This window comes from Streptomyces sp. CNT372, from assembly GCF_000377145.1.
On record NZ_KB897781.1, the window covers coordinates 452,932 to 510,602 of the forward strand.

General features: G+C 70.6%; 50 protein-coding genes and 2 pseudogenes (2 of these 52 only partly in view). 13 read left to right on the forward strand and 39 right to left on the reverse strand.

The window, feature by feature from the left end; all coding sequences use genetic code 11:
* The 10 genes from C593_RS0114845 to C593_RS0114890 form a co-directional block, all read right to left on the reverse strand.
* Positions 1-53 carry the 5' end (the start) of a bifunctional 4-hydroxy-2-oxoglutarate aldolase/2-dehydro-3-deoxy-phosphogluconate aldolase gene (locus C593_RS0114845; protein WP_018848087.1) on the reverse strand. The gene continues 625 nt to the left of window position 1, outside the view, so only the first 53 of its 678 coding nucleotides appear in the window; it begins with the start codon at positions 51-53; the stop codon falls past the left edge of the window.
* Positions 54-317: 264 nt separating this feature from the next.
* Positions 318-1,097, reverse strand: coding sequence for a polysaccharide lyase family 7 protein (locus C593_RS0114850; protein WP_018848088.1), 780 nt, complete (start codon positions 1,095-1,097; stop codon positions 318-320).
* A gap of 61 nt (positions 1,098-1,158) precedes the next feature.
* Positions 1,159-2,235 carry a DUF1565 domain-containing protein gene (locus C593_RS0114855; RefSeq protein ID WP_026277703.1) on the reverse strand — a complete coding sequence of 359 codons (1,077 nt, stop codon included), beginning with the start codon at positions 2,233-2,235 and terminating at the stop codon, positions 1,159-1,161.
* Positions 2,232-2,819, reverse strand: a complete 588-nt coding sequence (locus C593_RS0114860) for a hypothetical protein (protein ID WP_018848090.1) — start codon at positions 2,817-2,819, stop codon at positions 2,232-2,234. Before C593_RS0114860 ends, C593_RS0114855 begins: the two co-directional genes overlap by 4 nt.
* Before the next feature lie 10 nt (positions 2,820-2,829).
* Positions 2,830-4,872, reverse strand: coding sequence for a heparinase II/III domain-containing protein (locus tag C593_RS0114865; RefSeq protein ID WP_018848091.1), 2,043 nt, complete (start codon positions 4,870-4,872; stop codon positions 2,830-2,832).
* Positions 4,873-4,878: 6 nt separating this feature from the next.
* Entirely contained in the window at positions 4,879-6,633 is a 1,755-nt protein-coding gene (locus tag C593_RS0114870) for a heparinase II/III domain-containing protein (protein WP_018848092.1), read from the reverse strand.
* Complete coding sequence (locus C593_RS0114875) at positions 6,621-7,388, reverse strand: SDR family oxidoreductase (protein WP_018848093.1); 768 nt, start codon at positions 7,386-7,388, stop codon at positions 6,621-6,623. The genes C593_RS0114870 and C593_RS0114875 overlap by 13 nt, the downstream gene beginning before the upstream one ends.
* Positions 7,389-7,442: 54 nt before the next feature.
* A complete protein-coding gene (locus C593_RS0114880) occupies positions 7,443-8,369 on the reverse strand; it encodes a carbohydrate ABC transporter permease (protein WP_018848094.1) in 927 nt (308 codons plus the stop codon).
* On the reverse strand, positions 8,359-9,150 hold the full coding sequence (locus C593_RS29740; protein WP_018848095.1) for a carbohydrate ABC transporter permease: 792 nt from the start codon (positions 9,148-9,150) through the stop codon (positions 8,359-8,361). The genes C593_RS0114880 and C593_RS29740 overlap by 11 nt, the downstream gene beginning before the upstream one ends.
* Positions 9,151-9,353: 203 nt before the next feature.
* On the reverse strand, positions 9,354-10,643 hold the full coding sequence (locus tag C593_RS0114890) for an ABC transporter substrate-binding protein (protein WP_018848096.1): 1,290 nt from the start codon (positions 10,641-10,643) through the stop codon (positions 9,354-9,356).
* Between the two features lie 185 nt (positions 10,644-10,828).
* On the opposite strand from C593_RS0114890, the gene C593_RS0114895 reads away from it, so the two are divergent.
* From C593_RS0114895 to C593_RS31725, 3 genes and pseudogenes are all read left to right on the forward strand, one after another.
* On the forward strand, positions 10,829-11,866 hold the full coding sequence (locus C593_RS0114895; RefSeq protein WP_020610317.1) for a substrate-binding domain-containing protein: 1,038 nt from the start codon (positions 10,829-10,831) through the stop codon (positions 11,864-11,866).
* A 207-nt stretch (positions 11,867-12,073) separates the two neighbouring features.
* Positions 12,074-13,429: an MFS transporter gene (locus C593_RS0114900; protein ID WP_026277706.1), complete on the forward strand. Its 1,356-nt coding sequence runs from the start codon at positions 12,074-12,076 to the stop codon at positions 13,427-13,429.
* 318 nt (positions 13,430-13,747) lie between these two features.
* A pseudogene (locus C593_RS31725) lies at positions 13,748-14,984 on the forward strand (IS3 family transposase).
* A gap of 398 nt (positions 14,985-15,382) precedes the next feature.
* Here the strand turns inward: C593_RS31725 and C593_RS31730 are convergent.
* The gene (locus C593_RS31730; protein WP_078521518.1) at positions 15,383-15,991 is read right to left on the reverse strand and encodes a CGNR zinc finger domain-containing protein; all 609 of its coding nucleotides are present in this window, start codon (positions 15,989-15,991) and stop codon (positions 15,383-15,385) included.
* Between the two features lie 56 nt (positions 15,992-16,047).
* Between C593_RS31730 and C593_RS0114920 the strand changes: the two genes are divergently transcribed.
* The gene (locus tag C593_RS0114920) at positions 16,048-17,340 is read left to right on the forward strand and encodes an MFS transporter (RefSeq protein WP_018848101.1); all 1,293 of its coding nucleotides are present in this window, start codon (positions 16,048-16,050) and stop codon (positions 17,338-17,340) included.
* Here the strand turns inward: C593_RS0114920 and C593_RS31735 are convergent.
* The gene (locus C593_RS31735; protein WP_158686849.1) at positions 17,278-18,063 is read right to left on the reverse strand and encodes an alpha/beta fold hydrolase; all 786 of its coding nucleotides are present in this window, start codon (positions 18,061-18,063) and stop codon (positions 17,278-17,280) included. The genes C593_RS0114920 and C593_RS31735 overlap by 63 nt on opposite strands.
* Before the next feature lie 60 nt (positions 18,064-18,123).
* A complete protein-coding gene (locus C593_RS29745; protein ID WP_051093688.1) occupies positions 18,124-19,269 on the reverse strand; it encodes a GNAT family N-acetyltransferase in 1,146 nt (381 codons plus the stop codon).
* Between the two features lie 260 nt (positions 19,270-19,529).
* Between C593_RS29745 and C593_RS0114935 the strand changes: the two genes are divergently transcribed.
* Positions 19,530-19,886, forward strand: a complete 357-nt coding sequence (locus C593_RS0114935) for a hypothetical protein (RefSeq protein WP_018848104.1) — start codon at positions 19,530-19,532, stop codon at positions 19,884-19,886.
* 531 nt (positions 19,887-20,417) lie between these two features.
* Here the strand turns inward: C593_RS0114935 and C593_RS0114940 are convergent.
* A pseudogene (locus C593_RS0114940) lies at positions 20,418-21,503 on the reverse strand (IS701 family transposase); the annotation flags it as partial.
* A gap of 765 nt (positions 21,504-22,268) precedes the next feature.
* On the opposite strand from C593_RS0114940, the gene C593_RS0114945 reads away from it, so the two are divergent.
* Together C593_RS0114945 and C593_RS0114950 are read left to right on the forward strand one after the other, a co-directional pair.
* The gene (locus C593_RS0114945; RefSeq protein ID WP_018848106.1) at positions 22,269-22,553 is read left to right on the forward strand and encodes a hypothetical protein; all 285 of its coding nucleotides are present in this window, start codon (positions 22,269-22,271) and stop codon (positions 22,551-22,553) included.
* Positions 22,550-22,948, forward strand: a complete 399-nt coding sequence (locus tag C593_RS0114950) for a PIN domain-containing protein (protein WP_018848107.1) — start codon at positions 22,550-22,552, stop codon at positions 22,946-22,948. Before C593_RS0114945 ends, C593_RS0114950 begins: the two co-directional genes overlap by 4 nt.
* 542 nt (positions 22,949-23,490) lie before the next feature.
* Here the strand turns inward: C593_RS0114950 and menC are convergent.
* The 11 genes from menC to C593_RS0115010 form a co-directional block, all read right to left on the reverse strand.
* Positions 23,491-24,603: an o-succinylbenzoate synthase gene (menC, locus tag C593_RS0114960; RefSeq protein ID WP_018848109.1), complete on the reverse strand. Its 1,113-nt coding sequence runs from the start codon at positions 24,601-24,603 to the stop codon at positions 23,491-23,493.
* 25 nt (positions 24,604-24,628) lie between these two features.
* Positions 24,629-25,399 (reverse strand): GNAT family N-acetyltransferase, encoded by a 771-nt coding sequence (locus C593_RS0114965; RefSeq protein ID WP_018848110.1) that lies wholly within the window; start codon positions 25,397-25,399, stop codon positions 24,629-24,631.
* The gene (locus C593_RS0114970) at positions 25,396-26,478 is read right to left on the reverse strand and encodes a M20 family metallopeptidase (RefSeq protein WP_018848111.1); all 1,083 of its coding nucleotides are present in this window, start codon (positions 26,476-26,478) and stop codon (positions 25,396-25,398) included. Before C593_RS0114970 ends, C593_RS0114965 begins: the two co-directional genes overlap by 4 nt.
* Positions 26,479-26,728: 250 nt before the next feature.
* Positions 26,729-27,751, reverse strand: coding sequence for a membrane dipeptidase (locus tag C593_RS0114975; protein WP_018848112.1), 1,023 nt, complete (start codon positions 27,749-27,751; stop codon positions 26,729-26,731).
* Between the two features lie 87 nt (positions 27,752-27,838).
* Positions 27,839-28,531 (reverse strand): ATP-binding cassette domain-containing protein, encoded by a 693-nt coding sequence (locus C593_RS0114980; protein ID WP_018848113.1) that lies wholly within the window; start codon positions 28,529-28,531, stop codon positions 27,839-27,841.
* The gene (locus C593_RS0114985; protein WP_018848114.1) at positions 28,528-30,345 is read right to left on the reverse strand and encodes a dipeptide/oligopeptide/nickel ABC transporter permease/ATP-binding protein; all 1,818 of its coding nucleotides are present in this window, start codon (positions 30,343-30,345) and stop codon (positions 28,528-28,530) included. The genes C593_RS0114980 and C593_RS0114985 overlap by 4 nt, the downstream gene beginning before the upstream one ends.
* The gene (locus C593_RS0114990) at positions 30,345-31,388 is read right to left on the reverse strand and encodes an ABC transporter permease (RefSeq protein ID WP_018848115.1); all 1,044 of its coding nucleotides are present in this window, start codon (positions 31,386-31,388) and stop codon (positions 30,345-30,347) included. The genes C593_RS0114985 and C593_RS0114990 overlap by 1 nt, the downstream gene beginning before the upstream one ends.
* The gene (locus C593_RS0114995) at positions 31,385-32,986 is read right to left on the reverse strand and encodes an ABC transporter substrate-binding protein (RefSeq protein ID WP_018848116.1); all 1,602 of its coding nucleotides are present in this window, start codon (positions 32,984-32,986) and stop codon (positions 31,385-31,387) included. The genes C593_RS0114990 and C593_RS0114995 overlap by 4 nt, the downstream gene beginning before the upstream one ends.
* Before the next feature lie 210 nt (positions 32,987-33,196).
* Positions 33,197-34,114, reverse strand: a complete 918-nt coding sequence (locus C593_RS0115000) for a serine hydrolase (RefSeq protein WP_018848117.1) — start codon at positions 34,112-34,114, stop codon at positions 33,197-33,199.
* Positions 34,111-35,058, reverse strand: coding sequence for a serine hydrolase (locus tag C593_RS0115005; protein ID WP_018848118.1), 948 nt, complete (start codon positions 35,056-35,058; stop codon positions 34,111-34,113). The genes C593_RS0115000 and C593_RS0115005 overlap by 4 nt, the downstream gene beginning before the upstream one ends.
* Before the next feature lie 21 nt (positions 35,059-35,079).
* Positions 35,080-36,408: a serine hydrolase domain-containing protein gene (locus C593_RS0115010; protein WP_018848119.1), complete on the reverse strand. Its 1,329-nt coding sequence runs from the start codon at positions 36,406-36,408 to the stop codon at positions 35,080-35,082.
* 186 nt (positions 36,409-36,594) lie between these two features.
* On the opposite strand from C593_RS0115010, the gene C593_RS0115015 reads away from it, so the two are divergent.
* On the forward strand, positions 36,595-37,182 hold the full coding sequence (locus C593_RS0115015) for an isochorismatase family protein (RefSeq protein ID WP_018848120.1): 588 nt from the start codon (positions 36,595-36,597) through the stop codon (positions 37,180-37,182).
* Between the two features lie 42 nt (positions 37,183-37,224).
* On the opposite strand, the gene C593_RS0115020 is transcribed toward C593_RS0115015, so the two are convergent.
* The gene (locus C593_RS0115020; protein ID WP_018848121.1) at positions 37,225-38,877 is read right to left on the reverse strand and encodes a helix-turn-helix domain-containing protein; all 1,653 of its coding nucleotides are present in this window, start codon (positions 38,875-38,877) and stop codon (positions 37,225-37,227) included.
* Between the two features lie 69 nt (positions 38,878-38,946).
* Positions 38,947-39,690, reverse strand: a complete 744-nt coding sequence (gene cuyB / locus C593_RS0115025) for a cysteate racemase (RefSeq protein WP_018848122.1) — start codon at positions 39,688-39,690, stop codon at positions 38,947-38,949.
* A 421-nt stretch (positions 39,691-40,111) separates the two neighbouring features.
* Between cuyB and C593_RS29750 the strand changes: the two genes are divergently transcribed.
* Together C593_RS29750 and C593_RS33775 are read left to right on the forward strand one after the other, a co-directional pair.
* Positions 40,112-41,311: a pyridoxal phosphate-dependent decarboxylase family protein gene (locus C593_RS29750; RefSeq protein ID WP_486591135.1), complete on the forward strand. Its 1,200-nt coding sequence runs from the start codon at positions 40,112-40,114 to the stop codon at positions 41,309-41,311.
* A 458-nt stretch (positions 41,312-41,769) separates the two neighbouring features.
* A complete protein-coding gene (locus tag C593_RS33775; RefSeq protein WP_486591132.1) occupies positions 41,770-43,227 on the forward strand; it encodes a hypothetical protein in 1,458 nt (485 codons plus the stop codon).
* Here the strand turns inward: C593_RS33775 and C593_RS0115040 are convergent.
* Positions 43,131-44,459 (reverse strand): class I SAM-dependent RNA methyltransferase, encoded by a 1,329-nt coding sequence (locus tag C593_RS0115040; RefSeq protein WP_018848126.1) that lies wholly within the window; start codon positions 44,457-44,459, stop codon positions 43,131-43,133. The genes C593_RS33775 and C593_RS0115040 overlap by 97 nt on opposite strands.
* A 247-nt stretch (positions 44,460-44,706) precedes the next feature.
* Positions 44,707-46,755 (reverse strand): APC family permease, encoded by a 2,049-nt coding sequence (locus C593_RS0115045; protein ID WP_018848127.1) that lies wholly within the window; start codon positions 46,753-46,755, stop codon positions 44,707-44,709.
* 202 nt (positions 46,756-46,957) lie between these two features.
* Between C593_RS0115045 and C593_RS0115050 the strand changes: the two genes are divergently transcribed.
* The gene (locus C593_RS0115050; RefSeq protein WP_018848128.1) at positions 46,958-47,626 is read left to right on the forward strand and encodes a potassium channel family protein; all 669 of its coding nucleotides are present in this window, start codon (positions 46,958-46,960) and stop codon (positions 47,624-47,626) included.
* On the forward strand, positions 47,626-48,303 hold the full coding sequence (locus tag C593_RS0115055; protein ID WP_018848129.1) for a potassium channel family protein: 678 nt from the start codon (positions 47,626-47,628) through the stop codon (positions 48,301-48,303). Before C593_RS0115050 ends, C593_RS0115055 begins: the two co-directional genes overlap by 1 nt.
* 99 nt (positions 48,304-48,402) lie before the next feature.
* Here the strand turns inward: C593_RS0115055 and C593_RS0115060 are convergent, their stop codons facing one another.
* The 8 genes from C593_RS0115060 to C593_RS0115095 form a co-directional block, all read right to left on the reverse strand.
* Positions 48,403-49,176 (reverse strand): DUF3159 domain-containing protein, encoded by a 774-nt coding sequence (locus tag C593_RS0115060; protein WP_018848130.1) that lies wholly within the window; start codon positions 49,174-49,176, stop codon positions 48,403-48,405.
* A 3-nt stretch (positions 49,177-49,179) separates the two neighbouring features.
* Positions 49,180-49,605 carry an OB-fold nucleic acid binding domain-containing protein gene (locus C593_RS0115065; RefSeq protein WP_078521522.1) on the reverse strand — a complete coding sequence of 142 codons (426 nt, stop codon included), beginning with the start codon at positions 49,603-49,605 and terminating at the stop codon, positions 49,180-49,182.
* A gap of 46 nt (positions 49,606-49,651) precedes the next feature.
* Positions 49,652-50,335, reverse strand: coding sequence for a response regulator (locus C593_RS0115070; RefSeq protein ID WP_018848132.1), 684 nt, complete (start codon positions 50,333-50,335; stop codon positions 49,652-49,654).
* 133 nt (positions 50,336-50,468) lie between these two features.
* Positions 50,469-53,018, reverse strand: a complete 2,550-nt coding sequence (locus C593_RS0115075) for a DUF4118 domain-containing protein (RefSeq protein ID WP_018848133.1) — start codon at positions 53,016-53,018, stop codon at positions 50,469-50,471.
* Between the two features lie 217 nt (positions 53,019-53,235).
* Positions 53,236-53,961: an ABC transporter ATP-binding protein gene (locus tag C593_RS0115080; protein ID WP_018848134.1), complete on the reverse strand. Its 726-nt coding sequence runs from the start codon at positions 53,959-53,961 to the stop codon at positions 53,236-53,238.
* A 186-nt stretch (positions 53,962-54,147) separates the two neighbouring features.
* A complete protein-coding gene (locus C593_RS0115085; RefSeq protein ID WP_018848135.1) occupies positions 54,148-54,909 on the reverse strand; it encodes a DUF3710 domain-containing protein in 762 nt (253 codons plus the stop codon).
* A gap of 1 nt (position 54,910) precedes the next feature.
* Positions 54,911-55,423, reverse strand: coding sequence for a dUTP diphosphatase (gene dut, locus C593_RS0115090; RefSeq protein WP_018848136.1), 513 nt, complete (start codon positions 55,421-55,423; stop codon positions 54,911-54,913).
* Positions 55,423-56,043 carry a PaaI family thioesterase gene (locus tag C593_RS0115095; RefSeq protein ID WP_018848137.1) on the reverse strand — a complete coding sequence of 207 codons (621 nt, stop codon included), beginning with the start codon at positions 56,041-56,043 and terminating at the stop codon, positions 55,423-55,425. Before C593_RS0115095 ends, dut begins: the two co-directional genes overlap by 1 nt.
* 57 nt (positions 56,044-56,100) lie before the next feature.
* Here C593_RS0115095 and C593_RS0115100 point away from each other — a divergent pair, with 57 nt between their 5' ends.
* Positions 56,101-56,574, forward strand: a complete 474-nt coding sequence (locus C593_RS0115100) for a DUF3093 domain-containing protein (RefSeq protein ID WP_018848138.1) — start codon at positions 56,101-56,103, stop codon at positions 56,572-56,574.
* Between the two features lie 35 nt (positions 56,575-56,609).
* Here C593_RS0115100 and C593_RS0115105 read toward each other — a convergent pair whose 3' ends face one another.
* Both C593_RS0115105 and C593_RS0115110 read right to left on the reverse strand, forming a co-directional pair.
* Positions 56,610-57,611, reverse strand: coding sequence for a hypothetical protein (locus C593_RS0115105; RefSeq protein ID WP_018848139.1), 1,002 nt, complete (start codon positions 57,609-57,611; stop codon positions 56,610-56,612).
* Between the two features lie 13 nt (positions 57,612-57,624).
* On the reverse strand, positions 57,625-57,671 hold the 3' end of the coding sequence (locus tag C593_RS0115110) for a DUF4193 domain-containing protein (protein ID WP_018848140.1). 250 nt of this gene lie beyond the right edge of the window; 47 of the gene's 297 nt are visible here — the last part of the coding sequence; its start codon lies beyond the right edge, outside the window — the gene reads right to left on this strand; the stop codon is at positions 57,625-57,627.

Sequence of the window (57,671 nt, forward strand, 5' to 3'; positions counted from 1 at the left end):
GTGGTGATCTGGCATTCCGGCTGCGCGGGCGCCGGGGCGTCGGCACTGGTCATTCCGCTTGATGTCCTGTTCTGGGGTGGATGCCTGGTTTCCGGGACCGGCCCGTGTGCGGGCGATCGCGGGCTGTGTGCACTGGGGAGAGGTGCGAATCGGCAGGGGGCCGCGCTCCGCCGGGGACGGGAGCGCGCGTCCGGAAGCACCTGCTCCTCGGAGGGCGGTCGGCGGCCGACTGGCGGAGCAGGATGCGGGTTCCGCTCGTTGTACTGTGCCGGGAGGTGCCGGGCCTCCTAGTCCGAGGCCCGGCACCGTCTCGCCGCTCAGGCGTGGGTGACCTGGAGCTTGTAGATGGTTACCTGCCCGTAGTTGGAGCTGCTGCACGGGGACGAGTTGCCGCAGTTGGCCTGGGTGTAGCCGCCGGCCTTGAAGTAGTTGCCGGACGCGGTGTGCGGGATCGTGGTCTGGAGGACGCCGTTGTAGTAGACCTTGATCTGGCCGCCGCTGACGACGAACTTGCCCTCGAAGACCGTGTTCAGCTGGTAGTTGCTGGTCACCAGCTTGTGGTGGGTGTTGTCGCCCTTGGTGATGTAGAGGCTGGTGCCTTCCAGACGGAAGACGGTGACGTCGTCGTCGCCGTCGTGGATCTGCGCGCCGACGACGTGCGGCTTGTCGTTGGGCAGCTTGTTGAACGCCTCCCGGAAGGTCATGGTGTGGGTGCCGGACGTCGCCGACCAGGAGGCGTTCCTGGTTCCGTTGTCGGCCATCTCGCGCAGCTCGGCGCGTCCGTAGCTGGAGTTGGGTGTCGTGACGGCGTTGACCGCCGACCGGAACTGGACGCCGGTGCACTTGGAGTTCACGGTGAACCAGGGGCTGGACGAGAAGGTCGCGAGAGCGGGCTGCTTGACCTCGGTGGGCGAGCCGCTGGAGCCGGTCGGCAGGGTGACCTTCCAGTTGGTCAGGTTGAGCTGCTGGGCGGGGTAGTCGCACGGGGCGGCCGCGGTGGCGGTGCCCGCGGTGGTGAGCGGGAGGGTCAGGGCGGCCAGGGCGGAGAGTGCGGCCACTCCGGTGGTGGCGAGAGTGCGCTTGCGGGTGCGGCTCATGTCTGCTGCTTCCTCACTGTTGTTGTGACTCTCGGTTGTGTCGGGTGCCTTCTTCTGCAGGTCAGCAGGGACGCGACGGCTCGTACTCCATCCCGTACGTGCCCGTCGCGTCGCCGCCGGTGTTGCCGGCCAGGGTGTTTCCGCACACCCGGCCCTGCGGGGTGGCCTCGAACTTGATGCCCCCCGCAGCGTTGGAGAGGAGGACGTTGCCCTCGATGGTGTTGCCGGTACCGTCCGATGGTGTGTCGCCGCCGACCCGGACCCCGGCACCGACGTTGCCGTACGAGCGGTTGGCCCGGAACGTGTTGCCGCTGCCGCGCGCGTCCAGGCCTGCGGAGTTGGGGTCGAGCTGGCCTGTGCAGTCGTTGTGCTCGACGAGGTTCGCGGTGGAGTTCTCCTTGATGTCCACGCACTCGTTGCCCTGGGTGTCGATCCTGTTGTGGTGGATCCAGTTGTCCCGGCTGACGTCCGGCCGGTCGTCCGGGGCGCCGTTGAGCCCCTGCTGCTCGGGGGCCGTGCCCAGGTAGACGCCCTCACCGACCTTGCCGCCGTCGGCGAACCGGAAGTCCCACACCCCGCATCCGGTGATGCGGTTGTGAGCGACCTCGGCGCCGCTGACGAGGTAGCGCAGCCGTACGCACTCCTCACCGGCGTTGCGGAAGGTCATCCGGGTGATGCGCAGGCCGTCGACACCGTCTCCCGGTGTCAGGCTCATGACATACAGGAGCTTCTTGCGGTAGCCGGACTTCTCGTCGGCGTCACCGACCAGGCCGTCGATGGTGAACCCCGTCAGCCGGACGCGGTCGTGCTGGATCTCCCCGATGGCACGGCCCTGACCGGATCCCTGGACCACGGCGGACGGGGGCCCGGTGAGGGTGACCCCGGGGCTCCGGCTGACGAAGTCCTGCAGGTAGCGTCCCGGTGCCAGGTGCACGGTCGATCCGGGTCCGGCCACGTCCAGCGCCCGCTGGATGCCGGCGAAGGGAGCCCGGCGGGTGCCGGGGTTGGTGTCGCTGCCGCCCGGTGACACGTAGATGTCGTGTCCGCCCCGGGGTGCGGCGGCGGACGCCGCGGGCACGGAAGTCCCGGTCACGGCTAACAGGGCGGCCGCAGAAGCGAAGTACCGGATGAGTCTCATGCTGGTTTCCTCGGGTTCAGAGGTGCGTACAGGGACAGAGCCAGGAGGAGGGGAACGGTGGGCCCGAGCAGCAGGGGGCCGAGAGGAACGGGCAGCATCGCCGGCGGCACGAGCAGCAGGGCGAGCAGCAGAACCAGGCCGCGTCGCGGCGAGGCGAAGGCGAGGACGGCCGCGCGGCGGCGGAGCCCGTCCTCGGTACCGACCGCGAGCGAAGCGGCGAGTGAGAGCGTGTAGACCGCCAGGGCGGCCAGCAGGGCGAACTGGACGGGAAGCAGGACCCATGCCGTCGCACTTGCGCGGCCCAGCAGGAAGAGGCAGTTCGTCGCCAGGACGGCGATCAGGGCGCTGGCTGCGAGGGCGTCCTTCCACAGGGCGCGCCAGCAGTGCGGAAAGGCACGCAGGGTCCCGGTGAACGGCCTGCCACCGCCGTCCCTGCGCCAGTCCTGCAACGCGACTGCCGCGGCGGCCAGGGCCGGAAGCCAAGTGACGACGCCGAGTGCCAGCAGGCAGAACGCCGCTCCCGCTAGTGCCGGCTGTGCGACGAACTCCATGGCGCGCAGTGCACCTCGCTCCCAGCCCTTCATGGTCTGCTCCCTACGCGCCGGTGGTCTCGGTGGGCACTACGCCGGTGAACGGTTCGCCGGACCGGATCCCCTCGGCGCCGTCGATGGCGACACGGCGAGCCCGTACGACGGCGACCCGCGTGCCGGAGAGGATGACCGCGGCAGCGTCGGCGCTGACGCGTTCCGTCTCGATGACCCCCGCCCGGGGAGCGAGGAGGACCAGTTCCGTCTCGTCCCCCTGGCCGACGGACACCGCGTGCCCCTGGTCCGAGGCCAGGAGCACGGCCGGCTCCGGCCGCGGGTCCAGCGACCCCGTGCTGTCGAGGACGGTCAGGAAGGAGGCCGTGCGGGTCCTGGGTGTGGTGAGGCGCAGGGTGTGCATGGTCTTGCTGACCTTGAGGCTGGGGGTGCTGGAGGTCGGGTTCGCCTCTACTTCGGTGCGGTGACGCGTGGCCGTCGCGTCCGTGGGCAGCAGCCGGGTGAGCCGTGCGCTCGCGGGCCCGGACTCCAGTCGCCAGCCATCGGGGTCCAGTTGTGTCGTGGGCCAGTCGGAGTGCAGCAGATACGTCCACTCGCGTGGTGCCTCGGCCTCAAGCTCGTCCAGGATGACCACGCGCCCCAGAGGCGTCACCACCAGCGTGCGGTCGACGCGCCGCACACCGAGCCGTTCGGGGAACATCGCCGCGGACTCCGCCGTGGCGTGGGCGAATCCGTCCTGGGCGAGCACGTCGCGTACACGCGCCCGGCGCTCCTCGGGTATCCCCTCGTACACGTGGTAGCGGCCCTCGTCCGCCCAGCCCTGTCCGTCGACCAGGACCAGGTTGTGGTGGGCTGCGCGCTTGTGGTTGCTGTAGCCCTCGTCCACGGCGAGGAAGGCTCCGTGCGAGTGGAGGACGAAGGCGCCCGCGTCGGGGTGGTGGTGGCCCGCGCTCATGGCGTCCCATCCGCCGACGGCCTTCAGCCGGTGCCCCTCGTCCCAGGCGCGGTGGCCGCCGCCGGGCGCGGCCTTGAAGCTGACGCAGGTGGCCGCGCTGTCCCAGCCGGTGCGAGCGGTGATCTGTCCCAGGTCCGGGAAGTACGCCGTGCCTGGCTCACGGTCCGGTGCCACGGGTGTCACCCGCGGGTCGTACCAGAGCAGTTCGAGAAAGGCTTCGGGCATGACACCGGGACGTACACCCGACTCGTACGCCTCGCGCCAGAAGTGGCGCTCCGCGACGAGGTTCCCCAGCCACTGCGCCGTACCGTCCTGGTAGGCGGAGGCCAGACGGTAGTAGAGGGCGACGCTGTGGCCGCTGCGCCGGTCGTGGCAGTCGCCGTGGTCGATGTTCTCCTCGAAACCCGGCGCGCTCTGGTGCAGGCGCCAGCGCGTGGTGTTACGCAGAAAGCCGCCGGCCGACCACAGATGTGCCCGCTCCTGGTGCTGGACGAGGTCGGTGTGGATGGCGAGCCACGGCACTCCGTACCGCCAGTAGACGACGCCCTCGGCGTCCGAACCGTCCTCGGGGAGCATCCTGAGGACGGTCTCCAGGTTGGCCCGGGCGGCCTTGCTCCACTCGGAGCGGCCCAGGGCGTACCCCGCGGTGGCGATGCCGGTCCAGCAGATCCAGTTGTGGTTCTGCCAGTACGCACTCGACCACCAGCGGCCGGTGGTCTCCTCCGCGAAGGAGTGCAGCCGCTCGCCCTGAAGTTCCAGCTTGGCGCGCAGGATCTCACGCCGCTCCGGCTCCAGGTCCTCTCCCAGCCAGGAGTACGCGAGGGAGAGGCCGTGCAGCAGCCAGCCCGCGTCCAGGTCGTGGTCGGGCATGTGGGCGCGCCCCCAGTGGGGGAAGGCCACACAGGTGGAGATCCAGCGCCACGCCTCTTCCAGATACCCGCGCTGGCCCGTGAGCCGGTAGGCGAGCGCCAGGTTCGCGGCGGCGGGGCCGAAGTAGGTGATGCTCGCCTCGGGGTGCTCCGTGGGCGGGTTCTGGCGGCGGTACCAGTCGCACTGCTCGTGCAGCCTTCGCCACTGCGCGGCGTGCGTGCCGTTCAGCTCGCCGCGCAGTGAGGCGAGTCGTCCCTCGAGAAGCAGCATGCGTTCTCACGCTCCGATGGGATGGGTGGCGACGGTTCCGTCGGCCAGATCGATGTGGACGGTCTGTTCGGACAGGCTCACCCGGCGGACGGGTGGCGCCGTCTCGGCGGACTGGTAGACGGACACGAACACGGCGCGTCGGCCAGTGAGGGACCAGTCGACGCCCTGCCTGGTCCGCGCCGGATCGTCGGCGGGCCCGGGGTGGGCGACGACGGTGAACTCCGCCTGTGGACGCGAGGCGTGGCAGCCCGTCAGGACGGCGGACTCGCCGTCGTCCCAGACCGTGCGAGCCCGGTCGGGGCCCTGGGCCACGACGTCGAGATCGGTGCCCGGACGCAGCTGGGCGGTGAGCCGGCGCTCGGTGGCGGCCTCGAGGACGAGGATGTCGAGCAGGTAGCGCCGGTCGGTGACGACGCGCCGTGTCGCCGTGACGCCGTCGTACGCCTGCTCGCACCGTCCGGTGTCGCCGTCGAGGACGGCGTCGCAGGGGCGCTGTTCCGTCTCGTCGACCCGGAAGGTGGGGTGGGCCGCCGTGCTCGCGTAGTACGCGCGCAGGTTCCGGTGGGCGTACGGGACCTGTCCGGGATCCGGTTGCCAGGCGGTGCCGTCGTCCCCGTACAGGTAGAGCGCAAGTTTGTCCTGATGTCCGTGCCCTCCGCCGTGCGGTCCGGCGTCCAGCAAGGCGTGGACGCCCGCGGAGCGGAAGACCGCGAACCCGGCGTCGGGGAAGGCGTGCCGCGGCGGCGGCGCGGGGAGCGGGACGCCTGCGAACCACCCGTCGAGGTCCGCGGGGAGTGCAGCGGTCGAGTCGCGTTCGGCTGCCTGGGCGACGGCCTTCAGCGGGGCGTCCGCGAACAGCTGGGCGGCGAGCGCCGCCACCTCCCTGATCTCGGCCGCCTGTGCCTCGCGCCGGTAGGGGCCGTCGTGCAGGGCCGGCAGGGTGCCGTCCGGAGCGGCGATGCCCCCGAGCGCCGAGACCATCGCGCCCAGTACGTCCGCGATGTCGTCGGGCAGCTGCTCCGGGCGGGCGCCACGCAGCGCGAGCAGATAGGCGTGCAGGACGAACAGGTGGTAGTAGGTGCTTGCCTCCCACTCCCAGCCGTCCCGGTGGACCGCTGTCCGCATGTGGGCGGCGAGACCGTACTCCTGTGCGAGACCGATCACGTCGGGCTCCGCTCCGGTGATCAGTTCGGCCGCGCAGCGGCAGGAGATCTCCGCGGCGGCCAGCCAGGCGGTGTAGTTCGAACGGGCCTCTCCCTTCCGCAGGAGCTCGGCCCGCGCTGTTCCCGCCGCTTCCCGGAGCGATTCGAGGAAGGGGACGAAGCCATCCAGCCCGGGGCCGTCGGGGTCCGCCGCCAGCGTGCGTACTGCGTGGGCGACGTTGACGGCCCAGATGGCCTCGGTCAGCGCCTGGTGGAAGAGGCGTCCGCGCAGCATCCAGTCGTCGCCGCCCGTGTGCGTGCCTGGCAGACCGGCGTAGAGCTCCGCGTACTGGCGCAGCACCGCCACGGCCTCGCGGCGTTCGTCGGGCGGGCCGGCTGCCAGGTGCCGCAGGCACCGGGCGATCTCCTGATGCGCCAGTACGGTCCACGCACCCCGTATGGCGTCCGTGTCCAGACGGCAGCCGTACCGGCAGGCGGCCCCGCCGACGGGGAAGGCACCGCCGAGCAGGTCGCCGTGGTCGAGCTCCACGCCGTGTGTCGGGCAGACGTAGGCGTGCCACCACCCGCCGGGCTCCGACGGGACAGTCAGCGCGGCCATGCGCCGCCGCCGATGTCGAAGGTGGCGCCGGTCACGTATCCGGCCTCGTCCGAGGCCAGGTAGACGGCCGTGCCCGCGACGTCCTCCACAGTGCCCGCGCGGCCGATGGGCAGCTTCTCCACGATGCCGCGGCGGGCCTCGGGCGCGGTGAACGTGCCGTGGAAGGAGGTGTCGCCGATGTAGCCGGGAGCGAGGCAGTTGACCGTCACCCCGGAGCCGCCGACCTCCTTGGCCAGCCCCTTGGCGAAGCCGACCACTCCGGCCTTGGCCGCCGCGTAGGCGGTCGCGCCGGGACCGCCGCCGTCGTGGGCCGCCTGCGAGGCCATCAGGATGATCCGTCCCGCGCGCCCGGCGTCCCGCACGTGCGGCAGAGCGGCCCGGCAGGTGCGGAAGGCGGAGACGAGATTGACGTCGATCACGCTGCGGAAGTGTTCCTCGGTCATGTCGGAGACGGGAACCCGTCCGACCAGATGCCCGGCGTTGGCGACGACGACGTCGAGACCACCGAGGAAGGCGACGCTCTCGTCGACCAGGCGCTCGACGTCGCTCGCGCCCGTGACGTCCGCGGCGACGGCGGTGGCCTTGCGTCCGAGCGCGCTGATGTCGGTGACGACGCGCTGAGCCGCGTCGGCGGAGTGACCGTGGTGAACGATCACGTCGGCGCCCGCCCGGGCCAGCCCGAGCGCGATGGCCGCGCCGATGCCGTGCCCGGCGCCGGTGACGAGCGCACGGCGCCCCGTGAGGTCAAAAGGCATGAGGAGTTCTCCGGTCGGTATGTCGGATCTGATATGTCGCGTTGAGCAAGGGGCCTATTTGATGCCGGAGTTGGCGAAGCCCTGTACGAAGTACCGCTGGGCGAGCAGGAACAGCGCCACCATCGGGACCGTGGCGAGCGTCGTGCCGGCCATCATGTAGGCCCAGGCGTTCTGGTCGGCCTGCTGGAAGGCGGAGAGTCCCACCTGGATGACGCGCAGGTCGGTGTCGGTCGTGATGATCAGCGGCCACAGGAAGTTGTTCCAGCTGCTCTCGAAGGTGAGCAGGCCGACGGTGGCGATGGCCGGCTTGACCAGGGGTGTCATCACCCGCGCGTAGATGCCGAACTCCCCCATGCCGTCGATGCGGGCGGCCTCCTCCAGCTCGCGTGGCAAGGAGAGGTAGAACTGCCGGAAGAGGAAGATGGCGAAAGGCGTGAGCGCGCCGGGAATGATGAGACCCCACCACGAGTCGAGCCAGCCGTGGCCGCCCCTGCCCAGATAGTCGTTGCCGCCGAAGAACGGGATGCCCTTGGCTATCAGGTACTGGGGCACGATCTTGGTGTAGGTCGGAATCATCATCGTGGCCAGGACACCCATGAAGATCACGGTGCTGCCCCGGAACGGGATACGGGCCAGGGCGTATCCGGCCATGGAGGCCAGCGCCAGGTTGAGCGTCGTGTGCCCGAGCGAGATGAACAGGCTGTTGCGGAAGTAGGTGCCGAAGGGGGCGTACTCCAGGGCTTCCGGGTAGTTGTCCCAGTCCCAGATCCGGGGCAGCAGCCCCGGGGGGTAGGAGGCGAGGTCGGGGTCGGTCTTGAGCGAGGTGATGATCATCCACAGAAAGGGGACGGCCATCGCCAACGACACCGTGCCGAGCACCAGGTGCAGCGCCACGCGTCGCAGTCGCCGGGCGAGCAGGGGTCTGCTCGCACGCGGGGTCACCGCGGTCGCGGTGCCGGCGGAGAGCTTCTCAGCGGACATCGTCTTCCTTCCCGGTGAGACGTCGGCTGATCAGCATGAGCACCAGCAGGAAGGCGAACAGCACCACGCTTTGCGCGCAGGCCGCACCCATGTTGAACTCCTTGAACGCCGTGCGGTAGATCTCGTACGTCATGACCGTCGTCGAGTTGCCGGGCCCTCCGTCGGGCGTCAGCACGTACAGCTGGTCGAACGCCTGGAAGGAGTCGATGATCGACACCACCAGGACGAAGAACGTCGCCGGTTTCAGTAGCGGCAGGGTGATGGAGAAGAACTGCCGCACCGGAGAGGCGCCGTCGATCCTCGCCGCCTCGTACACGTCGTCCGGCATGGCCTGCAGGGCGGCCAGGTAGATGAGCATCTTGATGCCGATGCCCTTCCAGATGCTCACCACGATCACGGCGGTCAGCGCCCAGTCAGGGTCGGCCAGCCACACCGGCCCGTCGATGCCGACCCAGCCGAGCATCGTGTTCACGACACCGAGCCGGGGTTCGAACATCCACATCCACACCAGGGCGATCGCCACGGTCGCGGTGACGTGGGGCATGAAGACCGCCGTCCGGTACCAGGCCGCCCCCCGCATCTTCACGTTGAGCAGGAGTGCCAGGACGACCGCGATCGCCATGGCCACCGGCACGGTGAAGAAGGTGAAGACGACCGTGTGCCAGATGGACGCGTTCCAGGTCGGGTCGCTGAAGATCTCCTGGAAGTTGTCCAGACCGTTGAAGGTGACTGTGCCCGCGAGGATGTCGTAGTCGGTGAACGCCAGGGCGAAGGTCGCCACTACCGGGATGCCGATCCACCACACGAGATGGATGACCGAGGGCGCCAGCAGAAGGAGGGCTACCCGGCGTCGTTCACGCCCGAACTTCCCCTCGCGCCGGGGCCTTTCACCGCGCTGCGTCGCTCCCGGCACTCTGGTGGATCGATGCACCGGGGCCGGGCGTCGACTTGCCGTCTCTACGACCGGATGGCTGGGCACCAGGGTCACGCCCCCTTGGCGATGATGGCCTCGGCCTTCTCGGCCAGCCCCCGCAGGGCGTCGGCCGGGCTGGACTTGCCGAGCAGGGCGCTCTCCAGAGCCGGCTTGAACTCCTCACGGATCTCCAGCCAGGTCGGCACCCCGCCCTCGGAGAAGGCGTGGTCCAGGTTGTCCACCGCGAACGAGACGAGCTTGTTGTTCCGCACGTAGTCGGAGTCCGCCGCGCTGAGGACGGCGGGGATGTTGCCGCGCTGCTCGGCCGCCTGCGGCGACACCTTCTCCCCCGACAGGAACTCCACCAGGGCCTTGGCCTGCTCGGGGTACCGCGTCTTCGCCGACAAGGTGGCCAGCGTGCCGCCCTGGAACAGCGCCGGACGCTGCTGGTTCAGCATGAAACCGGCGATCTTGTCCTCGGCGATCAGCTCCGGGGCGCTCTCGGACACCTGCCGCCACATGTCGTTGTGTCCGACCATCATCGCCGCCCGGCCCTGGACGAGAGGCGCGACGACCGCCCCCTTCTGGGTGAAGCCGTAGTCCTCGATCTTCTCCGTGCGGATGATGTCGACCATCCACTGGAGGGCGTCCACGGCCTCGTCCGAGTCGAAGGCCGGCTTGCCCTCGGCGAACAGGTCGGCGCCGTGCGCCCACATGACGGGAAGATAGGTCTGACGCAGGTCGTTGCTGAGGATGTCCACGCCGGCCCGTATCAGCTTGCCGCCCTCGCGGACGGTCAGCTCCTTGCCCATCTCCTTCAGCTCGGTCAGGTCCTTCGGCGGTGCGTCGATTCCCGCCTCGGCCAGGATGTCCTTGCGGTAGATGCCCATCCGGGTGTCGAGCAGGATGGGGCGGGCGTATGTCCTGCCTTCGTAGATCCCGGGCTGCACCACACGCGGGTTGTACAGGCGGTCCAGCTCGGACTGGCTCGTCCCGAGATCGGCGAGCACGCCCTTCTCGACGAAGGGCGGGATCCAGCCCACACCCATCAGCATGACGTCGTAGGGCTGTCCCCCCACGATCGACGTGGCGAGCTTCTCGTTGAGCTTTCCGTACTCCGTGTAGTCCACCTGGACCCTGACACCCGGGTGGTCCTTCTTGAAGTCCGCGAGCAGCGAGGTGAGCAGCTTCTGTCCGTCCGCCCGGTCGAAGATCGGGGTGAGCAGCCGCAGAGAGGCGTCACCGCCTCCCTTCTCCTGAGGTGCGGGACCGCCGCACGCGGACAGTGCGGCGCCTGCCGCTGCGGCGGCACCCAGTCCGAGGAGTCTTCTTCTGGAGAGGGGCGACGTACGTGGGCGCATAGGAGACTCCCGGCTGAGAGGTACGTACTGAGCGGGTGACGAACTTGCGTTTTGAGTAGTGCATCGATTTACTGGTGTTTCGATGCACGAGACTAGGAACGGCAGTACGGGCTGTCAACACAGCGGAAACATTTGGTTTCCGATTCATAGGGAGTGGGTCAGTGGCCGGGGTAACGATCTACCAGGTGGCACAGGAAGCGGGGGTCTCCCCGAGCACGGTCTCCAACCTGCTCAACGGCCGGACCGGCAAGATGCTGCCCGAGACACGGTCCCGGGTGGAGTCGGCGATCCGGCGCCTCGGCTACCGCCCCAACCGCGCCGCCCAGCAGCTGCGCACCGGACGGATCCAGATGCTCGGCCTCATCGTGCCGTCCGTGGCCAATCCGTTCTGGGGCACGTTCGCCCGGCATCTCGAAGCGGCGGCGCTGGCGGAGGGCTTCTACATGCTCCTGTGCAACAGCGAGCGAGACCCGGAGCGGGAGCGTCGCTATGTGGAGGAACTCTGGGGCGACGGCATCGGCGGGGTCGTCCTGTGCTCGTCCCTTCCCTCACTCGACCACGTGAAGCCCACCGTCGAGGCCGGACTGGGACTCGTGGCCTTCGACCGCACCGCCCAGCCCGGTGATCCGCACCGCGCGGTGAACATCGGGACCGACAACGTTCTCGGCATGCGCCTGGCGACAGAGCACCTGCTGGCTCTGGGGCACACGCGCCTGGCCTTCGTGTCGGGCTCGATCGGGAGTGTCAACCGGGCCGAGCGCTACAGCGGTTTCCGGCAGGCCCTCGACGCCGCCGGTCTCCCCCGGTCGGCCGGCCTCGTGTGGTCGGGAGCCGACACGGTCGACTTCGACGACCGGGACGCCGCCGAACTCGGACGTGTCGCCGCACTGGAGATCCTCTCTGCGCCCCGGCCGCCGACCGCGATCGTCGCCATCAACGACGTGTGCGCGCTCGGCGTCGTCGCGGGCGCCAGGGAGGCGGGCCTGGTGGTCGGCCGCGACGTCTCCGTGACCGGCTACGACGACATCATGCTCGCGGGCATGGCCATGCCCGCGCTCACGACGGTGCGGCAGCCGGTGGAGGAGATGGCGGCCACCGCGTTCGCCAGGTTGCGCCAGGTCATGGACGGTGACGGCGGGGAGACCGGCCAGTCCATCCTGCACCGGCCGACCCTGGTGGTCCGCGACTCGACCTCGGCGCCCGCGACGTCCCCGGTCACGTAGCCGGACCGCTTCTTCTCGCCAACCCGGACCTGAGGCTCTTCACCACCGCTCCCGCGCAAGCGACCGGCACGCCCCTCGCGCCGGGCGCCGACGCACTGACGCGCTGACGCCGCGGGCGTGGCCGCCGGGGCGAACCGCCCGCCCCGATGGCGCCGGAGCCGCGCCCCCAAGCCCGCCCGTCGGACGACGACCAGGAGGCGAACCCGATTGACTACGGAACCCGGAACCGGTTCCGCCCCCACACACGACACGCGCGGTCCGTTCCGCCCCCTCTCCGCCAGGGCACCTCTACTGTCCTCACTGAAGGTGAGGAACTACCGGCTGTTCTTCCTCGGCCAGGTCGTCTCCAACAACGGCACCTGGATGCAGCGCATCGCCCAGGACTGGCTGGTCCTCAGTCTCACCGGCTCGTCGACCGCCGTCGGTATCACCACCGCCCTGCAGTTCCTGCCCCTGCTGCTCTTCGGCCTGTACGGCGGCGTTCTCGTCGACCGCCTGCCCAAACGCCCCATACTCGTCGCCACCCAGGTGGCCATGGCCCTCACCGCGCTCGCGCTCGCCGTCCTCACCCTGACCGACCGGGTCCACGTCTGGCACGTGTACGCCGCCGCGTTCGCCGTGGGCCTCGCGACCGTGCTCGACAACCCCGCGCGCCAGTCCTTTCTTTCCGAGCTGGTCGGCCCGGAACTGCTGCGGAACGCGGTCGGCCTCAACTCCGCGAACTTCCAGTCCGCCCGGCTGATCGGTCCGGCCGTCGCGGGCCTGCTGATCACGGGCATCGGCACGGGGTGGGCGTTCCTCCTCAACGGCGTCTCCTTCGCCGCGCCGCTGGCCTGCATGACGCTGATGCGGCGCCGCGAACTGCACACCGTCGAGCGCGCCCCGCACAGAAGGGGACAGCTGCGTGAGGGCTTGCAGTACGTCGTCGGTCGCCCCGACCTGATCTGGCCCATCGTCCTCGTCGGCTTCTTCGGGACCTTCGCCCTCAACTTCCCCGTCCACCTTTCCGCCTTCGCCGACGACGTGTTCCATGCCGGGGCGGGCGCATACAGCCTCTTCAACACTCTGGTCGCGGCCGGCTCCCTGGCAGGCGCGCTGCTAGCCGCCCGACACGAGAGCGCGCGGCGGCGACTGCCCTTCCTCGCCGCGCTGGCCTTCGGCGCGCTGCAGACCGTGGCCGCCGCGGCACCGACCCTGTGGAGCTTCGCGCTGCTCATGATCCCCATGGGCCTGTTCGCCATGGTCGTCAACGTCACCACCAATGCCACCATGCAGACCTCGACCGCCCCGACGTTCCGCGGGCGGGTCACCGCGCTGTACATGATGGTCCTCCTCGGCGGCGCGCCTCTCGGCGCTCCGGTGGTCGGCTTGATCACCGACACGTACGGCGCCCGTACCGGCCTCGGGGCGGCCGGCGTGGTGGCGGCTGTCACCGCGACGGCGACCGGCCTCCTTTTGCTCAGAGCCGGTGACCATCGGCTCGCGTTCGGGTGGAGCCGCCGCGTCCCGCGGATCCGGGTCGTGCCCCGGAAGGCGGACAAGAGAGCCGACCTGCCCGCGTGACCGGCGTCCACCCACCGGGGAACAGACGCTCGGCTCCTTCGGCAACGCTCTGGGCGCCATGCTCACCGTCCGGTCCGAGACCGTCGGGCGACGCGGCCGCCCCAGAAAACAGCAGGTCATCTGCACTGCCCGGCCCCCTCCGCAGAGTCCACGTCGTGCACTTCGGAAAACAGGTCGAGCAGCACCGTCCACGCCTGAGGAACCCAAGAAAACCGCAGGTCAGAGCACCTTCGCAGCCGGTTCCAAAATCGCCACGCACTCCACGTGATGAACCGCCCCGGGTCTGATGGAGGCTCGATTCCCTGAGAGGATCGAGTCATGGCGCGTCCGTCCCCCTACCCTGCCGAGCTTCGTGAGCGCGCGGTGCGCATGGTCGCGGAGATCCGTCCGAACTACCCAACCGAGTGGGCCGCGATGAAGGCAGTCGCAGCCAAGCTGGGGATCGGTGCGGCGGAGACGGTGCGGACCTGGGTCCGCAAGGCCGAAGTCGACGCCGGCCAGCGGCCCGGCGTCACGTCCGAGGACGCTGCGGAGATCAAGCGGCTGCGGGCCGAGAACGCCGAGCTGCGACGGGCCAACGAGATCTTGAAGGCGGCGTCGGCTTTCTTCGCGGCCGAGCTCGACCGGCCGTCGAAACGCTCGTAGCGTTCATCGACGCACACCGCCAGGTGTTCGGAGTCGAGCCGATCTGCCGTGTCCTGACCGGCCACGGACTCAAGATCGCGACGACTACGCGGCGAAGAACCGCACCCCCAGCACCCGGGCGGTCCGCGACGCGGAACTCAAGGCGCACATCAACCGCATCCACACAGACAACTTCAGCGTCTACGGGGTCCGAAAGGTGTGGCGGCAACTGCACCGCGAAGGCATACCGGCGGCACCCTGCACCGTCGCCCGGCTGATGCGCGACCTCGGCCTGGAGGGCGCCCGGCGCGGGAAGAAGATCCGCACCACCCTCCGCGACGACGGCCAGGAGCGGGCCGCGGACCTGCTCAGGCGCGACTTCACCGCGTCCAGTCCGAACGAGCGTTGGGTGGCTGACTTCACCTATGTCGCCACCTGGTCCGGGGTCGTCTACGTGGCGTTCGTCGTGGACGTGTTCTCGCGGGCGATCGTGGGCTGGTCCGCCGCCACCAGCAAACGGGCCAAGCTCGTCCTCGACGCCCTCGACATGGCCCTATGGCGGCGCGACCGGGCCGGAACCCCCGTGGGGCCGGGACTGGTTCACCATTCCGATGCGGGCAGTCAGTACACATCTTTCGCGTTCACCGCGCACCTGATCGAGGCCGGCATCGACGCCTCCATCGGCGCCGTCGGCGACGCCTTGGACAACGCGCTCATGGAATCCCAGATCGGCCTCTTCAAGACGGAGTTGATCAAGCCCAGCAAGCCCTGGCACGGCCTGACGGACGTTGAACTGGCCACCGCGGAATGGCCCGACTGGTTCAACAACCAGCGCCTTCACACCGCGATCGGCGACATCCCGCCCCACGAACACGAGACCAACCACTACGCTCAACACCAGCCCCAACCGGCGGCTGGAGTCAACGCATAGAGCCTCCACCGATCCCGGAACGGTTCAGTCCCTTTCCTGGACGCCGCCTATGGCAGATGTCACATCCAGTAGGTGGACGCGAGGCGGGGGTTGAATTCCGTACACAGGTGACACTCTACGAGCGGTAGGCATCCAAGCGGTTGATCTGGACGTTGCCTGCTGGCGCGAACTGTCATACGGGAAGTGTGCGGCGAATGCCGGAACTGCCCTGCATTCAGGTACGCAGACCGTCAACTGCGTAGGCAGACGCGGCCGGTGCCTCCGGAGGTTTTCACCGACGTGCTCGGAGGCTGTCTCGGCAGCGTTAGTTGGGAGCGGTGGCCGCCACCGGCACCTGGACCAGCAACTCGGGAGCACGACCGCGCTTCATGCTGTCGGGCATTCGCGTGTCGGTGGTCTCAGCTTCGTTCCGAGGCGGGCCGGGAGCGGCGATGGCTTGCGACGCGCTCCCGTGTCGCACAGCGACCTGAACAGTACCGACGAGGTGCTCCACTGCCGCCTGCGACATAAACGTTGGTGCAGCGCGAGGATGCGCACACGCCACCGGGGGGACGCTGGCGGTCCCAGATGAGGACGGCCATGGCCATACAGGAGGAGGCGAGGAACCACTCCGACCACGGTGCCTCGTCGTCGCCGTCGAGATGGATGTGCCACGGAGTGCGCCCACCATGCGAGGTGAGACGGGCCGGGCCGGATCCCTCCGCTAGGAGCCGGTTCAGGCGGGTCGCAGCCTCCGCTACATCGGGGGAGGTGAATACGTCCCGCAAGGAACCAGCAACGACGCGCATCTGCTTCACGTCCTCGCATGACACTACCAGCGGGTCGGCCTCGCCGTGTTCGCGCAGTACAGTCGCGACATCCTCCGGCGTGGACTTCTCTGCAGCCAGGACATTGACGAGTGCAGCGGCACGCTGAGCGGTCTGCAAGACGGAGTGGCGGGTGTACCAGTCGCCTCTGGCGTCCCCGCCGTTCTCGGGCCTGTCTTGGAGCTGCTTCTTGGGGGGCACATTGGACAGCGTAACGCCTATGGGAAGATCCAGCGTTACCGTGTAACGTAAAAGTTATGCTGACACGTTACAGATTGCCGCTCTACATTGCCGGGGCCGCAGCTGCGCGCACCGGCGATGAGATGTCGGGTCCGGCTCTGCTCTTGGTGGGCATAGCGGTCACTAACTCTGCCTCGGCGGGGTCGGCGCTCCTGTCAGGGATCATGATTTCGGCGGCGGTCGGCGGACCCGTGTTCGGGGCCATGCTCGACAGGTCGGCAACGCCAGGGCGGCTGTTGACCGGGGCCCTGGCCGCCTATTCCGCAGTCCTATTAGTGATCTTGCTGAGTTTGGGGCACCTTCCGCTGCCTGTGGTCATCGCGACTGCCGTGTTGGGCGGGCTCCTCGGTCCCGCCCTGGCTGGCGGGTGGACCTCACAGCTTCCCCGGCTGGTGGAGCCCGAGAGGCTGCCGCGGGCCAACGCGCTCGACGCCATGACTTACAACCTTGCGAGCTTGGCGGGACCGGCCCTCGCCGGAGCGATCGCCATCCTTGCTGGTGCCACTTCTGGGGTCGTTGCGGCTGTCGCGCTGATCGTTCTCGCGCTGCCGGCCGCGTGGACGCTACCCAAAAACCCTGCGGCGTCCCGTCAGGGCCCAGAGACATCGGTTGTCACCGACTTGGCCTCCGGCTTCATCGCCATCGTGCGCGCCAAGCTCCTGGCCCGGGCCACAGTCACATCCGTGATCTCGTACATCGGTGTCGGCATGCTTGTCACGTGCAGTCCTCTCCTGGGTGAGAGCGCGCTGGGCACGACGGGCTCCGGTACTTTCCTTCTGGCTGCTCTTGCTGCCGCCTCCCTTGCCGCGAACGCTCTGGTAGCGAAGCGCCCTGACTCGCTGCGTCCAGATACCGCCGTGCTTGGGAGCACACTGGTGCTCGCTGCCGCGTTTCTTCTCGCTGCCACGGTCTCGCCAGTGCCCCTCTTTCTGGCGATGGTGCTCGCCGGAGCGGGAGCGGGGCCGCAGTTGATCGCACTGTTCGCAGTGCGTCACCGCGAGGCGCCGGAGCGGCTGCGCGGCCAGATCTTCACCACGGGCGCGAGTCTGAAGATCACTGGTTATGCAGTCGGGGCAGGTATCGGGGGGCCGATCGCCACCTGGTCCCTCTCCGGCTCCCTCATCGTGGCCGCTGGCTTCGAGATCATTGCCGCAGTGACCTTCGTGATCTTCACAGCGGCCGGTCGCGGGCACGAAGCACGGTCACCGAAAGGCACAGCATCACCGCAGGAGCAGAGAGCGGCTGTCCTATCGGGTGACCGTGTCGATCAATTCTCGGACGAGCGGGGTGACGACCTCGGGAGCCTCTAGATGCAGGAAGTGGCCAACGCCTGCTACAGGTACGAGGCTGAGCCGGGTGCCATAGCGACGCTGCACTTGCGGCGACAGGGTAGCCGCAGCGCACACGGCGGTTACCGGAACCGCCGTGTGCTCCAGGGCCTCCCGCATGTCCCACGAGAGAATCGAGCGGTATAGGTCCAAACCGAAACGGGCGTTGAGAGCAGAACACGTGGCAGCCAGCTCGTCACGAGGCAGGCGGTCACGGGCGAGGATGAATCCGTCGAGCATGCGCACTGCGGCGGCGCCGAAGTCCCCGCAGCGTCTGAAGTCCTCGACCAGCGGTTCCAAGAGCTTGGCCGCTGCGGCTTCATCCTGCTTCTCGTACACTCCTAAGTGGACAAGTCCGTCAAGAGAGATGACGTGTGCGACACGCCCGGGCTGCTGACGTGCGACCTCGATCGCCACCGCGGCACCGAGCGAATGTCCAACGACCACGACGGGCCCGCTCGGCGCGCGGGCCTTCATCAGCGCGACGACGGAGCCAGCCAGCGCCTCGACAGTTGGACGCTCGGCCAGCAGATCCGCAGGGCTATCCCCGTGTCCCGGCAAATCTAGGTCTATGGTGCGGTAGCGCCGGGACAGCACCGGTAGTTGATGTTTCCACTGGCGTCGTGAGCACGACCATCCGTGCACCAGCACGACGGTAATGGGACTGCCTGTGCTCGGTCCGCTGTCGCCGTGACCGAGCAGCATGTTCCGCGGTGCGGGGGCGCCCATGGGCCCCCGGGGATCTGCGCGCACATACACGGGGCGTCACACCCACGTGCCCACGGGGCCGACGAGGCCATCGGGTACGTCCTGCAGACGCGCGACGACAGCTTCCGCCTTGGCAGTGAGCGGCTTGACGCTCAGCACCTGCGGGAATGCCTCTGTACCCCGGGTGAGCTTGGCATGGTCGCCGCCCACTCCGTATTCCAGGTGCTGCGTGTCGGGGTCTGAGCAGGCGAAGGCGATGGGCAGGCGGTAGACGACAACCGAATATGTGTGCAGCCTTTCGCCCACCTCGTAGTCGAAGCCGCAGTGAAACCCGTACATGCGGCCTTCGTAGTGCACCCACATGCTCATGGCGAAGAGCCGGCTGTCGAGCTCGGCTGTGAAAACGGAGGTTCGTGTGTTCTGGGCGATGGCGGAGAACCACCCGGCCATCTGCTCGAAGGTGGACTTCTGGCCGTACTTGAGCTCGAGGTTGTGCGCGAGCTGTGCCAGCTTCTCGACGTTGGAGCCGTCCATGAGTTCGTGCGCGGTCTTCACACCCGCCTCGTCGAACCGTTTGAGCTCTCGGCGTATCTGGTTCCTCGTCTTCTTTCTCAGGACGTTGTCGAAGTACTCGTCGTAGCTGGGGTAGTCGCTGTGGAACACATGCCGGTTCGGTGCCGGTATCTCCACGAACCCAGCATCGCGAAGGTCGGCGCGAAGCTCCGTCCTCGCGGCATCAAGGTAGGGGTAGACGATGGTAGCGCTGCCCCAGGAGCGTCCCACAGCGATACTCTCGGCGATGAGTGCTCGCCGAGCTGTCTGGGCCTCTTCGCGCGGTGTGCCGGGTAGGTCCAGGATCCGGGAGTTGAACCAGCCGCCGCACATCAGAGACGGCAGCAGGGTGTCCTCGAGTTCTTCCTGGGCCAGATCGCTCCACGCTGCATGCGAGTGCATCATCCTGTCCGCTCGCACGATGACGTCGTCGACCGTCATGTCGAACTGCTGCAGAGTCATCCCCGCGATCATGCGCCCGCCTTCTGTCAGTGCGAGGCAGCCGTTTCCAGCGGGGACCCATGGACCGGATCCTGTGCGCTCGATCGCCAGCCACGTGGGATGGGCGAAGAGGTCCGCCGAGCCGCACAGTCCGGCCCAGTCCTGTGACTGCTGCGCTTCGGCCAGGGAAAGAAGCTGGATATTGCTCACTCTTACTCCCGGATCATCGTCTGTTCACTTGGTCTGTGCAGCGCCCGCGCAAGACAGGAGGTCGCTGGACTAGTTCCTGGGCGGTCCCGCGGCGACTATGGCTTGCGCCTCATCAAGCGTGGCAAGGTCGGGCATCGCCTCCAACCACCAGGTCGCGCCCCTCGCCTCGTAGTCATCCAAGTCACCCTGTGGGACAGGGGCGTCGGGCCCCTTGGTACGCCCCGTCACCACGATGTCGTAGTCGGGGGGAGGCGGCTGGGATGAGGCCGGACGGGTTCTCGCTACGCCAGGCGGCCGCCGAACTCGACGGCATCGTCGAGGACGTGGTGCGCTTCAGCGCCGCAGAGAGGCTGGTCGAAGACACCGTCGACTGGCACGACGAGAGCCGCACGGCCGTCGCCCTGGAACTTGCAGCGGCCCGCCTGCTGGCCGCGGGGACCGCTCCGGTGATGCCCCGCTTCGCCGCACGGCTCTCAGCCGCGCTCGACCTTCCGGAACCCACCGCCTGGCCTCGGACGGTGGAACTCCTCACCCCCGGGTCGAAGGTCCGGCTCGCGTCGACCGTGTTCTTCCGACCCACCACCAGCACTGACGACGCACGTCTTCCCCGGACCTGAGCCACAGAAACGGACTCCCGCGCCAACCGGACTCGGCCCGGCGCGGGAGCCGTCCGTCCCCGGCCAGCACTGTCGTCCCGGTCGTGCCCACGTCCTGGATACGCGATCGAGGCGTCCCGGTGGGGATCGTCAACACCGTCGTCGGATGCCTCTGCCTCAAGTGCCGCATCCACCTGCCGTACGGGCCCCGTCAAGCGCCGCGGTGCGGCAGGCGCAGCACTGGCAAGAGGCCACAGCGGCACCCAGCAGCGTGGTGGGAGAAGGACCCGCCCGGATGCCTTCGTCCGGGCGACCCGCCGCCGTGTGGGCCTTAGTACTCCAGTCTGGTTTCGCGATCTATCAGGTGGGTTCGGCGGTCGACCGTCGTCGGTAGTGGCTGCGGCGGGCTGTTGCTTGGTGGTGTCTGCGCCAGATTGACCAGTGCAGCATCCTGGTAGCAGTCAGGGCCGGTGGGCCGAAGACGGTGGTCAGCAGGTGGCGGATCTCCGGGACGGTCAGGGGGATCGGGTCGCTGCTGCGGGTGGGGTGGCACGGATCGGTGGGCCGTTTCGCCGCGTCGGCGGCGACGGCGGTCAGGAAAGCCAGGGCGAGCATGGCGAGGGTGATGTGCCGGTGCCATGAGGTCCAGTTGCGGACCTGGTAGTGGTCGAGTCCGACCTGGCCCTTGGCGGCCTGGAAGCACTCCTCGACGCTCCAGCGGATGCCGGCGACACGGATCAGTTCCGCGAGGGTGACCGGGGCGGGTGACCAGCACAGGTAGAAGGCCAGTTCACCGGTGGTGCGGTTGCGTCGGACGAGCGGGTGGCGGTGTTCACCGGTGCCGATGTAGACCCAGGCCCAGTTGTAGTGACGCGGGCCTTTCGCACCGGCTCCGGCGCTGTGCCGCTGCCAGGCGGTGGCGGGCAGCCGTGCGGCGACGGTGTCCGCGCGGATGGCAGTGCGGCCGTGGTTGATCCGCACCCGTGTCGAGCAGGCGACGGCCATCACGTAGCCGGTGCCGCGTGCCTCCAGAGCGGCACGCAGCCGTGGGTCCTGTCCGTAGGCTTCGTCGCCGGTCACCCACGGCGCCTTGATCCCGGTGTCCAGCGTGGCGGCGATCATCTCGCAGGCCAGGCGGGGCTTGGTCGCGAACGTGATCTCGTCAGGTATCCCGGCCGCCCGGCGGCGTTCGGGATCGGCGCACCAGGACTGCTCGGGGAGATATAGCCGACGGTCGATCAGGGCCCGTCCCCGGCTGGTGGCATAGGCAAGGAACACGCCGACCTGGGAGTTCTCGATGCGCCCGGCGGTTCCGGTGTACTGCCGCTGCACTCCCGCCGAAGCCCGGCCCTTCTTCACGAAACCGGTCTCGTCCACGATCAGCACACCACCGTCCGTGCCGAGGTGGTCGACGGCGTAGGCACGCAGGTCGTCGCGGACGGCATCGGCGTCCCAACGGGCGTAGCGCAGCAGCCGCTGCATCGGGCCCGGCCGGATGTGTCCGGCTTGTTCGGCCAACTGCCAGCAGTTCTTCCGCTCCGTCTTCGACAGCAGCCCGAGCAGACAGGCGCGGGCACTCGCCCTCGGCTCGACCCGGCCGAAGCGGCCCGCGATCCGGCCCATGACCTGGTCGAACATCACCCGCCAGCGGGCAATGGCCCTGGCCGCACCCCAAGCAGCCCCCGCCGCCGCGCCCCCCAATAGCCAGGCAGCGAAGAGTCCGTCTCCGCCAGGCCATGAATGCCGGTGGCACGAGAGTCCTCCCGCGCCGAGGCGAGGGAATCCATGGCGAGAATCGCCTTGTCGCAGGAGCTACGAGAGTACGAGCGGCCCTCGCACAGTCGGAGCGGGAGCGACAGCGAGCCCGACAGGTGCGCTCGCCTGGGGCCGGAGTAGATCACCACCGCCGGCAGGGAGGCGCAGAACCTGCTGGACGTGCCGCACGGAAGCAGCGAAGCCGCTTGGCGTCACGAAGCTCCCAACAACCTGCACATCTACGTAGGCGGCAGATCTCCTGACCAGCCACACAGGACACCTGACGACCCATCAGAACGAGCGTCAAATGAGCGTCACGAGCGTCATTTCAGCGTCAAGATATCGCCCGTAACGCCCACACCGCACATAATGCGCACGGGAGAAACCGCAGGTCAGGAGCCCTTTGCGGCCGGTTCAAGGATCGCGACGCACTCCACGTGATGCGTCATCGCAAACATGTCAACAGAAAACATGTCAAAGAAAACCGCAGTTCAGGGGCTCGCGTGACGCAAATCGGACTCTAGACCGATAGGCATTACGGGCACTTCGGGCGCAATCTTGACGCACGCTCGCTGCCTCAGAGGGGCCTTGAGGCTATCGCCGCCGAAGGATCTCGCCGTATGGCATTTCAAATGCCATACTCATGTCATGGCTGATGACGACACCGACTTCCCTCCTGGCGACGGTCCCACCAGCGGTATCTCCGTCTCCCTCACGGCCGGCACCCTGCAAGCGATCCGTGACCGGGTCGGCAAGCGGGGCGTATCCGCGTACCTGGAGAAGGCCGCGCAACGGCAGATCGAGCGCGACAACCTGGACGAACTGATCGCCGACTTCGACAAGACCCACGGCCCCGCCGATCCCGAGGCCGTGGCAGCCAAACGGGCCAAGCTCAGCTCTGGCACCGCCACCGAGGCCGGGGCGGCCGCGTGAGCGGCGCGCTCATCCTGGACAGCGAGGGCCTGGCCAAGGCGGTGCAGCGCGACCGAGAGGTCCACGAATGGCTCACCGCTGCCCGCGACGCCGACGTTCCGGTGATCACCTCGGCCGCCGTGCTCGTTGAGGTGATCCACCCCCGGATCAACGACGCCGCCCTGAAATGGACGCTGTCCCGACTGCGGGTCGAACCGGTCACCCAGGTCGTCGCCCAGTCTGCCGCCACCCTGCTGCGCACCGCCGGGCTGCACGGCCACAAGTACGCCATCGACGCCATGCTCTGCGCCACCGCCCTCGCCCAGCCGGGCCGCGTTACGATCCTGACGTCCGACGTCGAGGACATCACCATGCTCACCACGGACCACCCCGGCGTGACCACCGAGAAGATCTGATGCGTGACACCGCGGCGGGCCCGCGCAACGTCGGGATGCCGACAGCGGGGCAATCGGCGATCAAGGACGCTGGTGATCCAGGGACGACTGCTCGTGCATGCCGGCGCCGGCCAGGTGGGCTTCGGGTTACAGCCGGTCGCTGGGCCGCAGGACCGTCAGAGGCGGGACTGCGGGCATGCGGCGGCCTTACTGGACGGCTTCGCGTACACGACAGCCGTCGGCCTTGGGCGAATCCGCGCCGCTGGGTGGTACGAACTACTGCCGTCGTAGTCGTGGTGCCCGCCCACCGTCGCGCCGGGGAGGATGGTTTGTCGGCGGGGCGGGCGGGCTGCGTGGCGTCGTGGATGCTCGGCGGGTGGAAGCGCTCCTGCTGTCACGCGGTGCGGTGCTCTCACTGTGCCGAAGCGGTGGACCCTTGCGTTCGTGTCCTGGGCTGAATCCGGTCGGGCCGTTCCGTCGCAGGAGACGAGGTGCGGCGAAGGCTCCCCGCGCGCGGTCGTGCCCGGGGAGCCTTCGGAAGATCGACTGTCCGGTGCCGAGGACTAGAGCGCGATCCACTCGGTGGAGGTGGTGACCTCCTTCAGGACGTCCGGGAGCGGCTCGATGCCGAGGCCCGGGCCCGTCGGGACGTCGAGGTGACCGTCGGCGAGGACGAAGGGCTCCGTGATGTCCGTGGCGAAGTAGCGGTGGGAGCCCGAGGTGTCGCCGGGGAGGGTGAATCCGGGGAGGGCGGCGAGGGCGACGTTGGCGGCGCGGCCGATGCCGGTCTCCAGCATGCCGCCACACCAGACGGGGACGCCGTGGGCGCGGGCGAGGTCGTGGATGCGGCGGGCCTCGAGGTATCCGCCGACGCGGGCCGGCTTGATGTTGATGACAGAGCAGGCGCCCAGGGAGATGGCCGCGGCGGCGTCGGCGGCGGACTCGATGGACTCGTCCAGGCAGATCGGGGTGCGCAGCAGCTTGGCGAGCTGGGCGTGCTGGACCATGTCGTCGTTGGCGAGGGGCTGTTCGATCAGCAGCAGGCCGAAGTCGTCGAGCTTCGCGAGTTGCTGGGCGTCGACGAGGGTGTAGGCGGCGTTGGCGTCGACTTGGAGGAGGAGGTCGTCGCCGAAGCGCTCGCGGACGGCGCGGACCGGCTCGACATCCCAGCCGGGCTCGATCTTCAGCTTGATCCGGACGTAGCCCTCGGCGACGTAGCCGTCCACCGCGTCCAGCAGCTCGGGTATCGAGTCCATGATGCCGACGGAAACACCGCAGGGGACGCGGTCGCGTGCCGCGCCCAGGTACGAGCCGAAGGACTCCCCCGACAGCTGGAGCTGGGCGTCGAGAACGGCGGTCTCCAGAACAGACTTCGCCATGTGGTGGCCGGTGAAGGGTTCGAGTACGCGACCGACCGCCGCCGCGTCCACCCGGTTCTTGGTCAGGGCCGGGACGAGGAAGCGGCGCAGGACGTACTGGGCACCGTCGACGTACTCCGAGCAGTAGCGGGGCTCCGACATCGCCGCGCACTCGGCCCAGCCTTCGATGCCGTCGGAGGTGACGATGCGGACGAGCAGGACGTCGCGGCTGGTCTCGACGCCGAAGGAGGTGCGGAACGGGGCGACGAGCGGCATCGCGATGCGGCGCAGTTCGACGCCGGAGATCGTGGTCTTCATGTGCGGGTGACTCCTGGTGGGTCGTTCAGGCGGCGGTGCCGGCGGTGCGGTGGAGGACGTAGCTGCGGCGGTCGTGGAAGCCGGCGACGCGGGCTCCCTCGGCGAGCAGGCCGCCGAGGGTGTGGCGTACGGCCAGTCGCCAGTCGCGGGCGGCGCCCGGGTCCGTACGGCGCAGGGGCTCGATGTCGTCGGGGAGGTCGATGAGGACGGTGCCGGCGTCGGTCGGGCCGATCACAGGGTGGCCGTCGTGGTTGCGGACACCACGGGCGACATCGGCGGGCAGGTCGAAGGTGTACGGCCCCGCGGGCGCGGTCAGGTCCCAGGCGGTCAGGACACGGTCGGACTCGTCGCCGCCGTTGATGGCGTCGTCCATGGCGCCGTAGAACGACTGGAGGTACTCCTCGGGGCGGGCGCCGAGCTTCACGAGGTTGAAGTAGGCGTTGCGGCGGATCAGCGGGTCGTAGGTCCACGTGATGCGCTTGATTCCGCGGGCGAGGGCCCACTGGCGCTGGTGCAGTTTGAGGGCGAGGCCGATGCCGCGTCCCTGGGCGGTGCCGGTGATGTGGGAGTGCAGGGTGGTGCCGACGGGTTCGCCGTAGAAGGCGACGGAGGCGCCAACCAGCCGGCCGTTCTCGTACGCGCCGGCGACGTAGTTGCCCGCGTGGGACAGGGCGCGCATGACTTCCGCGGAGACAGGCGGACTGTCGGCGTCCGTCCCCCAGATGTCGGCGTAGAGGCGGCTGACGGTGTCGAGGTCCTCCATGGTGTGGAGTTCCCTGAGGTCGAGTGCGTTCACTGCAGCGCTCCGACGAGGTGGGCCAGCAGCCGGGCGCGGTCCGGCATCGTGGCGGTGACGACGTGTTCGTGGTCGGCGTGGGCGCCGTCGCCAACGGCGCCGAGGCCGTCGAGGGTGGGGCAGCCGGCTCCGGCGGTGTAGTTGCCGTCGGAGGCGCCGCCGACGGCCGCGTTCCGCAGGGGGCCGAGACCGAGACGTGAGGCGATGTCGTCGGCCAGGACGAAGAGCTTCTCCGAGGCGTCCCCATCCAAGGGCGGGCGGTTGGGGCCGTCGGCGATGCTCAGGCGCGCGCCGGGGTGTTCCGGGCTCAGGGTCCTGATCAGCTGGTCGACCGCGTCCTGGGCGGCGGCGTTCGGCACCCGTACGTCCACGCTGAGGTCGGCGCGGGCGGGCACGGTGTTGTTCGCGGTGCCGGCCGACATCACGGTGGGGGTGACCGTCGTCCCGGGTCCGGTCTGGGCGTTGACCGTGTCGGCGACGAGGCTCAGGGCGAGGAGCTGGTGGGCCAGTTCGGTGGCCGCGTTGATGCCCTTCTCGGGTTCGAGTCCGGAGTGGGCGGCGCGTCCGTGGACGGTGATGTCGTAGAGGGAGACGCCCTTGCGGCTGGTCTTGAGCGCTCCTCCAGGTGCGGAGGGCTCCAGGACGAGGGTGGCCGCGCACTGACGTGCCAGGTCCTCGATGAGGTGACGTGAGGTGTCCGAGCCGACCTCCTCGTCTCCCGTGACGAGGACGCAGAGTCCGTCGAGGGAGGGCAGGGCGGCGAGTGCGTGGAACATCTGGACCAGGCCGGCCTTCATGTCGAAGACGCCCGGGCCGCGGGCGATGCCCTGCTCCACCGACCAGGGGTGGGTCTTGAGGGAGCCGATCGGCCAGACGGTGTCGTGGTGACCGAGCAGCAGGGCGCGCGGGGTGCCGAAGGTCCACTGGACGTGGGTGACGCCGTCGACGACCAGCGTCTGCGGGCGGGCGCCGAGCAGCCGGCTGCCCTGGTCGGCGACGACCTGTGCACTGCGGGCGACAGCGGCGTGGTCGGCGGAGTACGACTCGCAGGTCACGAGTTCTTCGAGGTCGGCGAGCATGGCGCCGAGGTCGAACGCGGGGACGGGCGCGGCGTCCGCTCGCGGGGGGCTGGGTTCTTGGTCAACCGGCACGATGGGTCCTCCAGGTTGGGATGACCGCCACGCTAGGCAGGGCGGGAGCGCGCCGGTTGGTGCCGTGGTGACAACCTGGACGTCCGATTCGTACCGCGGACCCAACGCCCGCCGGACACACCGGTGCCCGGCGGCCGTACGACCACCGGGCACCGTTGCGGGGACAAGTCGGCCCAGGTCAGCCCATATGCTTGGCCATCAGCTGCCGCATGTTCCCTCCGAGGATCTTCAGGATGTCCTCCTCCGGTATGCCCCTGCGCACGAGCGCCTCGGTGACCAGCGGCATGCCCGCCGGGCCTTCCAGCCCGGGGAAGTCGAACATCGGGTCCTCGTCGTCGAGGTTCTCGCAACAGGGCGGGGTGACGTCGTGCATGACCTCCCGCACGAAGTCCGAGCCGAGGCCGACGTGATCGATCCCGGCAACGGAAAGGATGTGCTCGATGTGGTCGACGATCCGGTCGGTGCTCACCTTCGCCTGGTCGTCGGTGAGGAAGTCCGGTACGAAGTTCACGCACACCACGCCGCCGGTGGCGGCCACGCCCCGGATCTGCTCGTCGGTGAGGTTGCGGTGGTGGTCGCGCAGGGCGCGGGCGCACGAATGGGTGGCGATGAGCGGCCGGGTGGCCAGTTCCAGGACGTGCGCGACGCCGCTCGCCCCCAGGTGGGAGATGTCGAAGAGCATCCCGAGGCGTTCCATCTCGCGCAGCGCCTCGACACCGGGCACGGTCAGCCGGCTGCCCGTGGCGTCCTCGCGGCTGCCGTCGGCGAGCGGAGTGCGGCCCCAGTGGGCGATCGAGGCCATCCGTACGCCCAGTCGGAAGAGGGTGGGGAAGAGTTCGACGGAGGCGTCGATGCCGGGGGCGCTCTCCAGCGCGAGGACGAGAGCAACCTTCCCCTCGGCGAGGGCGGCGTCGATGTCGGCGCCGTTCAGGCAGAGTGCGACCTGGTCGGCGTTGGCCTCGGCGAGGACGTGGGCGCACTCGATCATGCGGAGGGTCTGCCGGAGGGCTCCCTCGGGGTGGTACTGGTCGTCGATGAAAACCGGCAGCACCTGGATGTCGATGCCGCCCTCGCGCAGCTGCGGCAGCCAGCGTTCGCGGAAGAAGGCGCCCCAGCGCTTCGGCGGGCGTGCGGCGACGGCCATGAGGAGGTCGTTGTGCGCGTCGGCGACGACGGCACGGTGGTGGAGGTCGTGGGACACGACGATCCTTTCGGGCAGTGAGGAGGCGTCCAGCGGCCCTTGAAGGGGTGTCGGGCCGCCGGACGCGCGGGAGGACGGGCAAGCGGCTCAGGCGCGGGCCAGGCGCGGGACCGCGTCGAGCAGGGTGCGGGTGTACGCGTGCCGGGGCGTTCCGATCACGTCCTCGACGGGGCCGGTCTCCACGAGCCGGCCGTGGTGCATGACGGCGACGGCGTCGCAGACGTACCGCACGACGGCGAGGTTGTGCGAGATGAAGAGCATGGTCAGGCCGAGTTCGCCGCGTAGTTCGCGCAGCAGGTTGAGGACGGCTCCCTGGACGGAGACGTCGAGGGCGGAGGTGATTTCGTCGGCGATGAGCAGTTCGGGCCCGGCCGCGAGGGCGCGGGCTATGGCGACGCGCTGGCGTTGGCCGCCGGAGAGTTCGCGGGGGTACTTGCTCGCGTACGCGGCCGGGAGGGAGACCAGTTCGAGGAGCCGGCCGACCTCTGCCTGTCGCTGGGCGCGCGGGACGCGGGTGCCCTCGGCGATGGCGTCGCCGATGCTCATGCGCGGGTTGAGCGAGGAGTACGGGTCCTGGAACACCATCTGGACGCGGCCGGGCGCGACCCCGGTGACCGTGCCCCGGTACGGGGTGAGGCCGGCCACGGCACGGGCGAGGGTGGACTTCCCGGAGCCGGACTCCCCCACGAGCCCGGTGACGGAGCCGGCGGGAACCTCCAGGCTGACGCTGTCGACGGCGGTGAAGGAGCCGTAGCGGACGGTGAGTTCGCTGATGTTCACAGGACCTCCCAGCAGGCCACGGAGTGGGTCTCCGTACGGGCGAGCAGCTTGGGGCGGATGGCGCAGCGGGCGGTGGCGAAGGCGCACCGGTCGGCGAAGGCGCAGCCGTCGCCGACGTCGGCGGGTGCGGGCTGGCGGCCGGGGATGGTGGTGAGGGGGCCCGACCGGTCGGTGTCCATGTCGGGCAGCGAGCCGACGAGGGCGCGGGTGTAGGGGTGGCGGGCGTAGTGGAGGGCGTCGGCGGGGAGTTCCTCGACGATGCGGCCCGCGTACATGACGGCGATCCGGTCGCACAGTTCGCTGACGACGGCGATGTCGTGGGAGATGAACAGGGCGCCCGCCTGCGTCTCGTCGACCGCTTCGCGCAGGACCCGGAGCACTTCGCGCTGGACGGTGACGTCGAGGGCGGTGGTGGGCTCGTCCGCGATGATCAGCCGGGGCGTGTTCATCAGGCCCATGGCGATGACGGCGCGCTGGCGCATGCCGCCGGACAGTTCGTGCGGGTAGCGCTTGGCGACGTCGGCGGGGTGCTTGATGCGGACCCGGTCGAGCCGTTCGACGGCACGGGCCCGTGCCTCGGTGCGGGTGGCTCCGTCGTGCAGGGTGGCCACTTCGGCGAGCTGGCCGCCGACGCGGAGAGCGGGGTTGAGGGAGCTGGTGGGGTCCTGGAAGACCATCGCGAGCGACGACCCGAGCAGCTTGCGGCGCTCGGAGTCGGTCAGGCCGTCGAGGTCCACCCCGCCGAGCCGCATGCGAGCGCTGCCGGCCAGGCCCGGGTAGGGCACGATCTGGCCGATGGCGGCGGCCGTCATGCTCTTGCCGCTGCCCGATTCACCGACCAGGCCGACGATCTCCCCGGCGCGGACGGTCAGGGACACCTGCCGTACGGGGGTGATGCCGCCGGGGAAGGCGACGGTGAGGTCCCGTACCTCCAGGACGGCGTCCGATACGTGCTCGCCCCGGGCGGGGGTCACCTCGGGGGTGACGGGCTTGCCGACCGTTTCGCGGGTGTGGGCGGCGGCCTTGGCGAAGGTGTCGCCGAGGAGCATGAAGCCGAGGCCGGAGAGGCTGACGGCGAGGGCGGGGGCGACGACGACGGACGGGGTGACGTAGACGTGCCCGAAAGCTTCGTTGAGCAGCCGGCCCCAGTCGTACGAGGGTGCCTGGACGCCCATGCCGAGGAAGGACATCGCGGACAGCCCGAGCAGGGCGCCGCCCATGGCCTGGGCGGTGTTGAGGATCAGCGGTTCGGCGATGTTGGGCAGGACGTGCCGGGTGAGGATGCGGTGGCGGGGCACGCGCAGCATGCGGGCCGCGGCGATGTAGTCGGATCCGGCGACGGACGCCGTCATGGTGTGGGTGAGCCGGGCGAAGGTCGGTGCGAGCGCAACGCCGATGCCGAGGACGGCGCCCTGTGCGCCGAGGCCGGCGACGACGGCGGTGAACATGGCGAGCAGGAGGGCAGGGAAGGCCACCAGGAGGTCGACTGCGGCGATGACCGCTCGGCCCGCGCGCCGGGGCAGGATCTGCGGCAGGGTTCCGAGCAGGATGCCCGTGACGGTGCCGATCAGGGTGGCCAGGAAGGCGAGGCCGAGGGTTAGCCGGGTGGCGACCAGGGTCCGGGCGAGGAGGTCACGGCCGAGGGCGTCGGTGCCGAGCAGGTGCGCGGCGGACGCTCCCTGGCTGATCTCCTTCGGGTTCATCCGGGTGGCGGCGTCCTCCCAGATCGGCGGACCGACGATCGCGAGGAGGACCATGAGGGCGACGAGCACGGCGCCCAGCAGGCCGGCGGGGTTTCCCAGCAGACGGCGCATCAGCCCTCCCTGCGGGTGGAGGCGGACGGGGTGGACAGGGTGGACTTGGGGTCGAGGATCCCGAGCAGGATGTCGACGAGGAAGTTGACGACGAGGACGAGCGCGCCGTAGACGAGGACCATGGCCTGCGCCACGGGGTAGTCCTTCTGGGTGATGGCCTCGACAGTGCGCAGGCCGAGACCGGGCCAGGCGAAGACGTTCTCGACCAGGACGCTTCCGGTGATCAGCCCGCTGAGCAGCAGGCCGCCCATGGTCAGGGTCGCGGTGAGGGTGTTCGGCAGCAGGTGGACCGCGTACAGCCGCCAGGCGGGCAGCCGCTTGGCGTGGGCCAGGCGCATGTAGTCGGTGTCGAGTTCGCGCAGGGTCTCGACACGGGCCAGGCGGGCGATCATCGCCGCCGGAGCGATGGCGAGGGCCGTGACCGGCAGGACGAAGGAGGCGGGACCGGTGAGGCCGGCCGGCGGGAGCAGGCCGAGTCCCAGGGAGAGGACGAGCAGCAGCGCCAGGCCGTAGAGGTACTCGGGGATGGCGACAGCGGCGCCGGTGAGGGTGGTGAAGGTGGTCTCGGTGCCGCGTCGGCGTCCGTTGTGCGTACGGACCGCGGCCCACAGACCCAGCGGTACGGCCACGGCGAGGGCGACAAGGGTGGCGAGGACCGCGAGGGCCAGGGTGTTCGGGAGGCCCTGGCTGATGATGTCGGTCACCGGCTGGGAGGAGAAGAACGAGGTGCCGAGGTCGCCGGAGAGCAGTTGCCCGACATAGTCGGTGAACTGGGTGAACAGTGGCTGGTCCAGTCCGAGTTCGCTTCTGCGCTGGTCGACGAGTTCCTTCGGTGCGGTCGGGCCGAGCATCTGGCGCAGCGGGTCGCCGGGGATCAGGTGGATCATCGCGAACGACGCCACGACGAGCACGGCGAGGGAACCGGCCAGCCGGAGCAGCTGCCGGACCAGGAAGCGCGGGGTCAGCCTCTGGGCGCGGCGCGGCGGGGCGGCGGGGGCTGTGGCCGCCTCGTGCGGGATGAGCGCGTCGGATGGGGTGGTCACTTCTGTCCTCCCGTCATCCGGATCGACGTCGGGTCGAAGAGGCCCGACGTGATGCGGAAGGTGGCGTTGTGGGCGGCGATCGTGACGGTCTTGTCGACGACGGGAACGATGTCTCCGCTGTCGATCAGGGCGTGCTCCGACCGCTCCCACAGGGCGCATCCGGCGGCGCCGGGGAGCCTGCTCGCCTCGGCGGTGAGCCGCTCGTAGGTCTTGTTGGTGAGGTGGGCGAAGTTGCCGCCGTCGGGCGTGAAGGGACCGGACAGGGCGCCGAGGAGCTGGGGGGGCAGGGTGACACCGAGCGGGGCCCAGTTCACGTCCCAGTCCTGCGTGACCGCTTCGACTTCGCCATAGGCGGCGTCGGAAACGGCCCGCAGCCGCACGTCGGCGCCGACGTTCTTCCACGACTCGGCCAGGTACTCGGCCGCGGCAGCCATCGTCTCGCCCGAGGACGTGCCGTAGATCATGCGGATGGTGAGCCGCTTGCCCTCCTTCACGCGGAAGCCGTCGGGGCCCCTGCGCCAGCCCGCGGCGTGCAGGGCCGAGCCGGCCGCCTGCGGGTCGAAGACGGGGAGGTGGCCGGTGACGGTGTCGCCGGGGCACGGCTTCGGGTCCATGACCAGACCGGTGGGAGTGCGGCCGGTCCCGCCGGTGGCGATCGCTCCGAGGGAGTCGAAGTCGACGGCCTGGAGCAGGGCCTTGCGGACGGCCGGGTCGCTGCCGGGATGGCCCTTGCCCTGGTGGAAGAAGAACTCCTGCGTGCCGTTGGCCTGGACGGTGGTGGTCACCCCGGGAATGTTGGCGACGCGGGCGCGGTCGGGCCCGGCGAGCTGAGCGCCGTTCAGCTGGTGGGAGAGCAGGAGGTTGGCGGTCGTCGCCTCGCTGCCGACGACCTTGAGGACGACGGAGCCGGGCATGGCGGGGTCGGCGGTGGTCGCCCCGCCCGGCCCCCAGGCGTAGTCGTCGCGCTTGGCGAAGGTGTAGCTCTGGTTGGGCTCGGCGGAGGTCAGCCGGAAGGGGCCCGACCCTGAGGTGCCGCTCTGGAGCAGACCGCGGTCCTTCAGGCCCGGTCCGCAGACGATGAACAGGTAGCGGGTGCTCTGCAGCGTGAAGGCGAACGGCTCCGGCGTCGAGAGGGTCACGGTGCCGGCGGTGTCGTCCGCCTTGGCGGTGAGGCCCTCGGGGACCACGACGCCGTACGCGGGCGACTTGGTGGCCGGATCGGTGATGTGGGCGACGTTCGCGGCGACGGTGCTCGCGGTCACGGGGCTACCGTCGGCGCAGGTGACGCCACGGCGCAGGGTGAAGGTGACGGAGGCGGGCTTGACGTCCCACTTCTCGGCCAGTCCGGAGACGATCCGGCCGTCGGGACCGGCGTGCACCAGGGTGTCGTACGCCAGCGACAGGGCGGTGTACGTGGTGGTGTTCTGGACCTGGGCGGGGTCGAGCAGTCCCGGGTCGCTCTTGATCGCGTAGCTGAAGGCGTCACCGCCGGACGATCCGGCCTGGGCGACGCTGCCGCAGCCGGCCGCCAGCAGTGACACCGCCAGACAGCCGGATATCGCCTTGGCTCTCTTCATCGAGGGCATCGGGGGCTTCATAGGGGGACTCCTTGGGGCGGGAGAGTTGCCCCACAGTCGCGGCTCATGGCCGGAAATGATTCAGTCGGGGCGACGAAAGCGGCCGGGCTTGTTGGGTGTGGGATCCCAAGCCGGGCGACGGCCGCGAAGACACGACGGCCCCGGACCGCGGGCAAGCGGTCCGGGGCGGGGAAGGTCCGTACGGACGGACGGAGGGCATGGGCGGCTCGTTCACGTTCCGGCGCGGAGGTGATCGACGGCGATCCTGGCGGCACGGCCGATCGCCCGGTCCGCGAGGGGCTGCCGCGTGGCCGCGGTCGACGTACGCAGGAAGACGCCCACGGCGTACCGCTTGCCGTCGGGGTACTCGATCACGCCGGCCTCGTTGCGTACGGCGAAGTCGGTGCCGGTCTTGCCTGCGAGCCTCACGCCCGCTTCGGGGAAGCCGGAGACCAGGCGGTGTTGCCAGACCTGTTGGCTCATGATGTCCCGGACTTCGGCGCAGGCGCTCGCCGGACCGGCTTCGTCGCGCCAGATGGCGGCAAGGAGGGCGGTCACCTCGCGGGGTGTGCTCGACGGGCTGCTGCCCGGGGCGCAGGCGCGGAGGGCGAGGAGTCGTTCCTCGGGGATGCCCGCGAGCTGGTCGTCGAGGGAGCGGCCGGGCGCGAGGCCGAGTTCTTGGCGGATGTCGTCGTCCAGGGCGGCGCTGGAGGAGAACCCGAAGCCGGGGAAGCCCAGGCCGTCGAGGGTCGCGCGGACCCGGTCGGGGCCGACGACGTCCAGGAGCAGATCGGTCGCCGCGTTGTCGCTGATCGTCATCATCATGAAGGCCAGGTCGCGGGCGCTCATCTCGACGTCGTACGCGCATCCGTCGGTACCGCTGCCGCCGGCCCGATAGGCGGCCGTGACCGTGTGGCGCCCTGCCGGGTCGAGCTCCCCTGCCGCCGCCTGGCGGGCGTACTCAAGGGCAATGGGGATCTTGAAGACGGAGGCCAGCACGACCTGGGAGTCGGCGCCGTGGCCGAACTCCTCTCCTGTGCCGAGGTCCCGGGCATGGACGTGGCCTTCGACACCGGCCTGGTCGAAGGTGGACGCGAGCACGGTGTGGACCTGCTCGGCTCCGGCCGACTGCGCTGCGGCTGTGGTCATGGCGTCTCCTCGGGTGGGGTGGCAGCCGGCGGGCGGCGCAGGTGGTCGACGGCGGTCCGCGCGGCATGGCCGATCGCGGCGTCGGCGGCCGGGTTACGGCCACCGAGGGCGGGAGTGCGCAGAAAGACCGCGACGGCGTAACGGCCGCCGTCGGGGTACTCGACGACGGCGGCTTCGTTCAGGACTCCCCACAGGGAGCCGTTCTTGGCCGAGACGCGGACGTCGTCGTCGAAGCCCGCGGCGAGGCGGTGGACGGAGAGCTGATGGCTCATCAACTCTCGTACTTCAGCGCACGCTTCGGCGGGTCCGGCCTGGTCGCGCCAGATCGCCGTCAGCATGGAGGTGATCTCCCGTGGCGTACTGGACGCGGACCGGGTGGGGTCGAGCATGGCGAGGCCCTTGATCCGGTCCTCGCTCACCTCGTCGAGCTGGGCGTCGATGTCGCCGCCAGGGTCGAGGCCGAGCTCCGCCCAGACCGGGTCCCACAGCTCGCGGTAGCGCCCGACGGGCAGGCGCGGGCAGCCGAGCTCGGCGGCGACGGCACGTACCCGGTCCGTGCCGAGGATCTCCATGAGCTTGTCGGTGGCCGCGTTGTCGCTCATGGAGAGCATGAAGAACGCGAGGTCGCGAGTGCTCATGGTGACGTCGTGCCGGCAGCTGTCGGTGCCGATGCCGCCGCCCTCGCGATTGGCGGCGGTGATGGTGTGCCGGGCGGCCCGGTCGAGGGCTCCGGTCGCAGCCTGACGGGCGTAGGTGACCGCGACGGCGATCTTGCGGATGGAGGCGACGATGACGGGGACGTCGGCGCGGAAGGCGACCTCGCGGGCACCGCGTTCGCCGTCATCGTCGATGTCCCGGGCGTGGACGAAGCCCTCGACTCCGGCCTCGTTGAAGATCGTCTGTAGAGCCGAGGTCGCCGCATCTGCGGTGGAGGGTGGTGCCATGGGGATCCAATCCTGCGGAAGTCAGCTGATCTTGGGGGTGGCCCGACCGCTGTAGTGGAGGTACGAGGGGCCGCCGGGGCGCTGCTCGAACACCACCGCGTCCCAGATCGAGTCGCCTTCGTCGCGGCCGACGAAGGTCGTCGTGTCGACGGCGACGAGGTCGAGGGTGCGGGAGCGGGCGAGGCCCACGAGGATGCCGGTCGGCTCGGTACGCAGGCGCAGCCGGCCGCTCCCGCCCGCCGTCACGTGGATCCTGCTGCCGGCTCGCTCGTAGACACCGGTGAACGGGTCGACGTCGACATGGACGGGCTGCTCCGGCGGGGCGATGGGGGCGGGTACGTCGATCGCGTGCAGTTCTCGGAAGAGCTCGGTGGCCAGCCGCTGCTGGAACTCGACGCTCCGGCCGCCGTTGATCAGGACGGCGACGACGGTCCCGAGTTCGGGCAGGGCCCAGAGGACGGCGTGCTGGCCGATGGTGTCGCCGGTGTGGGAGACCACCTCGTGACCGTCCCACTCGTCCAGGCACCAGCCGATGCCCCACTGCCGCCCGCCGCAGTGCGGATTGGGCAGCTCGACCTGCGCCTGCCGCAGCGCGGCAGGGTCGGCCAGGAGCACGCCTGGGGTGAGGTGGGCGCGGCCGAAGGTGACCACGTCGGCGGCCCGGGCGCAGATCAGTCCGGCGGGGCCGATCGACCGGGGCAGTCCCCACTGCGGCACCACGCCGCCGTGCTCGTCGTGGCCGACGGCGGCGCCGAAGCGCAGGACGTCCTCCGGCAGTGTCCAGGTGTGGGTGAGGCGGAGCGGGTCGCAGATCTGCTCGCGCAGGGCCTGGTCCCAGACCATGCCGGTGAGCTGCTCGACGACCCGGCCGGCGATGACGAATCCGGAGTTGCAGTACGAGTGGGAGTCTCCGACAGGGAAGGTCTGCTCCAGGTCGGAGCATGCCTCAACGTAGCGCCGCAGGCAGTCGTCGCCGCGGCCGGTGTCCAGGAACAGATCACCGTCGATGCCCGAGGTGTGGGTGAGCAGATGGCGCAGGGTGATCGCGGCGGTGGCGCTGGGGTCGCTCACCCGGAACTCCGGCAGGATCTCCGCGACGGGAGTGTCCAGGGTGACGCGGCCCTGCTCAGCCAGGAGCATCAACTGGGTCGCGGTCCACACCTTGGTGACCGAACCGATCTGGAACAGCGAGTCAGTGCGCACCGGCGCCCCGGTGGTGGTGTTGAGCACGCCCGCGGCGCACTCGTACAGCTCGCCGCCGTACCAGAACGCCAGGCTCGCGCCCGGTACCTCGGAGTCGGCGGCCAGGGCCGCCAGGCGGCCGGCCCAGTGCTCGATGTCGGCCTTCACGCACGTCCTCCGGGTGGCTCGATGCGGCTCCTTGAACTTGGCCGGAAGCGTACGCCCGCATCACCCTCGAATGGTTCGTGCGCGGATACGAAGATGCAGCTCGGAGCTTGGTCCGGCGGACGACTCCGGGGCGGGTCGGCGTTCCTAGGGTGGCGTGCACCGAACGTACGAGGAGACGAGACGACGATGCCGCTGATCGACCGCGACGACTGCGCCCTGGTGATCATCGATGTGCAGACCGATTTCTACCCGCCCGAGCGGCTCGACGTGGACCGGCAGCGGTTCTACGACATGGTGCGGCGCATCGCCTGGATCACGTCCGTGGCCGACCGCCTGGGGATCCCGGTCGTCGTGACCGAGGAGGACCCCGACACCAGCGGCCACACCGTGCCCGAGATCCGCGAGGTACTGCCGGCCAAGGCGGTCACCCTGCCGAAGAACGCCTTCGCCGTATGGAACAACCCCGACATCGCCGCCGCGATCGAGGCCACCGGCCGTACGACCATGATCCTGGTCGGCATCGAGACCGACATCTGCGTGGCCCACTCGGCGATCCAGCTGCACCACGCCGGCAAGCGGGTGGCGGTCGTGGACGACGCCGCCTACTCCCCCGGCCAGGCCCACGACCGGGGCCTGCGACGCCTGGCGGGCCGCGGCATCGAGACGCTCTCCACCAAGGAGCTGTTCTACGACTGGGTCCGCACCATCAAGGACGCGGACGCCTTCCACGACACGCACGCGGACGTGACGGTCCCGCCGGGCGTGCGCCTCTGAACGAGGCGGCTGTCAGTCGAGCCTGGCGGTGGGGCCCGGGCCTTATGCCCCGGTCCCGCCGCCGTTCTGCGTCTGCCCCGGTCCCAGCAGGCGCAGCTGCAGCATCGCGGCGAACCTCGCCGCCGGATCCTCGAGGTCGATCTCGCCGACCTCGGCGACCCGGCGGATGCGGTAGCGGAAGGTGTTGGGGTGGACGAACACGCTCGCTGAGGCGGTGATCACGTCGCCGAAGGCGTCCAGCCATGCCCGGAGCGTCTCCACCAGGTGGGCGTTGTGCTTGGCGTCGTACGCCACGAGGCGGGCGAGCGGGCCGGACAGCTCGTCGCGGTTGGCGACGGCCAGGTCCCGCATCTCGATCAGCAGGGCGTCGACGTACACGTCGGCGATCGAGGCGGCACGCTTTCCGGTCTGGCCGCTGAACAGCACGCGCAGTGCCCGGTCGGCGTTGGCCCGTGAGCGCGGGAGCGCGGCGGGTTCCTCGGCGACCGAGCCGATCCCGATGACGGCTCCGGCCCGTTCGCCTGTGCGTGCCAGGAAGTTGGAGGCCACCTGCAGGGCACGTTCGCGGGCGTGGGAGCTGTCGCCCGGCACGGGGAAGAGGGCGTACGCCACGTCGCCGAGCAGGGCCACGGCGGAACGGGGCTGTACGGCGGTGAGGTGGACGGCCAGGGCGGAGGCCAGGCGCTGCCGCTCGGCCGTGACGTGGGCGTGGTCCTCGTCCCGCTCGGGCGCGAGGCCCATGGCCATGACGAGGGTCGGTTCCTCGACGAGCCCGAGCCGGCCGAGCGCCTCGACCGCCCCGGCCCCGCCTTCGAGCGCGGTGGTGACGAGGTCGGCCCGCAGCCGGTTCTCGGCGTCCGTACCGGCCCGGAAGCGGAGCATGTGGAGGGCCACGAGCTTGGCCGCCTCCAGGAACGCCTTCTCCCGCTCCGGGGTGAGGGGCTTGCGCAGCGCCGCCCATACCGAACCTAGGAACTCGTCACCGGCCCGGACCGCCACCGCCACACGCGGCAGCGCCATCTCCTCGCCGACGGTCGGCGCGGGGACGTGCACCAGGCCCTCGCTGCGGTACAGCTCCTTGAAAACGCCGTGCTCCTCGTGGATCCGCAGATAACGCTCGGGGACCTGGCGGGCCAGGATGCTCTCCACCCGAGGTGTGTCCGCCTCGTCCTGCCGACCGGAGAACGCGAGGATGCGGGAACGGCGGTCCTCGGTGGTGACGGGGGCGTCGAGCAGGGTGGCGATGGCGTTGGCCAGGGCGAAGAGGTCCCCGGATGGCACCCCGCCGAGGGTCTGCTCCTCTCCCTCCCCCACGTCGCCTTCGGCGAGCTGGGTGCGCAGCATCGCCGCGAGCTGGGCCCAAGAGGCTCCGCGGGTCAGGGCGAGCAGCGCGACACCGGTCTCGTTGGCGACCGGTTCGAGCTCGTCGGCGTCGTCGACGGGGCCGCGGACGACCAAGGCAGTGGCGCCGAGCGCGGCGAGGTACCGCAGCAGTCGGCCGATCTCCTCCACGCAGTGCACACCGACGCCGAGCACGATGGCGTGCTCCGGATAGTGCTGCTCGTCGTACGGATCATGGATGCCGACGCCGCCGATCTCGGCGGCCGCGTCGGGGTCGCCGCACAACAGATCGAGGAGGGTGTGGCCGAAGTCCTCGAGCACCCGGCTGAGGCTTCGGGCGGGGTGCGTCGACATGTGCCTGATCATCTCCGCAGGTTAGGACGTGCGCAGCCCTGCGATGTGGTGCCTGCGAACGAGAGTACGTCAGCCTGTTCGTACCAGGGTACGAACGGCTTCGGCGGGATGCCACAGACGGGAGACGGCGGCTTCGGCGAGAGCGTCGGTCGAGTCGACCAGCGGGAGGACGCGAGCGGCCGCCCCGCTGATCAGCGGGATCTCCGTGCAGGCGGCGATCACCGCCTGGGCACCCTGCTCCTTGAGGCTCTCGGCGGCCGAGGCGATCCAGCGCTCGGGCTCGGCGGGGTCCGCACCGCTCTTGACGGCGTGGATCGCGGCGTCCACGTACTGCCCCTGCACGAGGGCCGGTACCTGCACCACGTCGAGCCCGAGCCAGGCGCCGGCCCGCTCGTACAGCCCGGTGAGCCGCGTTCCCCGGGTCGCCAGGACGCCCACCCGCTCGAGCCCTGGCGTGCGGCGGGCCGCCGCCTCAAGCGCGGCCCTGATCATGTCGAGGACCTCGACGCCGGTCGCCTTGGACAGTTGCTCGACGTAGGCGTGCGCGGTGTTGCAGGGAACGGCGATGCAGCTCACTCCCGCGCGCTGAAGCCAGCGGGCACCCTCCACGAGGGCGGGGACCGGGGACGGCCCGTCCCCGAGCAGCGCCGCGGTCCGGTCCGGGACGGCGGGATCGGCCCACATGACGACGGGCAGATGCGCCTGGTCGGAGCCGGCCGGGGTGCGCTCGACGACCCGACGGTAGAAGTCGGCCGTGGCAAGCGGTCCCATCCCGCCGAGGATGCCGAGGACCGGGCGGGTGACGTGACGCATGCGGGCAGCCTTTCGATCCTTCCCGCCGTCGTCCGCGGGGCCTCCCGTGATCGTGGCCCGCTGGGCTGCGCCGGGTGTCGTTGCGCGCTCCAAATGCTCCCGTCCGGATTGGTGCGGGGAACCGGAAGGCCCATCGCCCGAAGTCGGATTCGGCCACGCGGACGAAGCAGACGGGTCATAGCTGTAGTTGGGACCCAACTCCACGATTCAGCCGCCGGTTTCACTGACCACCGGCCCCCTCTCCTCGCCTGCTGATCGTCAACCTGAAGGTCCACCATGCACACGTACGACCCTGCCCTCACCGACCTCGTCCTCGCCGCGCTGCGCGACCGACTCCTGAACCGACCCGCGCTCAACCACCCGTGCGAGGCGGACAAACTCGACCGGGTCCTGGCCGGGCTGATCGGGCCGGAGGGCAACGATCCGGCGGAGGTCCTGCGACTGTGGACCGAGCAGCTGGCCCCCACCACGATCGGTCGACAGCCCCCGCTTCCTCTCTTTCGTCCCCGCCGCTCCGACGCAGGCCGCCGCCCTCTTCGACATGCTCGTCTCGTGCTCCTCCATCCAGGGCGTCTCATGGCTCCTCGCCTCCGGCCCCATCGCCGCAGAGAACCAGGTCCTGCGCCTGCTGGCGGACCTCGCCGAAATGCCGGCCGAAGCCGGCGGGTGCTTCGTCTCGGGCGGTTCGGCCGGGAACCTCTCCGCCCTGGTCACCGCGCGCGATACGGCCCGGCGCCGCCGTGGCCTCGGCCCGTACGACCGCATCCGGTTCGCCGTGTCCGACCAGGCGCACTCCTCTGTCGGCAACACCCTGCGCATCATCGGTGCCGAGCCCTTCGTGGTGCCGACCGCGGACCACCGTCTGACCGGCCCCGCCCTCCGTGCCGCCCTCCTCGCCGATGCCGACCCGTCGGACATCATCGGGGTGGCCGCCACCGCCGGCACGACCAACGCCGGAATCATCGATGACCTCGCCGGGATCGCTGCGGTGGCTCGGGACTTCGACCTGTGGCTCCATGTGGACGGCGCGTACGGCGGCGCCGGCCTCCTCGCCCCGAGCGTCCGGCACCGCTACCGCGGAATCGAACACGCCGACTCCCTCGTCATCGACCCCCACAAGTGGCTGTTCGCCCCCTTCGACTGCGCCGCCCTCCTCTACCGAGAACCGCGCCTGGCCAGGGCGGCCCACACCCAGGACGCCTCCTACCTCGACGCCCTGCACACCGACGACGACACCCAGTGGAACCCCAGCGACTACGCCCACCACCTCAGCCGCCGTGCTCGCGGCCTCCCTCTGTGGTTCTCCCTCGCCGTCCACGGCACCCGCGCCTACAGCGAGGCCATAGAGCAGGCCCTCACCCTGGCCCGCGATACCGCCGCACTCATCCGGAACACCCCGTACCTCGAACTCATCCGTGAACCCGAGCTGTCCGCCGTGCTCTTCCGCCGGATCGGCTGGACCGCCGAGGACTACGCGGAATGGTCCGCCCGCCTCCTCGCCGGCCAGACCGCCTTCGTCGCACCGACCGGCTGGGAAGGCGAGCCCGTCGCCCGGTTCGCCTTCCTCCACCCGGATACCACCCTGGAAATCGTCGAGGAAATAGTGGGGACCATGGCTTGAGCTTCCTCTGGCACCTCAACGGGAAGCCCACATCGGCCGCTCCTTCGAACGAATCCCCCGGGAAGCACCAACCGATTACCACCAAGGCTGACAGCATCTGCCCCGTAAATGCCAATCACGCGAAGGGCGGGCCATTGGAGCGGCAGGTCAATGAGCGGCAACTCCCGGTGTTGCAGTGGGTAGAAGGCGGGTGCCCTGCCGGTGTTTGGGAGACCAGCTCCTACAAGACCACCTGTCAGGCGCTGCAGAACCGGGGCCTGGTCACGGTCTCCCGGAAGGCCGGGCAGTGGAGCGTCGCCCTGACGAGTGCAGGCCAGCACTACCTGACGCACGGCACGTCCCCTCCCCGCGGGTCACGCCCGCGGAAGACCGAGGCCGCCGCTCCACTACCCCAGTCCACGCGAGCGCAGGAGACTCCGGCCGCCGGTCGGAAGCCGAGCCCTCCATCACAGCCTCGCGTGACGTTCACGGAGCAGCTGCTGCAAGAGCTCGCGGAGGCCGGCGGCAGGATCGTCAAGAGCGGCAGCGGTCCGGACTTGGAGAAGTGGCCGTCCCGCGTCGCCGCGGCACGCAGGTCCGGAAGGGTCCCGGAGACGAAAGAGCTGTACGGGGGCTGGTGCCATGGCGGGTACGAAATCAAGCCCGTCGACATCCCCGCCTGGCGCCTCGCCGTCCTCGAACCCGTCCCCGTTCCCTCCCGGCTCACGCGGCCGCACACCGTGGTCCGGGCCATGCAGAACGAACAACAGCCCCTGGGCCTCACGAAGCCCGTCCAAGGACGTGCCCTCCGGCTCGTCCAGGCGCTGATCACCGCTGCCGAGGCCGATGGACATTCCAGCTCGGCAGGACAGACCGGCTTCGCACCCCCGTCTCATCGCCGCCGCAGGGCATCTCCCCACTTCACCATCACCGCACAGGGCCAGGCCGTGGGGTTCCTTGCCCTCCAGGAGCAAGACCGGACCGAGCACGTCGCCACCGAGAAGGAACTCGCCGCGGCCAAGAAGGACTCCTGGGTCAGGATCCCCCGCTTCGACTACACCCCGTCCGAGCGTCTCCGCTTCGTCCTCAGCGGCGGCCAACCGCACCGGGCGAGCGAATGGGCCGACACCCCTGGCCGCCCCCTCGAAGACCAGCTCGCCGAGATCGCGCAAGAAGTCACCCTCCGCGGCGAAGCGGCCGAACGCAGACGCCTGGACGAGATCGAAGCGGCACGCCAGAAGCGCATCCGCTGGGAAACCGCCATGGAAGAAGCCCGAATCCGGTATGCCGAGGCATACCGCGTCAGGCACTTCGAGGCGCAGGAAGCGACATGGCGCCACGCCACCCGACTGACGGAGTACGTGAGCGCCGTACGCACCCGGGTCGAGGCCATGCCCCCAGGCCAGACCCGGACCGAAGCCGAAGCCTGGCTCGACTGGGCAGCAGCCCGCGTCGAGCGCCTCGACCCACTGAACACACCGCCGCGGCTACCCGACATTCCCGAGCCGCGCCCCGACGACCTGAAGCCCTTCCTCGGGCACTGGAGCCCCTACGGCCCCACCTTCCAAGCGCCTCTCCGCCACACGGCCGGCCCGCCGAAATACGGCGGCAGCGCGCCTGCCGCCGCAATCAGCGGCGCCGGATCCCAGCCGAATTCTCTTCAAGCTCCCGCAAAAACAGCCCCCCGGAGCGCGCCTCCCAGCCAACGTGACCTGCACGATCAGCTGGGTGACGCCCCGTCAGAACGAGCGTCATTTGAGCGTCACGAGCGCCATTTCAGCGACAAGATATCGCCCGTAACGCCCACAACGCACATAATGCGCACGCACAAAACCGCAGGTCAGAAGCCCTTTGCGGCCGGCTCAAGGATCGCGACGCACTCCACGTGGTGGGTCATCGGAAACAGGTCGAACGCCCGCAGCGTCCGCGGCCGGTAGCCCGACTCGCGGAAGTACGCCAGGTCGCGGGCCAGTGCCGCCGGGTCGCAGGCCACGTAGGCGATGCGGCGGGCGCCGAGGCCCGCGAGGTGGCGGACGGTCTGCTTGCCGGCGCCCGCGCGGGGCGGGTCCAGGACGATGATGTCCACGTCCGTGATGCCCGTGCGCGGCAGGGCGGACTCCACCTTGCCCTGTTCGATGCGGACGCGGTCGAAGTGCTGGAGGTTGTGCCGGGCGTCCTCCACCGCGCGCTTGCCCGACTCGATGCCGAGGACCGCGCCCTTCTCGCCCACCCGGTCGGCGATCGCGCCCGCGAAGAGGCCGACGCCGCAGTAGAGGTCGAGGGCCATGTCGCCCTTGCGCGGCAGCAGGCCCTGCATCACGGCCTGGACCAGCAGGTCCGCCGCCTGCGGGTGGACCTGCCAGAAGCCGCCCATGCCCACCCGGTAGGTGCGGTCGTCCGCCCGCTCGCGGACGAAGGCGCGGCCGTGCACCCGGTGCACCGAGCCGTCGCGCTCCTCGACCCGCAGGACGGACACCGGCTTGTCGAGCTCGACCAGCGGCAGCCGGCCGCCGGGACGCGGGGTCAGGACGACCTGGCGGTCGTGCGAGCCGGTCGCCGCGATCGCCTCCACCGACGCCATCTGCGGCCAGTCCTGCTTCTCGATGCCCAGCTCCGAGACGCCCGGTGCCGCGATCATGCAGTGGTCGACGGGCTGGACCTCGTGCGAGCGGTGCTTGCGCAGGCCCGCCCGGCCCTCCGCGTCGATCGCGTACTGGACGCGGGTGCGCCAGGCCGGGACCTCGCCGGCCGGGACCTTGTCGCCCGGCGCGGGCATGACGGTGCCGTCCCAGCCCGCCTCCTCCGGGGTGAGGCCCGCGAGGCGCTGGAGCTGCTCCGCGATCACCTCGCCCTTGAAGCGGCGTTGCGCGCCCGGCTTGGCGTGCTGCCAGTCGCAGCCGCCGCACTTGCCCGGTCCGGAGAACGGGCAGGGCGCCTCGACGCGGTCCTTGGAGGCGTCGAGGACGGTCACCGCGTCGGCGCGCAGGAAGCGGGAGTCCTGCTCGCCCTCGGTGACGCGGGCGACGACCCGCTCCCCCGGCAGCGCGTGGCGGACGAAGAGCACACGGCCGCCGTCCGTGCGGGCGATGCAGTGGCCGCCGTGGGCAACGGGGCCGACCTCGACCTCGTACTCCTCCCCGACCAGCGACGTCTCGGGTGCGTTCGGCATGAGGGGGTGGCTCCAGAGTTCGGGGGAGGGAAGGTGCGGGGTGCGGCGGGGTCGCGGGGGCGGATACCGCCGTCGCGACAACGACCCACCAGTCTACGGCCGCGCGGACGTGTCCGGGACCGCCCACCGGAACGGTCGCGTCCGGCGCCCGGGATTGCCCACCGGAACGGGCGCGTCCAGTGCCCGGGACCGCCCGCCGGGCCGGGCGCGGCCGGCACCGAGACCGCCCGCCCCGCAGCGCGCCCCCTCACCCCTTCCCGCTCGGCTCCTTCGGCCGCCGGTCCACCGGCCCCCGCCGCACCGCGCCCGGCGCGCTCCAGTCCGCCCGCTTGCGAGCGCGGCGCTTCGCCGCCTCGGAGGACTCCAGCTGGTACGGCACCGAGGTCACCATGACCCCCGGGGTGAACAGCAGCCGGCCCTTGAGGCGCAGCGCGCTCTGGTTGTGGAGCAGATGCTCGTACCAGTGGCCCACCACGTACTCCGGGATGATCACGCTCACCGCGTCCCGCGGGCTCTCCCGCCGCAGGCTCTTCACGTACTCGATCACCGGGCGGGTGATCTCCCGGTACGGGGAGTCCAGGACCTTCAGCGGGACGTTGATGCCCCGCCGCTCCCACTCCTCCCGCAGCGCCCTCGTCTCGTCGGTGTCGACGTTGACGCTGAGCGCCTCCAGCTTGTCGGAGCGCATGAGCTGCGCGTACGACAGGGCCCGCAGGGTGGGGCGGTGGACCTTGGAGACCAGGACGATGGAGTGGACCCGGGAGGGGCGCACGGTGTCGTCGGCGGGCTCGTCGGGGGCGGCGATCTCGTCGGAGACCCGGTCGTAGTGCCTGCGGATCGCGGTCATCGTCCCGAAGAAGATGACCATGCCCAGGAGCGCGACCCACGCGCCGTGCGTGAACTTGGTGGCGAGGACGACGACCAGCACCAGCCCGGTGAAGAACGCGCCGAAGGCGTTGATCGCCCGGGAGCGGATCATCTGCCGGCGCCTGGCCTTGTTCCGCTCGGTCCTCAGGTGCCGGTTCCAGTGCCGGACCATGCCGGTCTGGCTGAGGGTGAAGGAGACGAAGACGCCGACGATGTAGAGCTGGATCAGCCGGGTCGAGTCGGCGTCGTAGATCCACACCAGCAGGATCGCCGCCCCGGCCAGCAGCACGATGCCGTTGGAGAAGGCGAGGCGGTCGCCGCGGGTGTGGAGCTGCCGGGGCAGATAGCGGTCCTGGGCGAGGATCGAGCCGAGCAGGGGGAAGCCGTTGTACGCGGTGTTCGCGGCGAGGAAGAGCACCAGCGCGGTGGCCACCGCCAGCAGGACGAAGAAGAAGGTGCCGTCGCCGAAGACGGCCGCCGCGACCTGGGAGATCACCGGGTGCTGGACGTACTCCGGGCCGACCGGGACGCCGTCGCGGAAGAGGTCCTTCGCCGGGTACTCGGCCATCTTGACGTGGCTGGCCATGGCGAGGCCGATGATGCCGCAGAACATGGTGACCGCGAGTCCGCCCATGAGCAGCAGCGTGGTGGCCGCGTTCCTGCTCTTGGGCTTACGGAAGGCGGGAACGCCGTTGCTGATCGCCTCGACGCCGGTGAGCGCGGCGCAGCCGGAGGAGAAGGCCCGCAGCAGCAGGAAGACGAGGGCGAACCCGGCGAGTCCGGGGTGCTCCGGTTTGATCTCGTACTCGGCGGTCGGGGCGCGCATGGTGTCGCCGAGGACGAGGCCCCGGAACGCGCCCCAGGCGATCATCAGGAAGACACCGAAGACGAAGACGTAGGTGGGGATGGCGAAGAGCTTGCCGGACTCCCGGACGCCGCGCAGGTTCATCAGCGTCAACAGCACGATTATCACGGTGGCGCTGAGGACCTTGTGCTCGACGACGAAGTCGATCGCGGAGCCGAGGTTCTCCACACCCGCGGAGATGGAGACGGCGACGGTGAGCACGTAGTCGACGAGCAGGGCGCTGGCGACGGTGAGGCCGGCCTTGGGGCCGAGGTTGGTGTTGGCGACCTCGTAGTCCCCGCCGCCGCTCGGGTAGGCGTGCACGTTCTGGCGGTAGGAGGCGACGACGGTGAACATCAGCACCACGACGGCCGCGGCGATCCAGGGACTGAAGTGGTAGGCCGACACACCCGCGATGGACAGGACCAGCAGGACTTCGCCCGGTGCGTACGCCACGGAGGACAGGGGGTCGGAGGCGAAGACGGGGAGTGCGATGCGCTTCGGGAGGAGGGTCTCCTCGAGTCTGTCGCTGCGCAGGGCCCGGCCGATCAGAATCCGTTTGGGCAGGTCGGTCAGTTTGGACACGGAGAGGATCGTAAGCGTTCGAAATGAGCCGAACCCACTCACCACCCCTGCCTTAACGGTTTTCTGTCACGTCTTGGCGGAACGGCGCCTTGCCACCACGGGCGGTGCACCCCGTGCGGCGCGTGCTTAGCTGGTCCCGAGGTCTGAGACCCTTGAGGGCTTCGGACGCGTGAGGGATTTCGAGACAGCCGGAAGGACGGTCGTGCACATCGTCATCATGGGGTGCGGGCGCGTGGGGGCCGCTCTCGCACAGACCCTGGAGCAGCAGGGGCACACGGTCGCCGTCGTCGACCGGGACCCCACCGCCTTCCGCCGCCTGGGATCCGGGTTCGGGGGCCGCCGCGTCACCGGCATCGGCTTCGACCAGGACACGCTGCGCGAGGCGGGGATCGAGGACGCGGGCGCCTTCGCCGCGGTCAGCAGCGGTGACAATTCCAACATCATCGCGGCTCGGGTGGCCCGCGAGATGTTCAACATCGAGAACGTGGCCGCCCGGATCTACGACCCGCGCCGTGCGGAGGTGTACCAGCGTCTCGGCATCCCGACCGTGGCCACGGTCCGGTGGACGGCCGACCAGATGCTGCGGCGGCTGCTGCCGTCGGGCGCGGAGCCGCTGTGGCGCGATCCGAGCGGTGCCGTGCAGCTGGCCGAGGTGCACACCTCGCCGGCGTGGATCGGGCACCGGATCAGCCGGCTCCAGGAGGAGACCGGCGTCCGCGTCGCGTACCTCACCCGGCTCGGGGAGGCGATCCTGCCGACCTCGGCGACCGTCCTCCAGGACGGCGACCTGGTGCACGTGATGATGCGTACGGAGGACATCGGGAAGGTCGAGGCGGCCTTCGCCGAGGGCCCCGAGGAGGGCGGTCACTGATGCGGGTGGCTATTGCGGGCGCGGGCGCGGTCGGCCGGTCCATCGCGGGCGAGCTGCTGGAGAACGGCCACGAGGTCCTGCTGATCGACAAGGCGCCGACGGCGATCTCGGTGGAGCGGGTGCCGCAGGCCGAGTGGCTGCTGGCGGACGCCTGCGAGATCACCTCGCTGGACGAGGCGGCGCTCCAGCGCTGCAACGTGGTCATCGCGGCGACGGGCGACGACAAGGTGAACCTGGTGGTCTCGCTGCTGGCGAAGACCGAGTACGCGGTGCCCCGGGTGGTCGCGCGGGTGAACAACCCGAAGAACGAGTGGCTCTTCAACGAGTCCTGGGGCGTGGACGTGGCGGTGTCCACACCGCGCCTGATGTCCGCGCTGGTGGAGGAGGCGGTGAGCGTCGGCGACCTCGTCCGGCTGCTGCGCTTCAGCCACGGCGACGCCAACCTGGTGGAGCTGACGCTGCCGCCGGAGTCGGCGCTCGCCGGTACCCGGGTCGGGGCGGTGGACTGGCCGCAGGACACCTCCCTGGTGACGATCATCCGCGGTTCCCGGGTGCTCACCCCGAGCAAGGAGGAGAGCCTGGAGGCCGGCGACGAGCTGCTGTTCGTGGCTGCCCAGGCGCGGGAGGAGCAGCTGGAGGAGCTGCTCTCGGTACGCAGGGCGCCCGGGGACGACTGACCCCGGCCGCCCGGTCGGGGGAACGCCGGTCGCAGGAACGCCGAGGGGCCCGGAACCGTGACGCCGTGACGGTTCCGGGCCCCTCGGCGCCGTGCGGCGTCAGGAGGACGGGGTGTCCTGCGCGGCCGCGGCGGCCTTGCGCTCCCGCTCGGCCCGCTCCTCCGCCTCCATCTCGGCGAACACGTCGATCGGCGCGGGCGCCTTCGCGAGGAACACCCAGGTCAGCCAGACGGCGAGCAGGAACGGCGGGATCTTCAGCGAGACCAGGACCCAGCCGAGCTGGGTGGTGTCGGCCCACCAGTAGAGCGGGAAGAGGATCGCGCACTTGGCGAGCAGGATCAGGCCCCAGGCGTAACTGGCCTTGGTGTAGGCGCGCTTGCGGCCGGGGTTGCGGGTGCGCCAGGAGAGGTTCTCCTTGAACACCGGGCCGAGGATCAGCCCGATGAGGGGGACCCCGGCGGCGGCCGTGATCAGGTACGCGAGGGCGAGGCCCAGCGTGTAGAGCATGCCGGGCAGGTAGAAGTCCTTGGCATCGCCCGTCATCATGGCGAAGACCACGCCGAAGGCCACACCGAAGACGCCGCTGAAGGCGTGCTTGACGGTGTCCCTGCGGATCAGGCGGACGACGACCAGCACCAGGGAGATGGCCAGAGCCGCGATCGCGGAGGCCTTCAGGTCCTTGTTGATCGTGTAGATCGTGACGAAGAGCAGGCCCGGCAGGACCGTCTCCACCATGCCGCGCACACCGCCGAACGCCTCGAACAGCGCCGCCTCCGTGACCGCCTTGGAGTCGTCGGGGCCGGCGGCAGGCGCGCCGGCCGCGTCGTGCTGCGGGTTGTGGGGGGTGGGGGTCGGCTTGTCGACAGACGTCACCGGCTACTCCTGTCCCAGTGGTCGGAGTTCGTATTTGGGATTGAACAGCACCCGGCGGCCGTCGCTCATGGAGATCCGCCCGGAGGCGATGAGCCGCCGGCCCGGTTCGATGCCCACGATGGAACGGCGGCCGAGCCAGACGACGTCCAGCGGGGCTGTGCCGTCGAAGAGCTCCGCCTCCAGCGCGGGCACCCCGGCCCGTGGACGCAGGGTGACCGTGCGCAAGGTACCAGCGACCCGGACGACCTGCCGGTCACCGCAGTCGCAAATCCGGGTACAGCCCGTGGCCTGCGCGTCCTCCTGGAGTTCCGCGGATTCGAGGTCCTGCTGCGAGAACGCGAGCCGGTCGAGCATACGGCGGAAGCGGCCCGCCGGGCGGCCCGTGCCCTCGCCCGGCGCCGCGCTCCCCGAGCGGGATGTGGCACTCATACGGAAAGCCTACCGGCCCCTTCCCGACCGATCTGGATCGGTCGCATCAGCGTTCGAAGCGGTAGCCCATGCCCGGCTCGGTGACGAAGTGCCGGGGGTGGGAGGGGTCGGCCTCCAGCTTCCGCCGGAGCTGGGCCATGTAGACCCGCAGGTAGTTGGTCTCCGTGCCGTAGGACGGGCCCCAGACCTCCTGGAGGAGCTGCTTCTGGCTGACCAGCCGGCCGGTGTTGCGGACCAGTACCTCCAGCAGATGCCACTCGGTCGGGGTGAGCCGGATGTCGCGCCCGTCGCGGTGGACCTTCTTCGCGGCGAGGTCGACGGTGAACGTCCCGCTCTCCACGACGGCCTCCGCCTCCCCGCCGCCGACCGGCTCGGCCCGGCGGACGGCGGCGCGCAGCCGGGCGAGGAGCTCGTCCATGCCGAAGGGCTTGGTGACGTAGTCGTCGGCGCCCGCGTCGAGGGCCTCGACCTTTTCGTCGGAGGAGTGGCGCGCCGAGAGGACGATCACGGGCACCCTGGTCCAGCCGCGCAGGCCGCGGATCACGTCGACGCCGTCCATGTCCGGCAGTCCGAGGTCGAGGAGGACGGCGTCGGGGTGGCGGGCGGCGGCGAGTTCGAGGGCGGTCGCGCCGTCGTGGGCGGAGTCCACCTCGTACTTGCGCGCCTTCAGGTTGATCACGAGGGCGCGTACGATCTGCGGCTCGTCGTCGACCACGAGCACCCGGGTCATGACCGGTCCGCCTTTCTTCGGTGCGGGTTCCGCGCTGCGAGCTTGTTCCGCGCTGCGGGGGTTGTTCGGCAAGTGCTTCGGCAGGGAGTGGTCCGGCAGGGGCAGGCGCGCGGGCGGAGGCCGTGCGGCGGGCTCATGTCACGGCCTCCGCCGGGAGCCCGGGGATGGCGCCCCCGCGCCCCTGGCCGGGGACCGCGACCAGGTTCAGGACCATGGTCATCCCGCCGCCGGGGGTGTCCTCGGCGGTGAGCGTCCCGCCCATCGCCTCCACGAAGCCCCGGGCCACGGCGAGCCCGAGGCCCACCCCGGCGCCACGCGGGGCGTCCCCGTACCGCTGGAACGGTTCGAAGATGCGCTCCTTGGCGTCGTCGGGCACCCCGCCGCCCCGGTCGGCGACCCGCAGCTCGACGCGGTCGCCGAGGGCACTGGCCGCGACGGCCACGGGCGCGCCGGGCGGGCTGTACTTGACCGCGTTCTCGACGATGTTGGCGACCGCGCGCTCCAGCAGCCCCCGGTCGACGGCGACCATCGGCAGGGACTCGGGGACGTCGAGGCCGACGCTCTCCCGCGGCACGCCCGCGAGGGCGAGGGGGATGACCTCGTCGAGGGCGGTCTCCCGGATCAGCGGGGTGACGGTGCCGGTCTGGAGGCGGGACATGTCGAGGAGGTTGCCCACCAGGTGGTCGAGGCGGTCGGCGCCCTGCTCGATCCCGGCGAGCAGTTCGGCCTCGTCCTCCTCGGACCAGGCGACGTCGTCGGAGCGGAGCGAGGTGACCGCCGCCTTGATCCCCGCGAGCGGGGTGCGCAGGTCGTGGCTGACGGCGGCGAGCAGGGCGGTGCGTATCCGGTTGCCCTCGGCGAGGGCACGGGCCGCCTCCGCCTCCCCCACCAGGCGCTGCCGGTCCAGGACGACGGCGGCCTGGGCGGCGAACGCGGCCAGCACCCGCCGGTCCTCGGCGGGCAGCACCCGGCCGGAGAGGGCGAGGGCCATATGGTCGCCGACGGGCATGTCCACGTCCGCGTCGTCGGGTCGGGCGGCCGGGGCGGGGCCGACGCTCGCGGTGCAGGTCCACGGGGTGAGGTCGTCGGCCCGTTCCAGCAGGGCCACGGACTCCATGGCGAAGGTCTCCCGGACCCGCTCCAGCAGGGCATCGAGGGCGGTCTCGCCGCGCAGCACACTGCCGGCCAGGAAGGACAGGATCTCCGACTCGGCGCGCAGCCGGGCCGCCTGGTGGGTGCGCCGGGTCGCTATCCCGACGACCGAGGCGACCGCGGCGGCCACCGTGAAGAAGATCAGCAGGGCGACCAGGTTCTGCGGCTCGGCGATGTCCAGGGTGTGCGTCGGCGGGGTGAAGAAGTAGTTCAGCAGAAGGGACCCGGCGGCGGCCGAGGCGAGCGCGGGCAGCAAGCCGCCCAGCAGGGCCGCCATAACCGTCAGGAAGAGGAAGAGCAGCACCTCGTTGGCGAGCCCGGGCCCGTCCTCCACCTGCCGCAGGACGACGGTGAGCAGCAACGGCGCGGCGACTCCGACGAGCCAGGCGGCGACCGTGCGGGGGCGGCCGATGCGCGCGCCCCGGGCGCCGGGCAGCCCGCGGCCCTTGCCTGCCGCGTCGTGGGTGACGATGTGCACGTCCAGGTCGGGGCCCGAGTCGCGGGCGACGCCGGCGCCGACGCCGGGGCCGAAGAGGTACTGCCAGGACCTGCGGCGGCTGGAGCCCAGCACGATCTGGGTGGCGTTGACGCCGCGGGCGAAGTCCAGCAGCGCGGACGGTATGTCGTCGCCGATGACGTGGTGGAAGGTGCCGCCCAGGTCCTCGACCAGGGTGCGCTGGTCGCTCAGCTCCTTCGGGGAGGCGGAGGTCAGGCCGTCGCTGCGGGCGATGTAGACGGCGAGGATCTCCCCGCCGGCGCCCTTGGCGGCCATCCGGGAGGCCCGTCGGATCAGGGTGCGGCCCTCGGGGCCGCCGGTCAGCCCGACGACGATGCGCTCCCGGGCCTGCCAGGTGGAGCGGATGTTGTGCTCGCCGCGGTACTGCTGGAGGTACTCGTCCACCCGGTCGGCGAGCCAGAGCAGGGCCAGCTCGCGCAGGGCGGTGAGGTTGCCGGGGCGGAAGTAGTTGGACAGGGCCGCGTCGACCTCGTCGGGCCGGTAGATGTTGCCGTGCGCCATGCGGCGGCGCAGGGCCTGCGGGGCCATGTCGACGAGTTCGATCTGCTCGGCCCGGCGCACGGCCTCGTCGGGCACGGTCTCGCGCTGCGGGACGCCGGTGATGGAGCGGACGACGTCGCCGAGGGACTCCAGGTGCTGGATGTTGACGGTGGAGATGACGTCGATCCCGGCCGCCAGCAGCTCCTCCACGTCCTGCCAGCGCTTGGCGTTGCGGGAGCCGGGGAGGTTGGTGTGGGCGAGTTCGTCGACCAGGGCGACGGCGGGGCGGCGGGCGATCACGGCCTCGACGTCCATCTCGGTGCAGGTGCGTCCGCCGTGGGTCAGCTCGCGGCGGGGGACCTCCTCCAGGCCGTGCAGCAGGGCCAGGGTCCGGGGCCGGTCATGGTGCTCGACGTAGCCGATGACGCAGTCGGTGCCGCGTTCGGTGCGGCGCCGGGCTTCGGAGAGCATGGCGTAGGTCTTGCCCACGCCGGGCGCCGCGCCCAGGTAGATCCGCAGCTTGCCGCGTCCCATGGCCTCTGTGTCTTCCGTGCTTCGGTGCTTCCGGGCTTCCGCGTCCGGGTGCCGTTCTCCGCGCGTCCGCGTCTCGCGGCCGCGCGGAGTCGAGACTACGTCCGCGGGCGGGCTGCCCGGGGCGCGGGCCGGTGGGCGGGGTCGTCTTTGACGGGATTCTGACGCGGGACCGGGGCGGGGCGGGACGCGGGTGGGACGAGGGCCGGGCCGCGGGGGGCTACTGCTCGGCGATCTTCCCGTCGCGCAGTTCGAGGACCCGGTCGGCCAGGTCCAGGAGCTGGGCGTCGTGGGTGGCGACCAGCGCGGTGACGCCCTCGCTGCGGACGACGGCCCGCAGCAGCTCCATCACCGCGAGACCGGTCTCCGCGTCGAGCTGGCCGGTCGGCTCGTCCGCGATCAGCAGGGCGGGGCGGTTGGCGAGGGCCCGGGCGATGGCGACACGCTGCTGCTGGCCGCCGGAGAGCTCACCGGGCCGCTGGGCGGCGTGGTCGGCGAGCCCGACGAGGGCGAGCATCAGGGCGACGCGCTCCTCCCGCTCGCGCGGGTCGGCCTTGCGCAGCCGCAGCGGGACGCCGACGTTCTCCGCGGCGGTCAGGATCGGGATCAGCCCGAAGGACTGGAACACGAAGCCGATGCGGTCGCGCCGCAGGGCGAGCAGCCCGTCCTCCCCGAGCCCGGCCAGCTCGGTGCCGTCGACACGGATGCTCCCCCCGTCGGGGCCGTCGAGCCCGCCGACGAGGTTGAGCAGGGTGGTCTTGCCGGAACCGGAGCGGCCCTTGAGGGCGACGAGCTCACCCCGCGGGATCTCGAACGAGACCCCGCGCAGAGCGTGCACGGCGGAGGCACCGCTCCCGTACGACCGGTGCACGTCCGAAACGCGGACCATCGGCGCGGTCTCCACCACGGCGACGCCGCCACCGTGCGCGCTGCTGCTCTCGGTCATACGCGAAGCCCCCCGTGCCCGCCGGATCCTGTGCCCGCACACTATGCGCGCCCGCGCGGCCCGGGCAACGGGCCACCGGGGCCGGGCCCCGCGGGACGCGTGCGCCCGCGCCCCCGAAGGGGCGCGGACGCACGTCGGGGTGGCCCCGCCGCGGTGTGCGGCGGCGGGGGCGCACCCGGGGGTCCGTCAGCGGACCTCGGTGATTTCGGGGCCGCGCTGGAGCTGGCCCATGCCGCCGGAGAAGCGGGAGCCCTCCTGGTCGTCCTGCTGGACGCCCTCGGGGACCATCTGCGCGTCGTCCGGGAGCTTGAGGACGATCGGGTCGCGGGGTGCCATCGGACCCTCGCCGCGGACCACGACCGTGTCCCGGAAGATCTGCTCCAGGAGCCCGGCCGCCTGCGGCTGCACCGCGCCCTGGCCGGAGATCACTCCGCGCAGGAACCAGCGCGGGCCGTCGACGCCGACGAAGCGCACCAGCTGCACGCCACCCGTGCCGTTCGGGAGCTGGACGGGCACCTGGGCGCGCAGCTCCCAGCCGAGCGGGCCCTCGACCTCGTCGATGACGCCGCCCTGCTGCGTGATGCCGGAGGCGATCTCCTCGCGGACCTCGCCCCAGATGCCCTCCTTCTTGGGGGCCGCGAACGCCTGGAGCTGCACCGCGCTGTCGCGCAGCACGACCGTGGCCGCGACGATCGCGTCGCCCGCGACCTCGACCCGCAGCTCCATGCCCTCGACACCGGGCACGAACAGGCCGCCCAGGTCCACCCGGCCCTCGGCGGGCTTGGAGACCTCGGAGACGTCCCAGGGGCCGTCGGGCCGCGGGGCGGGCGGGAGGTTCACCCGGCGGGGTTCCTCGGCGTCCGTACCGAGCTCGTCGACCTGCTCGGCCTCGCCCGTTGCGTCCGCCGCGTCCTCGGCGGAACCACTCTTCTTGCGACGTCCGAACACGTCACTGTCCTTCCCGGTCGGATACGACCGCAGCGTATCGATTCCCACCCGTAGCGCCGCCCACGGCGGCGTGACCGCCGGTGGACCCGAAGCCCCCCTCGGCCCGCGCCGAGCCGGGAAGCTCCGCCACCTCGTGGAAGCGCACCTTCTCGACCTGCTGGACGACCAGTTGGGCGATCCGGTCGAATCGTTCGAACCGCACGCTCTCGCGCGGATCGAGGTTGACCACGATCACCTTGATCTCCCCACGGTACCCGGCATCGACGGTCCCCGGGGCATTCACGAGAGCCACTCCGCAGCGGGCGGCCAGCCCGGAGCGGGGGTGCACGAAGGCCGCGTAGCCGTCGGGGAGGGCGATCGAGACGCCCGTGGGGAGGACGGCGCGCTCCCCGGGGGCCAGTTCGGCGGCCTCGGTGGTGACGAGGTCGGCCCCGGCGTCACCGGGGTGCCCGTACGCCGGCAGCGGGACCTCGGGGTCCACGCGGCGGATCAGGACGTCGACGGGTTCACGCATCAGGGGTTCACCTCGAAGGCTCGTGCGCGGCGGACCTGGTCCGGGTCGGCCATGACCGCCCGGATCTCCTCGGGGCGGCCGTTGTCGACGAAGTGGTCGACCTTGACCTCGATGAACAGCGCGGAGGCGCGCACGGCGACCGGGCCGTCGGGGCCGCCGATGCGGCCGACCGCGGAGGAGTAGATCTTGCGCCCGGCGACGGCGGTCACCTCGGCGTCCAGGTGCAGCACGGTGCCGACGGGCACGGGCCGCACGAAGTCGGTCTCCAGCCGGCCGGTGACGGCGATGACGCGCAGCAGCCAGCCGAGCGAGCCCAGGGTCTCGTCCAGCGCGGTGGCCAGAACCCCGCCGTGGGCGAGGCCGGGGGCGCCCTGGTGGGCGGGCTGGACGGTGAACTCGGCGGTGACGCGTACGCCTTCCTGGGCCCGGGTCTCCAGGTGGAGGCCGTGGGGCTGGCCCTCGCCGCAGCCGAAGCAGTGCTCGTAGTGCGCGCCGAGCAGCTCACCGGGTGCGGGGGCGTCGGGGTGGCGGACGGGCGCCGCCGCGCCCGCGGGCGGGGTCAGCGCGGAGGACCCGGACGGGGTGCGCCCGCCGGTCCCCGGTGTGTTCGCGTTGGTCACAGGCGCAGACCTTACCCGCGCGGCCGTCCGGCAGTCGCCCCGTGCCAAGCTAGGGCCATGCAGCCTTCCGCCCCGCAGAACTCGGACCCGCAGTACTCAGAACGCCTGAACGCGCCCCGCTCCTGGTGGGTCGTCGTGGTCCTCCTCGGGATCTCCGGCGGTCTGCTGCTGCTGCCCCTGGGTGTGCCGGCGATGCTGGGCGGCCTGATCGGCGCGGGTGCGCTGGCGGGCGCGGTGGTCAGTTCCTACGGTTCGGCGCGGATCCGGGTGGTGGCCGGGTCGCTGGTCGCGGGCGACGCGCGGATCCCGGCGGAGGCGCTCGGCGCGGCCGAGGTGCTGGACCCGGAGGAGGCGCGCGCCTGGCGGTCTCACAAGGCGGACCCGCGGGCGTTCATGCTGCTGCGCTCCTATGTGCCGACGGCGGTCCGGATCGAGGTCACGGACCCGGCCGACCCGACGCCGTACGTCTATCTGTCGACCCGGCACCCCGAGGAGCTGTGTGCCGCGCTGGACGCGGTGAAGGCGGCCTGAGCCACAGGGAGGCGGCCGGGTGCCCGCCGCCCGTCTCAGTGGCCGCCGGGGCCGTGGTCGCCGCCGGGGCCGCCGTACTCGCGGCCGGGCGGGAGCTCACCGCGGAGTACGCCCTCGGGCAGGGCGTCCTCGGGCTGCTCCAGGGGGCCGAGGGCGGGCAGGGCGTCCCAGGGGACCTGCCGGGTGCGCAGGTCGGCGCGGATGCGGTCGGCGAGCTTCCTGGTGTCGCGCCGGTTCATCACGGCGCCGACGGCGGCGCCGACCATGAAGGGGATCAGGTTCGGCACGTTGCGCACCATGCGCTTCATGATCTGCTGGCGCAACTGCTTCTTGAGCTGGGAGCCCATCGACAGGCTGTACGTCGAGGGCTTGGTGACGTCGACCCCGCGCTCCGAGGACCAGGCCCCCAGGTAGGCGGCACTGCGGTCCTTGAGGCTGCCCGGCGGTCGCTGCCCGTAGACCTCGTGGAGTTCGGCGATGAGCTTGAGCTCGATGGCGCCGACCCCGAGGACCTCGGTGGCCAGTTCGGTCGGCATCGCGGGCGGTACGGGCATCATCGCGGCCGCGCCGATGCCGGCCCCGACCGTCGAGGTGGCGGCCGCCGCACCCGAGACGAGCTTGTCCGCGAGCTGTTCCGGGCCGAGGCCCGGGAACTGGCGGCGCAGGGTGTCGAGGTCGCGCACCGGGATCCGGGGCGCGTTCGCCATGAGGACGTCCGTCAGGTGGCCGAGCATGGCCTTCGCCTGCTCGCGGGTCCTGGCGATCTGCTCCCTGGCGCCGGCTCCGCCCCTGGCGACGCCCTGGCGCACCGAGGCCAGGCGTCGGGCCCTGGTCGGGGGCCCTGCCTGGCCTGCTGCTTCGAGCGAGGCCGACCGGCCCCGCTCGTCCTCCTCGTGCTGGCCGTGCGGCAGCAGGGCGCCTTCCCGCCCGGTGGGCGCCGTGGCGTCCCCGGCCGGGTGCTGCGGGCTGCCCTGGTGCTCCCTGGACGGTTTGTGACGTCCGAGGAGCCGCTTCCTGGACTGCTTCCCGTCTGCCACTGGCGGCCTGCCCTCAGTCGCAGTCGCGGCAGATGGGCTGGCCGTTCTTCTCGCGTGCGA

Coding starts and splice junctions, on each gene's coding strand:
- C593_RS0115075 (WP_018848133.1), bottom strand. CDS start 53,018: ATGGGACGCGGCAAGCTGCGGATCTACCTGGGCGCGGCGCCCGGCGTG.
- C593_RS0114860 (WP_018848090.1), bottom strand. CDS start 2,819: ATGAAGGGCTGGGAGCGAGGTGCACTGCGCGCCATGGAGTTCGTCGCA.
- C593_RS0115065 (WP_078521522.1), bottom strand. CDS start 49,605: ATGAGTGCCACATCCCGCTCGGGGAGCGCGGCGCCGGGCGAGGGCACG.
- C593_RS31735 (WP_158686849.1), bottom strand. CDS start 18,063: ATGCTGCTCGGTCACGGCGACAGCGGACCGAGCACAGGCAGTCCCATT.
- C593_RS0114865 (WP_018848091.1), bottom strand. CDS start 4,872: ATGCTGCTTCTCGAGGGACGACTCGCCTCACTGCGCGGCGAGCTGAAC.
- C593_RS0115040 (WP_018848126.1), bottom strand. CDS start 44,459: ATGCCGAACGCACCCGAGACGTCGCTGGTCGGGGAGGAGTACGAGGTC.
- C593_RS0115080 (WP_018848134.1), bottom strand. CDS start 53,961: ATGACCGAGAGCAGCAGCGCGCACGGTGGCGGCGTCGCCGTGGTGGAG.
- C593_RS0114855 (WP_026277703.1), bottom strand. CDS start 2,235: ATGAGACTCATCCGGTACTTCGCTTCTGCGGCCGCCCTGTTAGCCGTG.
- C593_RS0114945 (WP_018848106.1), top strand. CDS start 22,269: ATGGCTGATGACGACACCGACTTCCCTCCTGGCGACGGTCCCACCAGC.
- menC (WP_018848109.1), bottom strand. CDS start 24,603: ATGAAGACCACGATCTCCGGCGTCGAACTGCGCCGCATCGCGATGCCG.
- dut (WP_018848136.1), bottom strand. CDS start 55,423: ATGCGTGAACCCGTCGACGTCCTGATCCGCCGCGTGGACCCCGAGGTC.
- C593_RS0115015 (WP_018848120.1), top strand. CDS start 36,595: ATGCCGCTGATCGACCGCGACGACTGCGCCCTGGTGATCATCGATGTG.
- C593_RS0114880 (WP_018848094.1), bottom strand. CDS start 8,369: ATGTCCGCTGAGAAGCTCTCCGCCGGCACCGCGACCGCGGTGACCCCG.
- C593_RS0114875 (WP_018848093.1), bottom strand. CDS start 7,388: ATGCCTTTTGACCTCACGGGGCGCCGTGCGCTCGTCACCGGCGCCGGG.
- C593_RS0115005 (WP_018848118.1), bottom strand. CDS start 35,058: ATGGCACCACCCTCCACCGCAGATGCGGCGACCTCGGCTCTACAGACG.
- C593_RS0114935 (WP_018848104.1), top strand. CDS start 19,530: ATGAGGCCGGACGGGTTCTCGCTACGCCAGGCGGCCGCCGAACTCGAC.
- C593_RS0115000 (WP_018848117.1), bottom strand. CDS start 34,114: ATGACCACAGCCGCAGCGCAGTCGGCCGGAGCCGAGCAGGTCCACACC.
- C593_RS0114920 (WP_018848101.1), top strand. CDS start 16,048: ATGCTGACACGTTACAGATTGCCGCTCTACATTGCCGGGGCCGCAGCT.
- C593_RS0114850 (WP_018848088.1), bottom strand. CDS start 1,097: ATGAGCCGCACCCGCAAGCGCACTCTCGCCACCACCGGAGTGGCCGCA.
- C593_RS0114985 (WP_018848114.1), bottom strand. CDS start 30,345: ATGCGCCGTCTGCTGGGAAACCCCGCCGGCCTGCTGGGCGCCGTGCTC.
- C593_RS0114890 (WP_018848096.1), bottom strand. CDS start 10,643: ATGCGCCCACGTACGTCGCCCCTCTCCAGAAGAAGACTCCTCGGACTG.
- C593_RS0114970 (WP_018848111.1), bottom strand. CDS start 26,478: ATGCTCGCCGACCTCGAAGAACTCGTGACCTGCGAGTCGTACTCCGCC.
- C593_RS0114870 (WP_018848092.1), bottom strand. CDS start 6,633: ATGGCCGCGCTGACTGTCCCGTCGGAGCCCGGCGGGTGGTGGCACGCC.
- C593_RS0115020 (WP_018848121.1), bottom strand. CDS start 38,877: ATGTCGACGCACCCCGCCCGAAGCCTCAGCCGGGTGCTCGAGGACTTC.
- C593_RS0115055 (WP_018848129.1), top strand. CDS start 47,626: ATGCGGGTGGCTATTGCGGGCGCGGGCGCGGTCGGCCGGTCCATCGCG.
- C593_RS0115070 (WP_018848132.1), bottom strand. CDS start 50,335: ATGACCCGGGTGCTCGTGGTCGACGACGAGCCGCAGATCGTACGCGCC.
- C593_RS0114995 (WP_018848116.1), bottom strand. CDS start 32,986: ATGAAGCCCCCGATGCCCTCGATGAAGAGAGCCAAGGCGATATCCGGC.
- cuyB (WP_018848122.1), bottom strand. CDS start 39,690: ATGCGTCACGTCACCCGCCCGGTCCTCGGCATCCTCGGCGGGATGGGA.
- C593_RS0115100 (WP_018848138.1), top strand. CDS start 56,101: ATGCAGCCTTCCGCCCCGCAGAACTCGGACCCGCAGTACTCAGAACGC.